At 65.6% G+C, this 56,948-nt stretch carries 52 protein-coding genes and 2 pseudogenes (1 of these 54 running past the window's edge); 26 read left to right on the top strand and 28 right to left on the bottom strand.

Annotated features, from left to right (window positions below; genetic code table 11):
* The 5 genes from KI388_RS04435 to KI388_RS04415 form a co-directional block, all read right to left on the bottom strand.
* Positions 1–1,181, bottom strand: the 5' portion of a protein-coding gene (locus KI388_RS04435; protein WP_215088165.1) for a right-handed parallel beta-helix repeat-containing protein. 553 nt of this gene lie to the left of the window's left edge; 1,181 of the gene's 1,734 nt are visible here — the first part of the coding sequence; it begins with the start codon at positions 1,179–1,181; the stop codon falls past the left edge of the window.
* The gene (locus KI388_RS04430) at positions 1,178–2,767 is read right to left on the bottom strand and encodes an alkaline phosphatase family protein (protein ID WP_251133209.1); all 1,590 of its coding nucleotides are present in this window, start codon (positions 2,765–2,767) and stop codon (positions 1,178–1,180) included. The genes KI388_RS04435 and KI388_RS04430 overlap by 4 nt, the downstream gene beginning before the upstream one ends.
* Positions 2,768–2,934: 167 nt before the next feature.
* Positions 2,935–4,185, bottom strand: a complete 1,251-nt coding sequence (locus KI388_RS04425) for an alginate lyase family protein (RefSeq protein WP_215088163.1) — start codon at positions 4,183–4,185, stop codon at positions 2,935–2,937.
* Positions 4,186–4,285: 100 nt separating this feature from the next.
* Positions 4,286–5,458 (bottom strand): VCBS repeat-containing protein, encoded by a 1,173-nt coding sequence (locus tag KI388_RS04420; RefSeq protein ID WP_215088162.1) that lies wholly within the window; start codon positions 5,456–5,458, stop codon positions 4,286–4,288.
* Between the two features lie 59 nt (positions 5,459–5,517).
* Complete coding sequence (locus KI388_RS04415; protein WP_215088161.1) at positions 5,518–7,023, bottom strand: lipopolysaccharide biosynthesis protein; 1,506 nt, start codon at positions 7,021–7,023, stop codon at positions 5,518–5,520.
* Between the two features lie 254 nt (positions 7,024–7,277).
* Between KI388_RS04415 and KI388_RS04410 the strand changes: the two genes are divergently transcribed.
* Complete coding sequence (locus KI388_RS04410) at positions 7,278–8,276, top strand: glycosyltransferase family A protein (RefSeq protein ID WP_215088160.1); 999 nt, start codon at positions 7,278–7,280, stop codon at positions 8,274–8,276.
* 41 nt (positions 8,277–8,317) lie between these two features.
* Here KI388_RS04410 and glmS read toward each other — a convergent pair whose 3' ends face one another.
* Positions 8,318–10,132, bottom strand: a complete 1,815-nt coding sequence (gene glmS, locus KI388_RS04405) for a glutamine--fructose-6-phosphate transaminase (isomerizing) (RefSeq protein WP_215088159.1) — start codon at positions 10,130–10,132, stop codon at positions 8,318–8,320.
* On the bottom strand, positions 10,132–10,254 hold the full coding sequence (locus KI388_RS15490) for a hypothetical protein (protein ID WP_256441515.1): 123 nt from the start codon (positions 10,252–10,254) through the stop codon (positions 10,132–10,134). Before KI388_RS15490 ends, glmS begins: the two co-directional genes overlap by 1 nt.
* A gap of 358 nt (positions 10,255–10,612) precedes the next feature.
* On the opposite strand from KI388_RS15490, the gene KI388_RS04400 reads away from it, so the two are divergent.
* From KI388_RS04400 to KI388_RS04375, 6 genes are all read left to right on the top strand, one after another.
* Entirely contained in the window at positions 10,613–11,239 is a 627-nt protein-coding gene (locus tag KI388_RS04400; RefSeq protein WP_251133208.1) for a hypothetical protein, read from the top strand.
* 190 nt (positions 11,240–11,429) lie between these two features.
* Positions 11,430–11,984 (top strand): hypothetical protein, encoded by a 555-nt coding sequence (locus KI388_RS04395; RefSeq protein ID WP_215088158.1) that lies wholly within the window; start codon positions 11,430–11,432, stop codon positions 11,982–11,984.
* Positions 11,985–12,190: 206 nt separating this feature from the next.
* On the top strand, positions 12,191–12,454 hold the full coding sequence (locus KI388_RS04390; RefSeq protein ID WP_215088157.1) for a HalOD1 output domain-containing protein: 264 nt from the start codon (positions 12,191–12,193) through the stop codon (positions 12,452–12,454).
* Positions 12,455–12,606: 152 nt separating this feature from the next.
* On the top strand, positions 12,607–12,900 hold the full coding sequence (locus KI388_RS04385; protein WP_215088156.1) for a HalOD1 output domain-containing protein: 294 nt from the start codon (positions 12,607–12,609) through the stop codon (positions 12,898–12,900).
* Positions 12,901–13,071: 171 nt separating this feature from the next.
* Positions 13,072–13,374: a HalOD1 output domain-containing protein gene (locus KI388_RS04380; protein WP_215088155.1), complete on the top strand. Its 303-nt coding sequence runs from the start codon at positions 13,072–13,074 to the stop codon at positions 13,372–13,374.
* A 165-nt stretch (positions 13,375–13,539) separates the two neighbouring features.
* Positions 13,540–13,716, top strand: a complete 177-nt coding sequence (locus KI388_RS04375) for a hypothetical protein (protein WP_215088154.1) — start codon at positions 13,540–13,542, stop codon at positions 13,714–13,716.
* A 239-nt stretch (positions 13,717–13,955) separates the two neighbouring features.
* Here KI388_RS04375 and KI388_RS04370 read toward each other — a convergent pair whose 3' ends face one another.
* Positions 13,956–14,192, bottom strand: a complete 237-nt coding sequence (locus KI388_RS04370) for a HalOD1 output domain-containing protein (RefSeq protein WP_215088153.1) — start codon at positions 14,190–14,192, stop codon at positions 13,956–13,958.
* Between the two features lie 228 nt (positions 14,193–14,420).
* On the opposite strand from KI388_RS04370, the gene KI388_RS04365 reads away from it, so the two are divergent.
* On the top strand, positions 14,421–14,798 hold the full coding sequence (locus KI388_RS04365) for a hypothetical protein (protein WP_215088152.1): 378 nt from the start codon (positions 14,421–14,423) through the stop codon (positions 14,796–14,798).
* Between the two features lie 42 nt (positions 14,799–14,840).
* Here the strand turns inward: KI388_RS04365 and KI388_RS04360 are convergent, their stop codons facing one another.
* Positions 14,841–15,638, bottom strand: a complete 798-nt coding sequence (locus KI388_RS04360) for a helix-turn-helix domain-containing protein (protein WP_215088151.1) — start codon at positions 15,636–15,638, stop codon at positions 14,841–14,843.
* Between the two features lie 393 nt (positions 15,639–16,031).
* Here KI388_RS04360 and KI388_RS04355 point away from each other — a divergent pair, with 393 nt between their 5' ends.
* The 3 genes from KI388_RS04355 to glmU all read left to right on the top strand — a co-directional run bounded on the left by KI388_RS04355 (position 16,032) and on the right by glmU (position 19,537).
* Positions 16,032–16,835 carry a helix-turn-helix domain-containing protein gene (locus KI388_RS04355; RefSeq protein ID WP_215088150.1) on the top strand — a complete coding sequence of 268 codons (804 nt, stop codon included), beginning with the start codon at positions 16,032–16,034 and terminating at the stop codon, positions 16,833–16,835.
* A gap of 37 nt (positions 16,836–16,872) precedes the next feature.
* Positions 16,873–18,213: a phosphoglucosamine mutase gene (gene glmM / locus KI388_RS04350; RefSeq protein WP_215088149.1), complete on the top strand. Its 1,341-nt coding sequence runs from the start codon at positions 16,873–16,875 to the stop codon at positions 18,211–18,213.
* Positions 18,214–18,334: 121 nt separating this feature from the next.
* A complete protein-coding gene (gene glmU / locus KI388_RS04345; RefSeq protein ID WP_215088148.1) occupies positions 18,335–19,537 on the top strand; it encodes a bifunctional sugar-1-phosphate nucleotidylyltransferase/acetyltransferase in 1,203 nt (400 codons plus the stop codon).
* 39 nt (positions 19,538–19,576) lie between these two features.
* Here glmU and aglM read toward each other — a convergent pair whose 3' ends face one another.
* From aglM to KI388_RS04330, 3 genes are all read right to left on the bottom strand, one after another.
* Positions 19,577–20,899, bottom strand: coding sequence for a UDP-glucose 6-dehydrogenase AglM (aglM, locus tag KI388_RS04340; RefSeq protein WP_215088147.1), 1,323 nt, complete (start codon positions 20,897–20,899; stop codon positions 19,577–19,579).
* Between the two features lie 163 nt (positions 20,900–21,062).
* Positions 21,063–21,833: a UTP--glucose-1-phosphate uridylyltransferase AglF gene (aglF, locus tag KI388_RS04335; protein WP_215088146.1), complete on the bottom strand. Its 771-nt coding sequence runs from the start codon at positions 21,831–21,833 to the stop codon at positions 21,063–21,065.
* A gap of 181 nt (positions 21,834–22,014) precedes the next feature.
* Positions 22,015–23,466, bottom strand: coding sequence for a flippase (locus KI388_RS04330; RefSeq protein WP_215088145.1), 1,452 nt, complete (start codon positions 23,464–23,466; stop codon positions 22,015–22,017).
* 111 nt (positions 23,467–23,577) lie between these two features.
* Between KI388_RS04330 and KI388_RS04325 the strand changes: the two genes are divergently transcribed.
* Positions 23,578–24,498, top strand: a complete 921-nt coding sequence (locus KI388_RS04325) for a hypothetical protein (RefSeq protein ID WP_251133207.1) — start codon at positions 23,578–23,580, stop codon at positions 24,496–24,498.
* 22 nt (positions 24,499–24,520) lie between these two features.
* On the opposite strand, the gene KI388_RS04320 is transcribed toward KI388_RS04325, so the two are convergent.
* The 6 genes from KI388_RS04320 to KI388_RS15230 all read right to left on the bottom strand — a co-directional run bounded on the left by KI388_RS04320 (position 24,521) and on the right by KI388_RS15230 (position 30,505).
* Complete coding sequence (locus KI388_RS04320; RefSeq protein WP_215088144.1) at positions 24,521–24,913, bottom strand: acyltransferase; 393 nt, start codon at positions 24,911–24,913, stop codon at positions 24,521–24,523.
* Positions 24,914–25,085: 172 nt separating this feature from the next.
* Positions 25,086–25,970, bottom strand: a complete 885-nt coding sequence (locus KI388_RS04315) for an IS1595 family transposase (protein ID WP_215088143.1) — start codon at positions 25,968–25,970, stop codon at positions 25,086–25,088.
* 333 nt (positions 25,971–26,303) lie between these two features.
* Positions 26,304–27,245: a hypothetical protein gene (locus tag KI388_RS04310; RefSeq protein WP_251133206.1), complete on the bottom strand. Its 942-nt coding sequence runs from the start codon at positions 27,243–27,245 to the stop codon at positions 26,304–26,306.
* Positions 27,246–27,299: 54 nt separating this feature from the next.
* Positions 27,300–28,331 carry a glycosyltransferase family 61 protein gene (locus tag KI388_RS04305; protein ID WP_215088142.1) on the bottom strand — a complete coding sequence of 344 codons (1,032 nt, stop codon included), beginning with the start codon at positions 28,329–28,331 and terminating at the stop codon, positions 27,300–27,302.
* 136 nt (positions 28,332–28,467) lie between these two features.
* On the bottom strand, positions 28,468–29,412 hold the full coding sequence (locus KI388_RS04300; protein WP_251133205.1) for a hypothetical protein: 945 nt from the start codon (positions 29,410–29,412) through the stop codon (positions 28,468–28,470).
* 79 nt (positions 29,413–29,491) lie between these two features.
* Positions 29,492–30,505, bottom strand: coding sequence for a hypothetical protein (locus tag KI388_RS15230; RefSeq protein ID WP_251133204.1), 1,014 nt, complete (start codon positions 30,503–30,505; stop codon positions 29,492–29,494).
* Between the two features lie 141 nt (positions 30,506–30,646).
* Here KI388_RS15230 and KI388_RS04290 point away from each other — a divergent pair, with 141 nt between their 5' ends.
* From KI388_RS04290 to KI388_RS04275, 4 genes are all read left to right on the top strand, one after another.
* A complete protein-coding gene (locus KI388_RS04290) occupies positions 30,647–31,582 on the top strand; it encodes a hypothetical protein (protein ID WP_215088141.1) in 936 nt (311 codons plus the stop codon).
* 105 nt (positions 31,583–31,687) lie between these two features.
* Positions 31,688–32,494 carry an FkbM family methyltransferase gene (locus tag KI388_RS04285; RefSeq protein WP_215088140.1) on the top strand — a complete coding sequence of 269 codons (807 nt, stop codon included), beginning with the start codon at positions 31,688–31,690 and terminating at the stop codon, positions 32,492–32,494.
* A complete protein-coding gene (locus tag KI388_RS04280; protein ID WP_215088139.1) occupies positions 32,494–33,618 on the top strand; it encodes a glycosyltransferase family 4 protein in 1,125 nt (374 codons plus the stop codon). The genes KI388_RS04285 and KI388_RS04280 overlap by 1 nt, the downstream gene beginning before the upstream one ends.
* Before the next feature lie 74 nt (positions 33,619–33,692).
* The gene (locus KI388_RS04275; RefSeq protein WP_215088138.1) at positions 33,693–34,862 is read left to right on the top strand and encodes a glycosyltransferase; all 1,170 of its coding nucleotides are present in this window, start codon (positions 33,693–33,695) and stop codon (positions 34,860–34,862) included.
* On the opposite strand, the gene aglG is transcribed toward KI388_RS04275, so the two are convergent.
* The gene (aglG, locus tag KI388_RS04270) at positions 34,863–35,801 is read right to left on the bottom strand and encodes a glucosyl-dolichyl phosphate glucuronosyltransferase (RefSeq protein ID WP_215088137.1); all 939 of its coding nucleotides are present in this window, start codon (positions 35,799–35,801) and stop codon (positions 34,863–34,865) included. It lies immediately after the preceding gene.
* 97 nt (positions 35,802–35,898) lie between these two features.
* Between aglG and KI388_RS04265 the strand changes: the two genes are divergently transcribed.
* On the top strand, positions 35,899–39,036 hold the full coding sequence (locus tag KI388_RS04265; RefSeq protein ID WP_215088136.1) for an oligosaccharyl transferase, archaeosortase A system-associated: 3,138 nt from the start codon (positions 35,899–35,901) through the stop codon (positions 39,034–39,036).
* A gap of 95 nt (positions 39,037–39,131) precedes the next feature.
* Positions 39,132–40,076 carry a DUF368 domain-containing protein gene (locus KI388_RS04260; RefSeq protein ID WP_215088135.1) on the top strand — a complete coding sequence of 315 codons (945 nt, stop codon included), beginning with the start codon at positions 39,132–39,134 and terminating at the stop codon, positions 40,074–40,076.
* A 43-nt stretch (positions 40,077–40,119) separates the two neighbouring features.
* On the opposite strand, the gene KI388_RS04255 is transcribed toward KI388_RS04260, so the two are convergent.
* Complete coding sequence (locus KI388_RS04255; protein WP_215088134.1) at positions 40,120–40,425, bottom strand: DUF433 domain-containing protein; 306 nt, start codon at positions 40,423–40,425, stop codon at positions 40,120–40,122.
* A 261-nt stretch (positions 40,426–40,686) separates the two neighbouring features.
* On the opposite strand from KI388_RS04255, the gene KI388_RS04250 reads away from it, so the two are divergent.
* The 6 genes from KI388_RS04250 (at position 40,687) to KI388_RS04225 (ending at position 43,724) form a co-directional block, all read left to right on the top strand.
* Positions 40,687–40,935: a DUF6516 family protein gene (locus KI388_RS04250; protein WP_251133203.1), complete on the top strand. Its 249-nt coding sequence runs from the start codon at positions 40,687–40,689 to the stop codon at positions 40,933–40,935.
* Positions 40,928–41,389: a hypothetical protein gene (locus tag KI388_RS04245; RefSeq protein ID WP_215088133.1), complete on the top strand. Its 462-nt coding sequence runs from the start codon at positions 40,928–40,930 to the stop codon at positions 41,387–41,389. Before KI388_RS04250 ends, KI388_RS04245 begins: the two co-directional genes overlap by 8 nt.
* Before the next feature lie 61 nt (positions 41,390–41,450).
* Positions 41,451–42,011: a thioredoxin family protein gene (locus KI388_RS04240; protein WP_215088132.1), complete on the top strand. Its 561-nt coding sequence runs from the start codon at positions 41,451–41,453 to the stop codon at positions 42,009–42,011.
* A 96-nt stretch (positions 42,012–42,107) separates the two neighbouring features.
* On the top strand, positions 42,108–42,803 hold the full coding sequence (locus tag KI388_RS04235) for a hypothetical protein (RefSeq protein WP_215088731.1): 696 nt from the start codon (positions 42,108–42,110) through the stop codon (positions 42,801–42,803).
* Positions 42,804–42,893: 90 nt separating this feature from the next.
* A complete protein-coding gene (locus KI388_RS04230) occupies positions 42,894–43,310 on the top strand; it encodes a hypothetical protein (RefSeq protein WP_215088131.1) in 417 nt (138 codons plus the stop codon).
* 87 nt (positions 43,311–43,397) lie between these two features.
* The gene (locus KI388_RS04225; protein ID WP_215088130.1) at positions 43,398–43,724 is read left to right on the top strand and encodes a hypothetical protein; all 327 of its coding nucleotides are present in this window, start codon (positions 43,398–43,400) and stop codon (positions 43,722–43,724) included.
* A gap of 53 nt (positions 43,725–43,777) precedes the next feature.
* On the opposite strand, the gene KI388_RS04220 is transcribed toward KI388_RS04225, so the two are convergent.
* The 3 genes from KI388_RS04220 to KI388_RS04210 all read right to left on the bottom strand — a co-directional run bounded on the left by KI388_RS04220 (position 43,778) and on the right by KI388_RS04210 (position 47,064).
* Entirely contained in the window at positions 43,778–44,092 is a 315-nt protein-coding gene (locus tag KI388_RS04220) for a PRC-barrel domain-containing protein (RefSeq protein ID WP_215088129.1), read from the bottom strand.
* A 126-nt stretch (positions 44,093–44,218) separates the two neighbouring features.
* A complete protein-coding gene (locus KI388_RS04215; RefSeq protein WP_215088128.1) occupies positions 44,219–46,510 on the bottom strand; it encodes an LUD domain-containing protein in 2,292 nt (763 codons plus the stop codon).
* A complete protein-coding gene (locus KI388_RS04210; protein WP_215088127.1) occupies positions 46,507–47,064 on the bottom strand; it encodes an LUD domain-containing protein in 558 nt (185 codons plus the stop codon). The genes KI388_RS04215 and KI388_RS04210 overlap by 4 nt, the downstream gene beginning before the upstream one ends.
* A 158-nt stretch (positions 47,065–47,222) precedes the next feature.
* Between KI388_RS04210 and KI388_RS04205 the strand changes: the two genes are divergently transcribed.
* Complete coding sequence (locus tag KI388_RS04205) at positions 47,223–50,315, top strand: FAD-binding and (Fe-S)-binding domain-containing protein (protein WP_215088126.1); 3,093 nt, start codon at positions 47,223–47,225, stop codon at positions 50,313–50,315.
* Positions 50,316–50,483: 168 nt separating this feature from the next.
* Here the strand turns inward: KI388_RS04205 and KI388_RS04200 are convergent, their stop codons facing one another.
* The 3 genes from KI388_RS04200 to KI388_RS04190 all read right to left on the bottom strand — a co-directional run bounded on the left by KI388_RS04200 (position 50,484) and on the right by KI388_RS04190 (position 53,930).
* Positions 50,484–51,734, bottom strand: a complete 1,251-nt coding sequence (locus KI388_RS04200; RefSeq protein ID WP_215088125.1) for an RNA-guided endonuclease TnpB family protein — start codon at positions 51,732–51,734, stop codon at positions 50,484–50,486.
* 690 nt (positions 51,735–52,424) lie between these two features.
* Positions 52,425–53,432: a DUF5787 family protein gene (locus tag KI388_RS04195; RefSeq protein WP_215088124.1), complete on the bottom strand. Its 1,008-nt coding sequence runs from the start codon at positions 53,430–53,432 to the stop codon at positions 52,425–52,427.
* A 51-nt stretch (positions 53,433–53,483) separates the two neighbouring features.
* Positions 53,484–53,930 (bottom strand): bis(5'-nucleosyl)-tetraphosphatase, encoded by a 447-nt coding sequence (locus tag KI388_RS04190; protein WP_215088123.1) that lies wholly within the window; start codon positions 53,928–53,930, stop codon positions 53,484–53,486.
* 173 nt (positions 53,931–54,103) lie between these two features.
* Here KI388_RS04190 and KI388_RS04185 point away from each other — a divergent pair, with 173 nt between their 5' ends.
* Positions 54,104–54,436, top strand: a complete 333-nt coding sequence (locus KI388_RS04185; RefSeq protein ID WP_215088122.1) for an uS10/mL48 family ribosomal protein — start codon at positions 54,104–54,106, stop codon at positions 54,434–54,436.
* Between the two features lie 91 nt (positions 54,437–54,527).
* Here KI388_RS04185 and tgtA read toward each other — a convergent pair.
* Both tgtA and KI388_RS04175 read right to left on the bottom strand, forming a co-directional pair.
* A pseudogene (gene tgtA / locus KI388_RS04180) lies at positions 54,528–56,005 on the bottom strand (tRNA guanosine(15) transglycosylase TgtA).
* Positions 56,006–56,087: 82 nt separating this feature from the next.
* Positions 56,088–56,863, bottom strand: a pseudogene (locus tag KI388_RS04175) (Nif3-like dinuclear metal center hexameric protein).
* Positions 56,864–56,948: the final 85 nt, after the last annotated feature.

Here is a 56,948-nt window from a genome sequence, read left to right as displayed (position 1 = left end):
GGCGTCCCGTCGACGTCGCACCGGATCGCCGTGTCGCGGACGACGAGGCTGCGCGCCACCGGCGACTGCTCTATCACCGACTGCGCGCGCGGCGACCGGAGCGCGCGGAGCGTGCAGCCGCGGATCTCCGCCCCCGCGGGGAGCGCGGGGGCGCCCCGCCGCTGAACGCCCTGCTCGACGACTATCGCGCGGGTGTTGAACTCCGTGGTCGTATCGATCGCCCCGCCGGTGTACCTGTCGACGTCTATCTCGACCGTGCAGTTCTCGACGTAGCTTCCCGCGCCGCCGATACGCGGGCCGCAGACGTTGTTGTTGAGGAAGTAGCAGTCGACGATCTCGACGTTTCCGGGGGTCCGAGAGCCGTAGACGCCGTTGTTGCCGAACTCGCGGAAGTCGCACCCCTCGATTCGGACCGTCCCCTTGTTCGACCAGCCGACCCACACGCCGATCCGGCCGTTCCCGCCCTCGTAGCCGTCGATCCGCGACCCCTTCTTCGCCACCGCGTCACGCAGGACGCCGCGGCCGTCCTCGTCGCGGATCGCGAGGAGGAACGCGCTCGTCGTCCCGCCGGGAGAGCCGTTCGTCCCGCGGCCGAGGAACTCGACGCCCTCGACGTGGAACCGGCTCCGGCAGTTGATCCGGATCCCGGCCGTCGTGGCCGGCGCGCGGATATCGACGTCGACGTTCTCGACGAGCACCTCGTCGAGGGTCTCGCCCTGCCCGTCGAACAGCAGGCCGTCGAACCCGAAGTCGGGCTCGAACGCGACGCCGCCAAGTCCGAGCACCCCGACCCGCTCGGCGTCGAGGGAGACGGTGCCGCCGAACCGATAGCTTCCCTCCGGAAACGCCAGCAGCGTCCCGGCCTCCGACAGCGCCGACTCGACGTCCTCCTCCGCGGCGACCTCCCCCGACGGGTCCAGCCCGAGGTCGTCGACCGCGTGGCGGACCCGGTCGAACTCGATGCCGTGGCGGCTCTCGAGCCGGTCCTCGTCGAACTCGATCGCCGACCCGTCGCCGTCCGTCCCGTTTCCGTTCTCGTCGGCGCCCGGGTCGGCGGAGTCGCCCGTCGGTTCCGTGGAGCCGCCGCCGAGACAGCCGGTCAGCGACGCGGCGGCCCCGAGGGCCGCGAGATAGGAGCGCCTGCCGCGGGCGCTCTCGGAGCCGTCCGACTCGCGGTTCATAGGTACCCGAGTCCCCGGAGCCGCTCCTCGACCGCCTCGTCGCGTCCCGGTCCGTCGGTCGCCGCGTCCGACGCGCCGCGGTCCCGCCTGGACACGTCCCGGGTCGCGGGCGGCGACCCCGGCTCGAACGCCTCGGTCAACACCCGGCCATGCGCGGCCGCGGGGACCGACTCGCCCAGCGCGTGGAGCAGCGTCGGCGCCACGTCCACGACCGAGGCGTCCTCGACCGCGGTCCCGGGCGCTATCGGGGGGCCGCGGGCGAAGAACACCCCCTCCGGCCGGTGGTAGCCGGCGATGCCGTCGGCGTCGACGACCGCGTCGTCCGCCAGCCCGGGCTTGACGTGGTACCCCGGGGCGCCCTCGACGACCACGTCGGGGGCGAACTCGTCCTCCGGATTCAGCTCGTCGCCGTCGTGTACCGACAGCACCGGCTCACCGGTTTCGGGGTCCGTCAGCGCCGAGAGCGCGTCGATCACCTCGGCTTTGACCCGGTCCGCGTCCGCGGGGTCGACGGCGCCGTCGTCGAACCGAGCGGTGTCGTTGACGTACACGCTGCCCAGCCCGTGGAGGAACGCCCGCGTCTCCGCGGGGTCCACGTCGTAGAGGGCGTGGTCGCCGGGGACCGCGCGGGCGACGCTGTCGACGACCGACGCCGGGAGCCGCTCGACGAGCGTCTCGTCGTCGACGCCGATCCGCGCTAAGCCGCGCAGGACGCGCGACTTCGTCACCCCGGCCCGGGAGAGCGCGGCCCGGACGCCGGTCGACGTCTTCGGCGTCAGCAGTCCGGCGTCCGCCAGCGCCCGGTTGACGTTGACGATCCGGGAGACGGGACCGAAGCCGTGGTCGGAGACGACGTACAGCGTCGCGTCCAGCCGGTCGCAGTACGCCATCACCTCCGCGAGGACGGCGTCCAGCTCGCGGTAGTGGTCGAGGATGACGTCATCGTCCCAGATCAGGTGTTGGAGCCGGTCCGGCGCCGTGAACGTGAAGAAGAACAGCCGCCACGCCTCCCGCTCCATGAGCGACGCTAACAGCTCGCGACGCGCCGCGAACAGCGCCGCGAAGTCCTCTCGGAACTCCTCGCGGCGGTCCTCGCTGTACTCGTGCCACTTGAGCCCGACCCGGTAGTCGGGGATCCGGTCGCGGATCTCCGCGCCCAGTTCGGGCGGGTCGGTGAACCCGTCCGCGTCGGTCGACGGCGTCATCATCCCGGCGACCATCGCCCCGTCGTCACCGACGCCGCCGGCCGGGTACGTCATCGGCACGTTCGCGACGACCGCGGGGGAGAGCAGCTCCCACAGCGGGGGTTGCCGGAGGTCCTCGCGGTTGTACGGACGCTGGCTGTGGTCGGCGTCGAGCCGCATGAACTCGTACAGGCCGTGCCGGTCGGGCCAAGTGCCGGTCGCGATGGAGGGCCACGCGACCGGCGTGTTCGCCGGCGTCGTGCTGCGGAGCGGTCCGGAGGCCCCCTCCGCGACCAGCCGGGCGAACGCGGGGAGCTCTCCCCCCTCGATCCAGGGCTCGACGAGCGGCCACGGGACGCCGTCGAGTCCGAGGACGAACGCGCGGCCGTCGCCGTCGGTCACCGGAACCGCCTCCGCCGACGCGGTTCGATCCGAATCATTGTGTCCCGGTTGGCGGGGGATCCGGTTTGTTATGCCCGGCATACTCCGATAAACGGTCGATAGCGGTCGGCCGGACCGGCCGGGACGCCGGGCGTCGGTCGGAGAGGAACCGGCCGCGACGCCGGGCGTCAGCCGAGGTCGAGCTCGGTGCGATTCGCGTGCGTCAGCGTCGTCCAGCCGAGGACCCGGCGCTCGTACAGCGGTCGCCCGATCGACTCGACGACGCGCCGGAACGCGGGGCGGTCCCACCGCGAGTGCGCGAGTTCGTACACCGACCCCGCCGCCGTCCGGTCCGCCTCGGTGTAGCCGTTCTCGCCGGTCCCCCACTCCCAGTCGCCCGCGTCGACGACGTACTCGCGGTGCCCCTCGAAGGCCCGCAGGAGCGCGCTCGCGTCGTCGCCCGGGAGCCGGTGGCCGTAGAGGTCGACGCCGTAGTGGCGCGCGATCTCCGCGGTGAGCGTCAGCGCCTTCAGGCCGTACACCGAGTACTCCAGCCCGTCTACCCGCTGTCGCTCGTGTTTCAGGAGGCCGTTCGGCTCGATCTGGTCGAGGGCGCGCTCGCGCCAGTCGTCGAACGCGCGCGACAGCGCGTCGCGGTCGTCGAGGTACGCCGCCGCGGTCGCCCGAGCGAGGATCCACCAGGCGTAGATGTTGTTCCGCACGGTCCCGGTGTACCGCTTTTTCCCCCGACCCGCTTCGAGGTCCGTCAGGTACGCCTCGACCCACTCGCGGAGCGCCTCCCGGTCCGCCTCGACCGCCGACCAGCGGGGGGAGTCGCGGACGAGCGCCGCGCCGTACAACAGCGTCGGGAGGGTGACGTGAAGCTCGATGGAGAAGTACGTCTCGCCGAAGTTCCGGCCGGAGGGGTACATCCGCGTGTCGGGGGCGAGAAACCAGTGGTCGAGCAGTTCGATCGCCTCGCGGGCGTAGCGGGTCTCGGACGTGAAGACGTACGCCATCCCGAGGTCGCGGACCCGCGTGCCCGTCTCTATCGCCGCCTCGTAGTCGGGGCGCTCCTCGCCCGTGGCGAACCGGTGTTCGTCGACGCCCTCGGGCGCGCCATCGTCGACGACGCTCGACGGCGTCGCGCCGAGCGCGCGCTCGGCGTCGCGCAGCTGGGCGTCGTACCCGGAGCGCCACGGCTCCTCCTCGTCGTCGACGCGGTCGCGGATCGCGACCACCTCGTTGCCGTCGAGGAACCCGGCGTACACGGCCGGGTCGTCTCGCGTCTCCGTCGGCGCCCCGGAGTCGGTCGGCTCCGAGCCGTCGCCGCAGCCGGCGAGGACCCCGGCGACACCGAGCGCCGCGCCCCCGCGCAGGAGGTCGCGGCGCCGCGGCGCCCGCCGAGGGGGCGGCGCGTCGGCGCCGCGGTCGGTCACCCGCCGTTCCCCGCGCGCCCAGTCCGCCGTCTCGGTCGACTCGTCGGTCGTCCCGTCGACCGGTCTCTCAGTCCCGCGCGCCCGCTCGACCGGCGGGGCGTCACGGGCCGGCGTCTCCCTCGTTGTGCCAGACGTCGACGTGGTGGTCGGGGGTGTACGACTTCCCGACCACGTCGGGGACGCCGGTGCCGGTGAGGTCGACCGCCTTCGCCTCGTGGGTCTCGACCCCCTCCGCGACGACGGTCCGCTCGAACCGACCGTCCCCCTGATTCCTGAACAGGTAGTGTCGCGGGGTCTCGTTCTCCCCGAGGCTCATCTCCGCCGCGTAGACGTCGAGCCGCCCGTTCCCGTCGAAGTCGGCCAGCTGGAGGCTGTGCGGACAGAACAGGTCGTCCGCGATGACGGTCTCCGCCCAGCCGTCCTCCCGGCGGTCGAACACCCCGACCCGTCCGGGGTGGGTGCCGTAGGTGGGGGAGTCACCCTCCGCGAACACGACCTCGTACTCGCCGTCGCCGTCGACGTCCCCGACCGCCACGCGCACGTCGTCCCAGTCGGTCGCGATCGGTTCGCGGTCCCACTCGTGGGTCCCCTCGCGGCGGCGGTAGAGGGCCGCGCCGACGACCAGTTCCGTCCGGCCGTCGCCGTCGACGTCGCCTATCCACACGCCCTCGGCGCGGCTGTCGCCGTCGACGACGTGACAGTTCTCCGCCGGCCACGGGCCGTCCGTCGGGTCCGCGGGCACGTCGTAGTAGAACACCGTCTCCGAGCGCTGCGAGAGGCCCACCACCTCCGGCTCCCCGTCGCCGTCCACGTCGCCAAAGGCGAGGTCGTGGTACTTCTCGAACCGGTCCGTCACCAGGTGACGGTCCCACGTCGACCGCGGGTCGGCCGGCTGCTCGAACCAGAAGACGCCGCTGTTGTGGATCCCCTGCCCGGCGAGCACGTCGACCCGGCCGTCGCCGTCGACGTCGCCGAGCGCGCAGCCGACGCCGAGCTGCGGGACGCTGGAGATGGCGTGTCGCTCCCAGCCGGGGTTCTCGTACCAGAACAGCGTCGGTCCCGCCAGCCCGGTCGCCTGTCTGATCCCCTCGACGCTCGGGAGCCGCGTCCGGCCGCCGCCGACGAACAGCTTCGTCTCCGGGCCCGCGCCGCCGACGACGACGTCCGGGCGGCCGTTGCCCGTGAGGTCCGTCGTCAGGCAGATCCCGAGCTTGGTCGTGGGCGGGGAGGTGTCGACGACCTCATGGCGAAAGCGGAGTCGCTGTGTCTGCATGGGTCCCACCTGGCGGCTGGGCGGCATTGTTATCGATCGCTTACGCGCCCTCCGGGGGGTCAGATCGCCCCGGCGAAGTTCCGGAGCGTCTCGCGCAGGTCCCAGTTCAGCCCGAGTTCGAGCGCCGCGACCGCGGCCCCGTACACCGCGGCGCCGACGGCGACGAGGACGGCCAGTTCGAGGAGCGCCCACGGGAGCGTCAGCGTCGACTGCAGCCAGTAGACGACCCCGCCCATGAGGAGGCTCGCGACGGCCGGGTAGGATATCTCGCGGAGCAGCCGGCCGAGGCTCGTCTCGACCGACCTGATCACGAGGTACACGTCGATCGGCATCACCGGGAAAATATAGACGCCGAGCACGGCCGCCGCGGTCCCGACGATCCCGAACTCGCGGGTGACCGGAATGATGATCAGCGCGGTCAACACGAGCCGGAAGACGCCCAGCTTCGCCATGTAGTCGGGGCGGCCGAGCGCCTTCCACACCGGCGAGTACGCCGACCCCAGCGCGATGAGCAGCCCGTACACCGCGACGATCTGCATCACCGGCACCACCGGCCCCCAGCCCGGGCCGAGGACGGCCTCGACGAAAGTCGGGGCGACGACCGCGATGCCGACGGAGGCGGGAAAGGAGATCACCATCGTCACCTGTAGCGTCCGGAAAAAGGCCGTCCTGAGCGCCGGGATGTCGTCTTGGAGCTGGGAGTACGCCGGGAAGGCGACGCTCGAAATGATCTGTGATATCTCCGTCGCCGGCGCCTTGGCGAACTGATAGGCGACCTGATACAGGCCGAGCGACGTCGCGGACAGCACCCAGCCGATGACGGCGTCGTCCCCCTGATTGATGAGGAAGTAGACGCTCTCGGAGCCGGTGATCCACTTCCCGAAGCCGAACAGGTCCTTGGCGACCTCGAGGTCGAACCCGGGTCGGGGGCGGTAGTCGTGAATGGCGTACGACGCCAGCAGCCGGGCGGCGTCCGAGGAGACGTACCCCAACACGAGCGCCCAGACGGACTGGGTCGCGAGCGCGACGGCGAGCGCGACGACGAAGTTCGTCACCGAGCCGCTCATCGTGTAGACGAACTGCTTGTCGAACTCGAGGTCCTTCCTGAAGTAGACGATACCGGGGTTGCGGAGCCCGAGGAGCAGCGGCGTGAGCGCGATGACCCGGAGGATCGGGGTGGCGCGCGGCTCGTCGAAGAAGCCGGCGACGAGGGGCGCGACGAGCAGGAGCAGTCCGGCGAGCAGGAGCCCCCGGAGTATCTCGATGCTCCAGTAGGTGTTGAGGTAGCTGTCGACGTTTCCGGACCCCTTCTGGATGAGCGCCTGATCGAAGCCGATGTTCGAGAACCGCTTGAACGCCGACAGCGTCAGCAGGGCGATCCCGAGCAGCCCGAAGTCGGCCGGGGTGAGCATCCGGGCGAGGATGGCGACCATCAGCAGCTGCAGCCCGCGGTCGAGGATGTTCGTTATCGTGGCCCAGATACCGCTTTTCACCGATCGCTCGGTGAGGTCGCCGCCGGGCGTGAGGCGAGTGAGAAGCCGTCGGAGTGAGGAGAGCGGTGACATGGTGCGCTGGTGTGGCTCTGTCCCCGGGAACCAGCGTTGCGGGCATTGTTATGAACGCGTTACCGCCCGCGGCGGACGCGGTATCGGACTCCGGCGGACGCGTTACCCGACCGCCGCGGACGCGTTGTCGACCGGAGGCGGCGGCACCGTGGACCGTGGTATGATCGCGCATACTGACCGGTGCGGAGTTCAGGGCGGTCCGGCCGCCGTAACGACCGTCCTAACAATACGCTCGCCGAGGCCACGTCGAACCGATGGAGACACCGGACCGGCCGCTCGTCAGCGCGGTCGTGATAACCCGCGACCGGCCGGCCAAGCTGGAGGGCGCGCTCGCCAGCCTCAGAGAACAGACGTACCCGCACCTCGAACTCGTCGTCGTCGACGGCTCCGAGTCGTCGGTCGAGCCGCTGGTGCGCCGCTGCGCCGGGGACCGCCCGGTCACGTATCGCCGCGACGAGGGCGAGGGACCGGGCGCCGCCCGAAACGTCGGTATCCGCGCCGCGAGCGGGGAGTTCGTGGCGTTCCTCGACGACGACGACAGGTGGCTTCCCGAGAAGGCCGAGCGGCAGGTGGCCGCGTTCGAGCCGGGCGTCGCCGCCGTCTACACCGGGCAGTTCGCGGTGCGGGACGGCGAGCGCGTCGGGGGGCGGACCCCGTCGCTGTCCGGCGACGTGACCGAGGAGCTCCTCCGCGGGGCGGCCTGCGGTCCCACCTCGACGGTCATGGCGCGGCGGACGGCGGTCGACGCCGCCGGGGGGTTCGACGAGGCGCTCCCGATCTGGGAGGACCGCGAGTGGTACGTCCGGCTCTCGAAGCGCGGGGAGTTCCGGCCGGTCCGCGAGGAGCTCGTCCGGCGCGGGTTCGGGGAGTACGACCAGCTTACCGACGACTTCGAGGCCGCCCGCGACGTCGCCTATCCGCGGTTCCTCGAGACGCACCGGGGGTTGGCCGCCGAGTACGGTCCCGGCTGCGAGCGCGCGCTCGTCGCGTCGCTCTCGCGGAAGCTCGGCGCGACCGCGATGGAGAACGGGCGGTACGGCGAGGCGCGCCGGTGGCTGGCGCGCTCGCTCCGGCACGAGCCGGAGCGGGGGCGGACGTGGCTCTACCTGGCGCTGTCGCTCGGCGGGAGTCCGGTCTGGAAGGGCGTTCGACGGGTCCGACGGGCGTACGAGTCGCTCGCGGACCGGCGGACCGCGAGCCCGACGTCGAGGGAGCGGGCCGCGGGGCGAGCGGGCGACGACCGGAACGACTGACGGTCTCGGAGCGCCGCCCGGGACGCTCCGCCGCACCGCCCTCAGACGGTGACGCTTTTGGCGAGGTTGCGCGGCTTGTCGATGGACCGGCCGCGGCGCTTCGCGGCGTGGTACGCGACGAGCTGGAGCTGGACGTTCGCGAGGACGCCCACGAGGTCCGGGTGGGTGGCGGGGACCGGCAGCACGCGGTCGACCGCGTCCCCGAGGTCTGGGGCGTCCCCGCTCGCGACGGCGATCACCGGTCCCCCGCGCGCTCGGATCTCCTTGACGTTTCCGAGCGTCTCGGTGTCCCCCTCGCTGCCGTTGAACACCGCGAACACCGGCGTGTCCTCCGTGACGAGCGCGAGCGGTCCGTGTTTCAGTTCGGCGGCGGTGAACCCCTCGGCGTGCTCGTAGGTGATCTCCTTGAACTTCAACGCCCCCTCCAAGGCGACCGCGTGACCCGGCCCCCGCCCGATGAAGAAGTACGCCTCGGAGTCGGTGAACGCGTCGGCGACCTCCTCGGCCGCGGTGCCCTCGACGACCCGTCGGACGTGGTCGGGGAGGTCCGAGAGCGCCGAGAGGAACGCCCGCGAGTCCGGCGACGGCGAGCCGACCACGTCCCGGCGGATCCGCTCGGCCAGCAGCGACAGCGTCGCCACCTGCGAGGAGAAGGACTTCGTCGCGGCCACGCCGATCTCCGGGCCGGCGCGGACTAACAGCGTGTCGTCGCACTCCCGCGTCAGCGACGACCCGACGACGTTCGTCACCACCATCGTCCGCTCGGCGCGGGCCGCCCTGACGGCCCCTATCGTGTCCGCGGTCTCGCCGCTCTGCGAGATGGCTATCACGAGCGTCCCGTCCTCCTCGGGGGGCGGGGACATCGCGTACTCGGAGGCCATGAACGCGCGCGCCGGGACGTCCCGGCGCGCCAGCAGCGACTCGGCGTACATCGCCGCGTGGTACGACGTCCCCATCGCGACCAAGTGGACCCGTTCGATCCCCTCGAACGTCCCGGGCGGGAACCCGTCTAAGTCGATGGCGCCGGCGTCCGGGTCGGTCCGGCCGCTGACGGACCGCCCGAGGGCGGTCGGCTGCTCGTTGATCTCCTTGAGCATGTAATGGTCGTACCCCCCTTTCCCGGTGTCTTGGGGGTCCCAGTCGACGGTCTCGGTCGTCCGCTGGACGCGCTCCCCGTCCGCGTCGGTGACCGTGAACCCGCCCGGAGTGACCCGGACGACGTCGCCGTCCTCGAGGTAGGCCACGCGCTCGGTGAACTCCAAGAACGCCGGGACGTCGCTGCCGAGGTACTGGGCCGACTCGCCTTCACCGACCACCAGCGGCGAGTCGTTGCGGGCCGCGTACACCGCCTCCCGGCCGCCGATGACGGCCGCGACGGCGTAGCTCCCCTCGATCCGGTCGACGGCCGCGCGGAACGCCGCGGCCGGGGACGCCCCGTCCGCCAGCGCCGACTCGATCAGGTGGGGGATGACCTCGGTATCCGTGTCGCTCTCGAAGGCGTGACCCGCCTTCGAGAGGGTCCGGCGGAGTTCGTCGTAGTTCTCGATGATCCCGTTGTGGACGACCGCGACGTCGCCGTCGCAGTCCGTGTGCGGGTGCGCGTTGGCGTCCGTCGGCGGCCCGTGGGTGCTCCAGCGCGTGTGACCGATCCCGACCGACCCGCTCGGACCGTCCGTCGCGAGCGCGTTCCGCAGGTCGTCGATCCCGCCCGCGCGCTTGCGGACACCGACGCCGCAGCCGTTCTGGACGGCGATGCCGGCCGAGTCGTAGCCGCGGTACTCGAGGTTGGTCAGGCCGGCGAGGAGTTCGTCCACCGCGTCGTCGCCCTCGCCTATCCGCGCCACGATGCCGCACATTACGCGACCACCCCGGCGGCCGCGTCGGTCGCGTCGGTCGCGGGGACTGCCTCGCGTTCCGCGGGAACCGGCGCCCGTTCGACGCGCGCGCCGCCTGCGGTCGTCCAGAGATCGGTTTTCATACCCGCTCATACCCGGATACCTACTTTGTTATGGACCGGATTGGAGACCCGCCGGCGAGTAAGTAACTGATACCCGCGCCGACCGTTTCCCGCCGGGTTCCGCCCCCGTCCGGGTACCGTCGCCGGGTTCCGCGTCCGAACGCCTGCCGACAGCGAACGCGTTCACTCGGTTCCTCAGAACACACTTTCAGTTAATAGGGATCATGTATAAGTAGAACTAGTTGAGTTGTGCTGACAAAATTATCCGATCTGAAACGAACCGCACTACTTGCTTTCAGAATAAAGGTAATCAGAGAATAATGAACAAGAATCCAAGTGAACCGACCGCGCCGAACGGGGCGGGGAACGGCAACGTACCATGAGCCTCGGACCGAACAACGACTCCCGAGAGCCGAGTCAGGCGGGTCCGGAGACCGCGGAGACCGCGGAGACCGCGGAGACCGAGGCGCCCGCGGCGGACGCGCAGGGCGCTACCGCACGACAGGTGGCGATCGAAGACGCGCCGATCGGGTTCGACCAACTGTTCGAGATACTGAAAAACCAGCGGCGCCGGCGCGTGCTGCGGTACCTGATCGAGGACAGCGAGGAGGTGACGCTGGACGAGTTGGCCGAGGAGATAGCCGCGCGCGAGGCGGGGAAAGACGTCGCACAGATCACCTCACAGGAGCGCAAGCGCGTGTACGTCAGACTGTACCAGTGCCACCTGCCGAAGATGGACGACTACGGGGCGATCTCGTACAACAAGCCGCGCGGGCGGATCGAGACGGGCAAGCACACCCTCCTGTTCGAGCGGTACCTCGCCGTCGACGACGACGCGGACCCCGCGTGGACGCGCTACCACTCGCGGCTGTCGCTCGGCGCCGCCCTCCTGCTCGTCGTGCCCGTCGTCTTGGGCGCGGTCGGGTCGAACGCGACGCTTCTGGTCGTCACCGCCCTCCTCGTCGGGGCCCTAGTGGGCGTGTCGGCCATCCGCCTCGCGTCGTGAGCCGCCGCCGGCCCGCCCCGTTTCTCGTCGGAATCGCGGTCTGAGGCCCGCGTTTCGAGTCCGAGCCGAGCCGCCGGAAGCGACGGGTAAGAGCCCCCTACGCGCGGATAATCCGGTCAATAACTATTCACCGTTTGCGGGACTACACGAGCATGCACGGAGACGGAACCGACGAGCCGGACTCGGGGCGATGAACGGCGCCGAGGCGGAGGCGCTGACGCCCGACAGGGTCTTCGAGCTGCTGAGCAACCACCGGCGGCGCATGGTGTTGTACTACCTCCGGACGAACGGCGGGTCCGTCGGGATACAGGAGCTCGCCACGCAGGTCGCGGCGATGGAGAACGACGTCCCGGCCGACGAGCTGACCAGCCAGCAGCGTAAGCGCGTCTACGTCTCCCTGTATCAGACCCACCTCCCGAAGATGGCGGAGATGGACACCATCGACTACGACAAAGACGAGGGGGTCGTCAGGCTCGCCCGACGGGCCGCCGACGTCGACGAGTACCTCACGACGGACGACGGCCCGACGTACCCGTGGCGGTTCCACTACCTGCTCCTCGGGGTCGCCGGGGTGGCCGCGCTGTCGCTGTTCGCGCTCGGCGCCCCCGGCTTCGGCGCCGTCCCGATGCCGGTGTTGGGCGCCGGAATCGCCGCCGCGTTCGCCGGGTCGGCCGTCGGACAGTACTGGCAGACCCAGACCGGCACCGAGGAGGTCCCGGTCGAGCTGAGCCACTACGACCGGTGACCGACCGCCTCCGCGCCTTTTCGCCGCTCGGCGGGCGTCGACCGGTCGCTCGGACCGGCCCGAACTCCCCGCCGCCGACGGCGACCGCGAGTATCCGCATCTTTCCCGACGCGTAGGCACGGCTCGCGTGCGGCGCGTTCGAGTAAGCTCGAAGGAGGAATCGATATGTTATCCAGTATTAATTACGTGGGAAGAGGATCGGGAATATGGGTAGTGTTCACAAGGACGTCTGCGTGACCGTGAGCGAGACAGTCTCGAACGTGCTCGACGAGCCGGTGGACGCGCTCCCGCCGCTCTCCGACGCGATAGACACCGACGGGTTGGACGCGGTGGTGACCGACGACCGGTCGCACGACGTGACGATCACGTTCTCGTACGCCGGCCTGTCCGTCTTCGTCCGCTCCGACGCAACCGTGTACGTGCGTCCGAAGCGCGCTCCGACGGAGTACTCTCCCGACGCGCGCGTCTGAACGCCGGGGCGGCGGCGGTGCGCGTCGCGGTCGGGACCGCCGAGTGACTACCCTGACCGCGAGCGGACGTCGCCCGCGTTTCGGGCCGCACAGGAATTAATTCACCTATATAATCACAACAGATTGATACCGGCGTCCCGACACGGGGGAGTATGGACCACTCAGCCGACTCGGGAAGCGAACGTACCGAAGTCCGCGCGCAGTACGACTGGGGAACCACGAGTCCGTCCGAGGCGGTCGTCGACGCCGTCGCGGACGCGGTGACCGGCGGTCCCACCTCGTTCGGGCCGCTGTACGACCGGATCGACCCGGACGCGTTGGACTCGATCTTCCGGGCCGACCGGGAGGGGGAACCCGCGGACGACACCCGCGTCTCGTTCTCGCTCGCCGGGCACCTCGTCGTCGTCCACGGCGCCGGCGACGTCGTCGTCAAGACGACGGCCTGAGGGGCCGCCCGCCGAGCGCGGGCCGACGAGCGGCGCCGGTGCGCGCGAGGCGACCGCCGCGCCGCGGCACCGACGAGCCGTCCCGGAGAAACGGGACCGGAACGCTTCGCGGCCGGTACGGGCGGAATCCGCAAGAGTTAGTACCGAATCTCCCTGAAGATCCGTACTCCGATGAACGACGCAGACGAAGTTGCTGCCGGCGCCGGTAGCGGGGGCAGCGACGCGCACCGTGCCACGTACGACTGGTCGTCGACGGCGCCCTCGACCGGCGTCGTCGAGACCGTGGCGGCCGCGACCGGCCGCGAACCGCTGGCGCTCCCCCGACTGTACGACGCCGTCGACTCGGACGCGCTGGACTCGCTGTTCCGCTCGGGCGACGAGGACGTCTCCGTCTCGTTCGGGTTCGCCGGCTGCGAGGTGACCGTCCGCGGCGACGGCGTCGTCGCCGTCCGACCAGCCGACTCGGACCGGTAGCTCGGCCGACCGAAGTTCCCCGGGCCGTCGTCCGCCCCCGCCTCGTCTCCGGAGCGGTGCGCTTCCGCCGGATCCGGTCACCGGTCCCGGCCGCGGCCGTCGCCGCCCTCGACCGGCGTAGGCCGTTTATAACGATACCGCTCGCCGCGGTAGTGCGCGTATCGGATGAACACGGACTCACGGACGCCGACGTACGAAGTGTTCGAGGCCGCGATCGTCAGCGACGACGAAGACTCGACCGAGTGTACGATATTCCCGAGAGACGTCGACGAGGACCGGCGGACGACGGCGTGGATCACCGCCCGGGAGGGCGCGTACTGCTCGGTCGACTCCATGCGGTGACCCCGCTCGGTCGGGGCCGGCGCTCGGCGCGACGAGACCCCGGTATCCACCGACTACCGTCGAGAACGAGCTAATTACTCAAGTTACCCCAGCTTAACGGGTGAGTATGGAAAGCCACATCACGGAAGCGGACGAGCGGCAGATCGCGGCGTTCGTGTCGACGCCGAAGTACAAGCGCGACCCGGAGATGCTCGTCCCCGACGAGGAGTGACGCGGCCGGCCGGACGCCGAGGCCGCGCTCAAGAGAGCGTTCGGACCGGTTCGCCGTCGACGATGACCTGATTGTCTGCGGTGACCGCTACGACGTGGTTCGGCGTCTCGAACCGAAGCCGCCACGAGTCGCTGTCGTGACGCACGAGGTCGCGGATCGCGTCCGTGGAGACGTAGTCTTCCAGGGAGATGCCGAGTTGGTCGGGTTCGACCGACTCGGACTCAGCCATAGCTCTGGCGATCTGTTCGGGGAGGGCTCGGTCCACGAAACGTAATTATGCCATCATAAATAAAAGCCTGTCCGTTCGGTGCGTATCGCACACGGCCTCCGCGGCGGCTCCCGTTCCCGACGCGAGCACGCGGTCGGTGTCGGCTCGCGAGACGCGCCGTCGACTACTCCTCGCGAGTCGAACCAGCGGTCACCCGTTTAATTAAAAACACGGCAGCCGTGGTAATCTCTTCCCTTGATGCGTTCCGGGGCCGTTCGGTCGGGTATGAGCGACACTCGCCTCGACGCCTCGCTGCGACTCGTTTCGAACGGACGACGGCGAGAGATTCTGCGAGGGCTCCGGCGCGGCCCCACCGACACGGCGACGGTCGAGAGCCTCATCGACCGGCTACGCGACGGCGGAGGGGCCGGCACGGCCGAAGCGGACGCGACGACCGAAGCGACCGCGACGGCCGGCGCGGTCCCGAGTCGGGAGCGGCTCTCGATCCAGTTGGTCCACACGCACCTGCCAAAGCTGAGCGACCACGGCGTCATCGACTACGACCGGGACGCCGACGAGGTCCGGTACCGGCCCGACCCGCACGTCGAGGCGGTGTTGGACGGCCTCCCCGCGGAGGAGTCCCGATCGGTCCCCGAGTCGTAAGGAGCCAGTCACCCCGCGGTCCCCGAGTCGTGAGAGGCCCCGTCAGTCCGCGGTCTCCGAGTCGAGCCGCCAGGTAAAAATCGCCTTCAGCACGACGACCAGGCTGTTCGCGTCGCCCTCGCCCCAGATGGCGGTCTCGGACCGGGGGTCCGCCGGCGACGCGTCCGCGCCGTTGACGAGCGCGCTCACCAGCGTCTTCCGCCCGTCGACCATCATCAGGCGCCCCGCCGACGTGTCCGACCAGGCCCACAGCGACTCGAACATCGTCGCCCCGGGGATGTCGTCCTGAACGCGCTCCTGAACGTCCGCCGAGACGCCGCCGAGCTTAATCGAGACGTCGCGCTCCGCCGCCTCGCTCAGCGCGTCGAGCACGTCGTCGGTGAGGAGCCCCTCGACGCTCATGTACACTATCTCCTCGTCCGCGCTCGCGAGGAACTCGACGACCCGTTCCGTCACCGCCTGCCGCCCGTTGACCGTCCAGACGCCTCGCTGCTCGGCCCGGCGGTCGGTGGGTTCGAGCCGGTCTAACGCCGTCCGCAAGACGTCGGTCCGGTACCGCAGTTCGTGTTCGAACGTCCGGCTCGCGGTCTCGGCGGAGGTCGCTCGGAACTGCTTTGGCGACGACTGGAGGACGTCGACCAGCCCCCGGTCGTGTAGCTCGTCCATCGCGTCGTAGACGCGGGTCCGCGGGACCTCCGACACTCGGCTCACGTCCCTCGCCGTCCCCGTTCCCAGCCCGGAGAGGGCGACGAACGACCGCGCGGCGTACGCGCTCAGCCCGAACTCCTCGAGCTGTTCGACGGCGACGGACTGCGGATCGGCTGTTGGATCGTCGTTCATCGATGTGAGTGTGTTTCGAAAGGACCGGTCCGGTCACCCCGAAACGGGGCGACCGAACGAGCACGCAGCAGCACGGTGGTTGGGACACTGAACTGGACTGCGTGCGAGTAGCCGGTCGTGCCGCACCCTGTTATCTCTTTTGTGATTAAGCGGGTGACTGAAGGCATATATATAATTCTTCCCTGTAGGATGACCGGAGACTCGAGTGCCCTCTCGGTCACTACAAAAATCACAAACGTCGCGGACCGACATCGGCTACCGGGGCGATCGGCCGCTGAGACGGAGGAATGGGCGTTCGAAGACCGCGACAGCGTCATAGCGAGAGTGACAATACCTATCCGTTCCGGGGGTAATCGTCGGGCGAATCCCGGGAAACCCCGGGGGTTGGGACACATGGACACACCAGAAAACGTGGAGGACGCGATAGAGATTCTCCAGCAACTCGGTTTGAAAGAGTACGAGGCGCGGTGCTTCGTCGGATTAGCGCGGCTCAACACCGGAACCGCAAAGCGGCTCAGCGAGATAACCGAGGTACCCCGGACGCGGGTGTACGACGCGATCCGCGTCCTCGAGGCGCAGGGGTTAGTCGAGATACAGCACTCGAGTCCCCAGCAGTTCCGCGCGGTCCCGCTGGCGGAGGCCACCGAGACGCTCCGGGACCAGTACGAGGAGCGAGTCGAGCGGCTACACGACGCCCTCGACACGGTCGAGATCGTCGACGAGGACGACACCTCGCCGGTCCAGCAGATCTGGGCGATGGCCGGGAGCGACGCGATAGAGAACCGAGCGAGCGAGCTCATCGAGCGGGCCAGCGACGAGATCGTGCTCGTCATCACCGACGAGTCGCTCCTGACCGACGAGCTCGTCGAGACGCTCAACGCGGTCGACGACGACATCACCCTCGTCATCGGGACGCTGACGGAGCCGCTCCAAGAGAAGATCCAAGCGGCCGTCCCGGACGCCACGACGTTCATCTCCGGGTTGGAGTGGTTACAGGGCGAGGACACGGCCGACGACGAGACGGCGGTGGGGCGGCTCCTCCTGGTCGACCGCTCGACGATCCTCGTGAGCTCGATCATCCCCCAGACGAACCAGGAGCAGGCCATCTACGGGGAGGGGTTCGGGAACGGGCTCATCGTCATCGCCCGCCGGCTCATGGCGCAGGGGCTGGTCCCCGGCCGCGACCCGCAGCTGTGACCCGAAACGTCTTTTCACCGGGCTGAGAAGCCGCGGTATGTTCGGAACCAGCGGCGTTCGCGGTCCCGTCGGCGAGGCGGTCACGGCCGGCCTCGCGCTCGACGTCGGCCGCGCGCTCGCGACGGACGGCGCGGAGACGGTCGTCGTCGGCCGCGACGCGCGCGACAGCGGCCCGATGCTCTCCCGAGCGCTGACCGCGGGGCTCACCGAGTGCGGGGCGGACGCCGTCGACGTCGGCGTCGAGGCGACGCCCACGGTGGCGCGAGCGGTCGCCCGGACGGACGCGGACGCCGGCGTCGTCGTCACGGCCTCGCACAACCCGGCGCCCGACAACGGGCTGAAGCTCTGGACCGCGTCGGGACGGGCGTTCGAGGAGGAGCGCAACGAGCGGATCGCCGCAATCGTCGCGTCGGAGTCGTTCGAGTTCGCCGGTCACGACGCGATCGGGAAGCGCCGAGACGCCGAGGCGGCGACCGACGGCGACGCGCGCCGGAGCCACGAGCGCGCGCTCCGCGAGTCGGTCGCGATCACCGAGGAGATCTCCGTCGTCGTCGACCTCGGTAACGGCGTCGGGCGCGTCACCGCCGACGCGCTCCACGCGGCCGGCTGCGACGTGGAGACGCTCAACGCGCAGCGCGACGGGCGGTTCCCCGGGCGTCCGAGCGAGCCGACCGCGGCGAACTGCGAGACCGCCTGCGAGGTCGTCGCGGCCACCGACGCCGACCTCGGCGTCGTCCACGACGGCGACGCGGACCGGATGATGGCGATAGACGAGCGCGGCCGGTTCGTCGCCGGCGACGCGCTGCTCGCCTTGTTCGCCCGGCACGAGGCCGAGCCGGGCGACCGCGTGGCGGTCCCGGTCGACACGAGCCTCCTCGTCGCGGACGCGCTCGCCGCCGTCGACGCCGCGGTGACGTACACGCCAGTCGGGGACGCGTACGTCGCCGCGGAGGCGGCGAAGCCGGGCGTCGCCTTCGGCGGCGAGCCAAGCGGCGCGTGGATCTGGCCGGACCGGACGCCCTGTCCCGACGGCCCGCTCGCGGCCTGCGTCCTGACCGCGCTGGTCGGCGCCGAGGGGTCGCTCGCCGCGCTCGTCGACGACCTCCCCGAGTACCCGATCCGCCGCGACTCGGTGCGGACCGACTCGAAGCGAGCGATCGTCAACCGCGTCGCGGCGCTCGCGGACGAGGCGTTCGACGACGTCTCGACGCTCGACGGGATCCGCGCCGAGACGGACGCGGGCTGGTTCCTCGTGCGCGCCAGCGGCACCGAGCCGCTGGTGCGGATCACGGCGGAGGCGCGCGACGAGGACGACGCCACCGACCTGTTCGAGAGGGCGCGAGACCTCATTGATCGGGCCGCCGCAGATCATGACTGACGACCGCCGCAGATCGCGACTGACGACCGCCGCAGATCGCGACTGACGACCGCCGCAGATCGCGACTGACGACCGCCACCGACCACAGCGGCTAAACCCTGTCCCTGCGTCGACTTCTCACATGTACGGAGTCGTGCTCGCGGCCGGCCGCGGGACTCGGATGCGACCGCTGACGGACCGCCGCCCGAAACCGCTCCTCCCGGTCGGGGACCGCTCGCTGCTCGAACGCGTGTTCGACGCCGCCCGCGACGTCGTCGACGAGTTCGTCGTCGTGACGGGCTACCGCGGAGACGCGATCCGGGAGGCGATCGGCGCGTCGTACCGCGACCGCCCGGTCCACTACGTCGAGCAGGCGGAGGCGCTGGGGACCGCCCACGCCGTCGCGCAGGCCGCGCCGGTCGTCGACGACGACTTCCTCGTTCTCAACGGCGACGTGGTCGTCGACCCGTCGCTCCCGCGCGCGCTGGCCGACGCTGGCGCACCGGCGATAGCTGCCACCGAAGTTCCGGACCCGCGGGCGTACGGCGTGCTCTCGACCGCCGAAGACGGCTCGCTGGCGGCCGTCGTCGAGAAGCCGGCGGACCCGCCGACGAACCTCGCGAACGTCGGCTGCTACGCGTTCGAGCCGGAGGTGTTCGAGTACATCGACCGCACGCCCGAAAGCGAGCGCGGCGAGTACGAGATCACGACGACGATCGACCTCCTGCTGGGCGACGGCCGGCGGATCGACGTGGCCACCTACGACGGCACGTGGCTCGACGTGGGGCGCCCGTGGGAGCTGCTGGAGGCGAACGAGCTGGCGCTCGCGGAACTCGACGACGGGACCGAGATCGCCGGCACCGTCGAAGAGGACGTCCACCTCGGCGGGTCGGTCGTCGTCGAAGAAGGCGCCCGGGTCCGGTCGGGCGCCTATATCGAGGGACCGGCACTAATCCGCGAGGGCGCCGACGTGGGACCGAACGCCTACGTCCGCGGCTCGACCGTCGTGGGCCCCGGCGTCCGCGTCGGCCACTCGGTCGAGGTGAAGAACTCGGTGCTGATGGCCGACGCGTCGGTCGGTCACCTCTCGTACGTGGGCGACTCAGTACTGGGCCGCGACGTCAACTTCGGCGCGGGGACGAACGTCGCGAACCTCCGACACGACGACGAGAACGTCCGGCTGACCGTCAAGGACGACCGCGTCGACACCGGGCGCCGGAAGCTGGGCGCTATCGTCGGCGACGAGGGGAAGACCGGGATCAACACCTCGCTGAACGCCGGCGTCGTGCTGGGCGCCGGCGAGACGACGGGGCCCGGAGAGGTGCTGACGCGCGACCGGCGCTGAGCGGACCGCTCCCCCGGCCGGCCCGACCACAGGAGATCCCTACCAGGTCAACCCTTCGTAGGTGATCCCGTCGCGGCGCTCGATAATGCGTCGGCCGTCGACGACGACCGGGGTCGCCATCGCGTCGAACTCCGCGTCGAGCGCGGCGAACTCGTCCCAGTCGGTGACGACGACCGCGCCGTCGGCGCCGTCGAGCGCCGCCGCGGCCGAGTCGGCGTACGTCACGTCGTCGACGTAGTTCGGCGCGTTGTCGGCCGCAACTGGGTCGTACGCAGTAACCGTCGCGCCGCGTGCTTGGAGGTCGTCGATTACCGGGATCGCGCGTGAGTTCCGCATGTCGTCGGTGCCGGGCTTGAACGCGAGGCCGAGGATGGCGATGGTCGCGCCGTCGAACCCGCGGTCGCGGCGCTCGTCGAGGTGGTCCGCGAGGAGGGCGACGAGCCGCTCCGGCTGGCGGTCGTTGACCTCGGTCGCCGCGTTGAGCACCGCCGGGTCGTAGCCGGTCTCCTCCGCGGCCGCGATGATCGCGGCGACGTCCTTCGGGAAACATGAGCCTCCCCACCCCACGCCGCTCTGGAGGAACTGCTCGCTGATTCGGTCGTCGAGGCCGATCGCGTCGGCCACCTCGTAGGCGTCGACGCCGAGCTCCTTGCAGATGTTCCCGATGTCGTTGATGAGGCTGACCTTCGCCGCGAGGAAGCCGTTGTTGGCGTACTTGATCATCTCGGCGGTGCGCGTGTCCGTCTCGACGACCGGCGCGTCGGCCGCCTCGACGAGCGGGTCGAACACCGCGCGCATGTCCTCGAGCGCGCGGTCGTCGTCCGCGCCGAGGACGACCTTGTCCGGGTTCAGGAAGTCGTGGACCGCCGTTCCCTCGCGGAGGAACTCGGGATTCATCCCGACGCCGAACGCCTCGCCGGCGGTCTTGCCGCTCTCGCGTTCTAAGATTGGCGTGATGGTGTCCGCCGTCGAGCCGGGGACGACCGTGCTCTTGACGACGACCGTGTGCCAGTCGTCTTTGTCGGCCAGCGTCTGGCCCAGTTGGCTCGCGCCCGCCTCCATGATCGACAGGTCGATGCTGCCGTCGTCGTTCTGGGGCGTCGGTAGACAGAGGAACGTGACTTCGGTGTCGAGGACGGCCGCGTAGTCGGTGGTCGCCCGGAGGCGGCCGGTGCCGTCCGGCCCGGCGTGGGCGGCGATGAGCTCCGAGAGGCCCTCCTCGTGGATCGGCGCCTCGCCGGCGTTGATCGTCTCGACGACCGACTCGTCGACGTCGACGTTGACGACGTCGTGGCCGAGGTCCGCGAAGCAGGCGGCGACGGTCGTGCCGACGTAGCCGCTGCCGATGATGGAGACGTTCATCTTGACTACCCCTTCGAGAGTCGATGATAAAAGGGTTCGATCGGAGTACGTGTGATTTTGTGATGAGGAGTCAATCGAAGGGGAGCGCGCGCAACGCTGCGGAACTTCGAAAATGAGGCCGGGTCTAGGAACGAAACAGATCCGCTATGTGGGTTGGTTACGCTTAGCTATCGACCGTCGCCTCTTCGGCGTCCGTGTCATCGTCCGTTTCGGCTTCGGCCTTCAGTTCGTCGAGTCGCTCCTCAGCCCGGTCACGGTCTTCGGGATACCCGACGTCGATACGCCAGCCGTCGAGTCGGATCGCGTCGATGGTGCGGCCCGACTGGATGAGGAGATCGATCGCGTCGGGGAGCTCGTACTCGCCGCGGTCCGAGGGCTGAACGAGGTGGCACGCGTGGAAGATGGCGGGGGTGAACGTGTAGAAGCCCGTCATGACGAGGTTGCTCGGCGGGTCGTCGGGCTTCTCGACGACCTCGACGACCTCGCCGTACTCGTTGGTGTCCAAGACGCCGTAGCGAGAGGCCTCCTCGTAGGGGACTTCCTCAACGAGGAACGCGGCGTCGGCGCGGTCCTCTCGTTGGCGGTTGGTTACGTCGGGGAGATTGCCGCGGAAGACGTTGTCGCCGAGCATCAGCATGAAGTCGCCGTCGACGTGGGGTTCCGCCTGAAGGATGGCGTGAGCGAGGCCGAGTTGCTCGCGCTGGTGCGTGTACGTGATCGGTACGTCGCGGTACTCGTCACCGTAGCGGTCGATGATCTGTTCGGCCTTGTAGCCGACGACGACGATGAGTTCGGTCGCCCCGGCGTCGATCAGATTGTCGAAGACATCTTCGATGAGCGGCGTGCCGTTGACCTCAACGAGCACCTTCGGCTTGTCGTCTGTGAGCGGTCGGAGGCGTGTGCCTTTGCCCGCGGCGAGTACGACTGCTTGCATAAGTAGGCGATACCGGTGGGGTGGGAAATACTTTGTTACCGGACAGACCGGTTCCCGTCACGGTAGCGGGGCCGGTAGCGAGCGACCGTGTTCCGCGTTCTGATCTTCGGCTTGTGTGTCTCTTGAGGCGGAATTGACCGACGATATGACGGTCACGATTTCGTGAAATCCCGTGTATTCGTCACCGCGGGTTAAATGTGATATCCGCAGGTAAGTTCCGACTGACGGTGCGCCGAAACTCTCGGGAGAGCCCGAGTAAGACGACAAAGTAGACAGCCGCTCCCAAGAGGACCAGTAGTAGGACGAGCGCGAAGTTATGTCCGATAACTCGGTAGGTTCGTTCCGTCCAGAGGCCGCCGTACACGACGGCAGCCATCACACCGCCTGCCAGCCACTGCTTGGCAATCTCACCGACTGGCGTTTTGAAGTCAATAAGCGCGTCGACGTGGTGGTACGCGAGTGCGAGACTGACTGCGACGGAGATCGCGGTCGCAACGGCCGCACCTACCCAATTGTACGTATAAATCAGCACGACGTTGAGTACGAGGTTAGCCGCAACGAACACGACGTTCACTCGAAACGCCAAGTCCGGTCGATCGACAGCGTTGAGCGTGTTTAGCAACTGATTCTGATACCCCATAAAGAGGTTGGCGACGATGAGGATACTCAGGACTACAGTACCCTGTGGGAACTCAGGGCCGTAAATACGGAGAATCCGCTCTCCCAGTAAGACGCCTCCGAACAGCCCGGGAATCAGAAAGAGACCGCCAAAGGTGAGTGACTGCTCGACGATGCGGGAAACGGCCTGCGGATCCTCTTGAGCGGAGATTTCGCTCATTTCCGGGAAGAGCGTCGACCGGAGCGTTCCGCTGAAGAGGATGAGGAACTGCGAGATGTTCCAGGCGACCGCGTACACCCCTATCAAACCGGAGGAAACGAAGAAACCCAAGACGACGATATCGGTGTAACTGAACATCCTCGACTGGAGGTTTCCGAGCCAAGAGAACTTCGCGAAATCGACTAACGCTTCGAAGTGTTCTTGGTTCGGACGCTCGAGTGACGGCGCTTCTCTCAAAACGAAATAGGACCCGATCGCGATTACGGCGACGAAGCCGAGGATATGGCCGACGAATAGTGCCGCGGTACTCGCGCCGGCAACAATTAGCGTGACTTGTGCGAGCGCGCGTCCTCCCGTCCTGATCGGTGATAGTACTCCGCTTACGTGTACCAGATGGAACCCGATCAGCAGCGAGTTTACGAGCCCGTTGAGGAGAACGGCAAGCAGAATCAGTATTACGTAGCCCGCCGCTGGATATCCGATGTACGCGTCGACACGCCCGCGGAACAGAGCTATCCCGACGGCGACGACTATGAATAGCCCGAGAATGACAGTTGCCCCAGCGACGGCGTATTCGCCCTGTTCGTCGCCTTCTGAGACCCGCTTCGAGATTGCCCTCGAGAATCCGACTTTACCGACGATAGCCAGCCACGACACTAATCCGATTGCGAGATTATATACGCCGAGCGGCTCCGCTCCGAGAATTCTCGCGATATAGACCGTCGACGCGAATCCCAGCACGGACGCGAGGAAGCTGGATGTAAAGTGTACGACGGAAGTTTGTCCGAGTCTCATGTCGCTAACGACAGCTCCACGTATCTCCAATGGGCCAATGGAATCCTTTACTCCACCGATTCAGTCCGCAAATCCACGATATACTTATCCGAGGCGTGGTTCTGCCCGAGCATGAAACATCATCTTGCGCGGGCCAAACACGTTTACAGCGATCGAGGGCTCGCCGATCTCGTTCGGACTGCGGCTACCTACGCTCCGATAGAGGTGAACAACGCGATATTCCGCCTCCGTCACGGCGAAGGGACGCGGGTCATGGACGAAGACTGGGATACGCTCATTCTCCTCGACGCCTGTCGGTACGACATGTTCGCCGAGCGGGTACCGTTCGACGGTGACCTCAAGTCCCGAATTTCGCTCGGCTCCACGAGCGAGGAATTTCTCCGGCAGAACTTCGAGGATAGACAGTATCACGACACCGTCTACGTGAACGCGAATGTGTACTTTTCAAAATTAGGTCTCAACGAGGACGGGACTTTCCATGCCGTTGTTGATCTACTAGATGAATGGGATGAGGATCTCGAAATTGCACATCCCGAGACGGTCACTGAAGCCGCACGCGGGGTCCATGAGGAATACCCTAACAAGCGCGTCATCGTCCACTATATGCAGCCCCATCTCCCATTCATCGGAGAACGGGGATTGGAACTACGCAAGCAGATTGGCCAACGGAACGCGTGGATTCCGTTCCGGAACGGTCTACGGCCAATTAGTATTGATGAACTCTGGGAAGGCTACAACGAGAATCTCGATATAGCATTCGAATACGTATCACATCTTCTCAACAACATCGACGGTAAGGTTGTTATTTCCGCGGATCACGGAAATATGGTTAATGAACAGCAAGGTCCCGTCCCAACGAAGCGTATGTTCGGACATCCTTGGGGAGTGTATTCTCCAGAACTCGTCAAGGTACCTTGGTTTGTATTAGAAATGGGTAGCCGACGCACAATTACCGAGGAGACCCCGACAAAATTCAAAGACTACTCAGATGAATTAGTCACAGAGCGGCTTGAGTCACTCGGATACCGCTGATTTTCGAACAGACTGGGTCAATTTACTCAGATCCGCCCCACGAAACATTTTCACGAATAACCTCAGCCGGCGTCCCGGCAGCTAAGGTATTTGATGGCACATCAGACGTCACCACACTATCGCTAGCCACAACACTTCCTTCGTGGATTGTCACTCCCTTGTGAATAGACACATCATGGCCGATCCAAACATCGTCTTCAATAGTAATTGGAGCAGTCTGCTCGCTTGTTGTCCCACCTATAGATATCTCATGTCGATCATCGTCCAGAATTTCTACATTCCACGCGATGGCTACATCATCACCAATAGTGATCTCATCACCACATAGGATTCGCGCGTGTGAGTTAACGTATGAATCCCCGATTGAAAAATTGCCTTCAACATGGAGAATCGACGCAGGCCCTATGATACCCATGTCATCTCCAGTATGCGAAATTAATGCTGTATCGGTCGTAGAAAATTTGGAGCGAGCGATCCGAGGATGAGTTGCATCCCGTCGTCCGGTACCTATGGTGAACCGACCATTCAAGTCAAACGTGGTTTCTGGTGAAATAATAGTTACGCTCTTGTGTAGCACATTGTTGATTTCAGAGAGTGGCTTTGACGGCATGTTTGAGCGCTTCTCGTCCAGGTTTGCGGTAGAGTTCTCGTCTGAGTTGGAACGCGCGGAAATACTGTGTGAGACGATCTTTTGAGATGCCTCGATGCGGCGAGAGCCACCGTCGCGCCAGCGACGCGTGGCTCTCGCACGTGTTCACGTGAACCGTCTCATCGGCGTACTCACCGTCTCCGTGAACGACGTATTCGCGGTCGAATGTTTCGTCTTCTGTAAGCGGATCGTACGCGCAAAATCCGTCGGTATAGACGGTGAGAGGCTCCTGCTGGCGGTCAGCCAGCAGGAGCCGAATCGTCGATTCGTCTGCGGATTTCGCTGGCACAACGTACCGCTGATCGGTGCCGCGATCCACGAGTACGAACACGGGCGGTTTGTCTTGCTCATACGTCCCGCGCCCGCGTCGACAGAGACCGCGAGAGCGCGACCAGCGGTCGCGCTCGCGGCCTTTCAAGCCGGCTGAGACGTAGAACTCGTCAATTTCGACTGGTCCGACGAGCTCGAGTGACGGCGCGTCGAGCGCTTCGGCGAAGCGCTCGACACGCCTGTGGATCGTTTTGTAGGTGACCTCGATTTCGCACTGTAACTGCCTGAGAGTCGTGTTAAACCGCAAAAACGCGTAGATCGAAAACAGCCACTTGCGGAGCGCGATCTTCGAATGAGCGAAGATCGTGCCGGTTTTATCGTTGAACGTGCGGCCGCAATCCTTACACAGATACCGCTGAAAGTGCCCGTAGCTGCCGTTTCTGACCGTTCGGTCAGAACGGCAGCGAGGACAAGAAACGCCGTCACGCCAGCGAACCTGTTGGAGCAGGTCCGCTGCGACCGATTCCGATCCAAACACATCTAGCGGAATCATTCGTGTCGGACACCGCTGACGCGGTGTCCTTGTCCTCTTCGACTCGATAGCGACAGCTCAGCAGTATCAACAATCTCCTACAGAAGAGCGTAATAGTTATCACTGGAGATGTAACCACGAGTGACGAAACAGTACCGGTGTATCGAAGGGAATTGTAGACGGACTTGACCGCTCCACAGAATCCAATATCTCGTATCTGTCTGAACCTATTGCGCATTGTATCTCACTCAATCACTACTACCCAGTGTTTTGATCCACGAATCGCTCCATTAAGTAAGCTACATCCGTAGGCAAACAGCGACCGCCGACAAACTGATACTGATAACATTACAACTATTCTGTATAGCCGAGTGCCTCAAGACGATCTTCAACCGTTTCATCATCAAGTGTATCGTCGACATCTTCCGGGTAAGACTCAGTTATATCGCGTCGATTCTCAGTATGAACTTCCAGCCATGGTACTTTTCGAAGCGTCGGTGTACTGAATCCCTCTGAGTGTCCCCAAACCCGCGACGTGAATGGGAATACCCGCTCACCCAGCATCTCTCCGTGATCCGCGGTGAGGATCGTCTTTCCATCAAATTGTTTAATGGCATCTTTCACAACATCCAGAACAATATCTAGTGATTCCGAGTACGCCTGACGTACTTCTTCGACGGTAACCAACTTTTCCTTCGCTGCTCCCCAGATCTGGAGGCCTTCGCCTTCGCTGCGGTACCCCTTCAGATTCACGCGCTCACGGAGTCGATCCGCTGTCGGCCCGAGATAGGGTCGGTGAGGCTGCATGAAATGAAGAATGAGACGTTTATTTGGGTACTCCTGATGTGCAGCTATCCCCGCAGCGATAACGTCTTCAGGATGAATCGTGCCTATTTCGTCGTCCCACTCGTCAATAAGGTACTCTGTTTTGAAGAACGTGTCTTCGGGAAGTCGAGTCGCAAACGGATTGCTTGTGATGTAGATGGTATCATGGAACTGTTTCCCGAGGAACGTTTCCTGCATGAACTCCCAGCTCATTTTTCCAGGAGCAGTCACGCGTTCCGCGGACCCCTCGAAGTCGTGTTGAGCTTCGAAGTAGTCTGCCCGACAGGCGTCTAGAATAAATAGATTGTCCCAGTCTTCCGACATGACATCGATGGCTGTCGTTTGTCGGTCCACGTAGTATCCGTACGACATATTAAACGGGAGGCTTAGGATCCGATGGATTTCTCGCCGGAACAGGCGTGGGTTTCGAAGAGCCCTGCGGAGGTTCTCAATAGTAAAGTGGTTTCTCATGGCCGAGTGTATCTTACCGGTCGATATGAACGTTCTGAACTCATAGCTAAAATATTACTTCACCAGTGTGGAGATCCTGTTCTCTAGTTTTTCCGTATCGACGATGATGTCTGCTCCGTCGGCTCGACAATACATCGGTTCATATTCAATTTCAAGCGTCTCAGCAAGCAACTCATACGGCTGCTTGACTTTATCCCCAAACAGTTCAATTAGCGTACAGTCCTCAGCGAAGATTATGTCGGTGAGTCCGGCACCGTGTGGGCCGACGACGATATCTGCTTGGTTGAACAACCGAACATTTTCGGCAAGTGATCGGTTCTCTAGGTGGTATCGTTTAAATCCGTAGTCAGACAGAACACCCATTACTTCCTCTTCATTAAGCACTCTGCGTTCGATAGCGTCCGAACGCGATACATACACGTTACTCTCTTCAAGCGGCTCTGATTCCGATAATACAGATTCAACGATGTCTCGTCGAATCCACTCAAAGTCTGAGGGGTGTCGCTCAGGGTAAGACGGGATCACGAGGTCTCGAATGAGATATGTTGACTCAGTTGCGTAGGCGACTTTTGACTGTGGCCAGGAGAGTAAGCGAAGCGTCTCCTCGATGAAGGGGGGCACATTGCTCGGAACGAGGAGTGTCACCTTTTGCTGGGTCGGGCTCTCGAACGCTCGTAGGTACCGGATCTTCGGAACCGTCTCGACCATCCAATGGTAGTAGTTCCGATAACGCGGCACGAGCGGCGCAACGGTATCAAGTGTCACCGACGTATCGCGAGGCGATCGACTCCTCCCGAATAGTTCCCTGAACGGAATATGTCCGTAGAACAGTTCACGTGAAAGCATCGCCATCATCGCCTGCTGTGCCTGCTCCGGTTCAGCGGCACTCTCCTCAATGATTCCGAAGCGATCAGTTAGCGCTAACCCGGTCTCGGAAAGGATTCGGCCGGTTCCGACGAGCGCGACGAACGGTTCCGCGGGGTCGTTCTGCGGCGTCGGAACTGGAACCACTTGGTTGGCATTCGCTCGTAACTCATCCCTAGAGGTCGTCTCAATGAGTTCTCTCTGTACGAGCGGATCGAACACGGCACGGCCGAGTCGTTTCCTTGTTAATAGGTCGCTGGCTGCGACGAGTGTCCGTCTAAAACCATCTTCACGTAGTTTCCGCTTTAGCTTATTGTACGAAAATTCACTCGATATCATCGCCGTCTTATTCCTTTTCTCATCGGTAGCCAAGTGCTTCCAATCTATCCTCTAATTCAGTCTCGGAGAGAGTGTTGCCCTCATTTTCAATGGGTGGATCTGCTTGGATATCTCTTCGTGTTTCTCTATCGGTAATAAACCACGGTACCTTTACGAGTTCCTCTGTGTGGACGCCGTATGGGTGGCCGTATTTTCGACGGGTCGGAATCGGTCCAAGTCGCTCGCCAACGAGGTTGCCGTGGTCGGAGGTTATTACAGACTTGCCGTTGACATCGTCAAGTAGCGACTCAACTTCTGATAATACCAGGTCAAGATTCTCGTTATATGCTTCCCACACCAATTCGAGGGGCACATTTTGCCCGTCTCGGAGTTGGTTCCAGATTCCAGGCTCGCCCGTATCATTATCGTCCATTGTCCACCCTCCACCGATCATCGTCCGGCCTTTTTCACCGATGAATGGGGCGTGAGGCTGCATGTAGTGGACGATAAGGCGCTTGTTGGGGTATTTATCATGTGCGTCACGGGCCGCCTGCGAGACGACATCTGGACGAATAGTCTGTAGCTTCTCGTCCCACTCTTCTAGACAGTTGACGACGGCGTGAAATGTATTCTCATCAAGATTTAAGCGAGGAATGAAAGGATTCGCACTAATATAGACTGTGTCATAAAATTGACTATTGAGGAAGTTTTGTTCCATGAACTCTTCGCTACTAGAACCGAGAGAAATTCGGGATTCAAGCGATCCATCCAACTCAATTCGGTCAGCAAACATCTCGTACCGGCACGCATCAAGGATTAACAGATTATCCCAGTCCTCATTCATAACTCGCGTACCATTTCCGTGACGCAGACCAAATAGAAGGTTATTCGCTTCGATAGGGAGATACCGAACCGCACTCTTTGCGGTCTCCAGCGCGCCCCCGCTGTCATATATCTGTCGCGCTTTGCGGAGATGGTGGCGCATGACACATGGTAGTCGGGTCAGAGTAATAATGCTACGGTTTTATCAGAGCGGATGATTGCTTCGTGCTATTTTGTAGTAATTATACCTTGTATCCAAGTGCTTTCAGTTGGCTATTTAGTTCATCTCTCGACATTTTTTCGTTATCAGGTTCCGCAACTGTTGGTTCGTAGGTCTCTTTATCCTCAGCAGTTGTCACGACCCAAGGGACCTTGCGGATCTGTGGATGAAGACTTCCGAGTTTGTGACCGAGAATACCGTACTCTCCAAAGCTTTCTCCATGATCTGCGGTAATAACAACTTTTTCAGCATTCAGATTATCAAGTAATGTCTCAATATCATCTAGCACGTAGCGGAGGTCACTTATATATGCCTCCCAGATACTGTCAGTATCGCCCGTCTCGTAGTAGTAGTTCCACCAGTCGTACTCATGATATTCAAGTTCGCGGCCCTCGCTTAGCGCTTGCGAGAACCAAGGTGTATGCGGCTGATGATACTGAAGAATTAGGCGGTCAAAGTCTTGTTCTCTCCCGACAGCGATTCCTCGGTCCGTTACGTATTCTGGAGGGGTGTTTCCCTCTATGTGACCGAAGGGACCTTCCTCACCAATCGTCTCAAAATTAAACAGATATTCGGCCTTTCCAAGATCATCAATGTCAACTGTCGGCATTAATCTTAGTGTCTTGAGTGGAAGTGGCCTGTTTTCTCCAGAATATTGTATTTTACTGTCAAGAATTTCCTGAACGTGGCTCTGTGCCGACAAGAAGGCCGTGTTCTGAATCTCTTTCTCGTGTGACTCGTCAAACGTCCGTGCGAGCCACTCCGCAGATGCACCTCCAACAGACCATATACTTCCTACCTCTTGAATAAAATCGTACTCGTCTGAAACCAGTTGGAGTGCGTCAACACGCGCAGTGTCTAACACAACTAGAACATCCCACTCTTGATCAAAAACATTCGTTCCAAATGTTCGAATGCTGTTTAAACCAACCATAGGAGTTCGGTATAAATAGTCAAGAATGATTTCGTCCAGAACGCGTGTCGGGTTCTTGATCCCCTTTTTTATATTCTCAAGTGTGAGTTCATGACTGGTCATATTTTGTTTAGATACCATATTTATAAAAGCGCGCCGGTCGCTCTATCTGTTCATGATGTCCTCAAAACATACAAACCCTACATTAAATGAGGATAACAACATAAGATTTTCCCGCTTTAATTCTCCAGTTATCATCAACAGATGCTAGAGCGCTACACAATTGGGAATTTAAAAAAGCTGTTTAATAATCCAGGATATATCGGCTGGGAAATCCAAAGATTACTGTTCGACCTAAAGTACTCGGGCAATGCTATTGACGTAATGAAAAAGGACTGGGACAACTTGATCGTCGTTGACGCGTGTCGATTCGACTATTTTGAGAAACATAACGAGATCCGCGGTGACCTCTCATCAGTTATCTCTCATGGAGGGTCAAGCTGGGAGTTTATGCAGGGTAATTTTGTCGGCCAGGAATTCCACGATACTGTGTATGTAACTGGAAATCCTCATACTGGAAAGCTCTCTGACGACCTTTTCCACGCTATCGATCCCTTATATCTTAACGCTTGGGATGAGGAGCACGAAACGGTACTTCCGGAACAAGTGGTTGACGCTGCCTTAGATGCGTATGAGGAGTTTCCTGATAAGCGGCTAATCGTTCACTTCATGCAACCACACCGTCCTTACCTTGGAGAGACCGCAAAGGAACTACAGCAAGACCACAATATTAGCGGTTTTAATCGAAATCTCGCGTACGGTAATGAAACATCGGATACTGCTTCTTTTTCAACGCTGATCGAAAACGGCGAGATCTCGATAAGAAAGGCTCGAAAAGCCTATGAAGAGACGCTTGATATCGTTTTAGAACAGGTAGAGACATTGATCAATAGCCTATCTGGAAAGACGGTGGTTTCTGCTGATCATGGAGAAATGTTGGGTGAGAAGATCATCCCAGCCACCAAACCCAAATTCGGCCACTCCGATGAGTACATTCGGAATGAGATCTTGTATCGAGTTCCATGGCTAGAGATACCAGCAGATGAGCGCCGTGAAGTGAAGAGTGATCCTCCCATTACATTTGATCGTGGGGGATCCGAGGTCGTTGAGGAAAGGTTACGTTCGCTTGGTTATAAATAATAAGGTTAAATAGTTCAAAAAGTCAATACGAACCGATCAACAATTTGTAATTTTTCGCTCAAAGCAGTAACTACTTATGATACAGCGAATAGCTTTATTTAACTTATGAGCCTACCTCATCGCGCATATCAGTTATTTCAGGAGGAAGGTATCGAGGCACTCATTACTGGTGGTAAAAGGAAGGCACTTGGATACATTGATCCAGTATATCAACAAGTAAAGCCACAGTATAAACGATACTCGGTTAGACCCGCAAGCGCGGAGTTTAACATGTCTCGTCGACGGCTAGGAAAGCACGATTTCGTTGATGATATCAGATCTGAGGAAAAGCTCATACGACGAATATTATCATCTGTCAGACAAGATGACGTGTTTTATGATATCGGAGCAAATGTCGGGATATATACTTGCTTGGTCGCCAGTCAGTTAGATTCAGGGAACGTTAGCGCTTTTGAACCAATACCCGAAACGTTCGAGATACTGAAGCGAAACGTCGATCGAAACGATGTCAACGCTAAACTATTCAAAATTGCGTTGTCAGATAGAAATGGATCTACCAGTATGTCGGTACGCGGACAGACAGGCCATCAATTCTCAGAGAGTGATGGGACACTCGAGATCGAGACACGGCGTGCTGATGACCTCATAGAAGACCAAGAGATCAAACCTCCAGACATCTGTAAAATCGATATTGAAGGCGCGGAGTATCTCGCGCTAAAGGGGTTCAAAAAAACATTGGCTGAATCAGATTGTCGTCGGATCTTTTGCGAAATACACACTGATAAAATCCAAGAGATTGCTGGATCAGCGGATGCCGTTGAAGATCTTCTTGATGACCTTGGTTTCAAACTTGAATATCTCGGTGACCGACGGGCAAATTACTTCGTAGATGCAACACGGGAGGTTAGTTAGTGCGACTCGCACTCGTAACACCGCGTTATCCGCCGACGCACGCCGGCGGTGGCGAGGTCAGCGCTCGACTCCTCGCGGAACAGCTCCAGCAGCGGGGTCTCGCAGACGTGACAGTCTACTCGTTCGACGGCGAGACGGAGGAAACGGTAGGCGGGGTAGAGGTGCGACGGCTCTTCGATGTCCCTCAGTACCCCTACACGCTCCCGAACGAAATCGCATACAGAAAGTTACGCGAAGCGGAGCCGGACTGTGACGTGTTCCACGCCTACAACATGCACCTCCATCCCGCGGTGGGGCGTCTCTCACGACGACTCGACACGCCGGCCGTTGCGACTCTCAACGCGTATCCGCTAATCAACTGGGCAGATATCGGGGTTACACCATCGATCCAGCGGAAGGCGTACGAACGGACTCTGCTCCGTCTTGAGCGTCCCCGCCTGAAACATCAGATGCGAAATATCGACGTCTTTCTTCCGCTAAGTAGGGCTGTCGAGCGAGTGTACCGCGATCACGGGTTCGCCGAGATGGATTACGAGGTGATACCGAACATGCTGGACGATTCCTTCGAGATCCCCGAGCGCAACGAGAGGGATACGAAGAGAACTCGGGTCCTCTACGTCGGCTATCTTCGTGACTCGAAAGGGGTCAGATTCCTCGTTGACGCGATGGAACACCTCCCTGTAACGTTTGAACTAACGATCGTCGGCGACGGACCCGAGAAAGACGCCCTCGGAAAGCGCGCGGCCGAGAGTTCGGGTCGGGATCGAATCGATCTAACAGGTAGTGTTCCGTATGAACAGGTCACCCAGGCGTACGTGAACGCAGACGTGTTCGTACATCCCGGTGTCTGGCCGGAGCCGTTCGGCCGGACGATATTGGAAGCGATGCAAGCTGGGCTCCCGGTCGTTGCGACCGAAATCGGCGGTCCTGCCGAAACCGTTCCGCAGGAAAGCCTATTATGCGAACCCGGAAACGCAGTCGAACTGGCCGAGTGTATTGAGCGAGCCGATAAGGATAGGGATCGCATCGGAGCAGAGAATAAGCGATTCGTGAGAGACCGATACCACCCCGATACGGTTGTCCCGCAGTTTGGTAGAGTGTACGATCGAGTCCAAAACAATTGATGTTTCTGTGCTACAGCTCGACGCTACTTGATAGGATATGAACGATATTAACCCAGACAGTCATAAGGTGAGCAATGAGTGACGAAGGAGAGCGTTCATCCAAATTGTCTGATCCGAACCTTGTCCTCGCCCACTGGGGCGAACACGCGAACGGCGGCGGTGACCGCCTCGCCTGGGAACTCTCGCGCGTGTTCGAAGACGCTCCCTTCTTCGTCGGCTGGCGCGATCCGACGGTCGAACCCGACGACGTCGACGCGGAACAACTCATCGACGGCCGATTTCTCAAGCGCGCGCTGGAACGCGGCGGCCTCGCGCGACAGTTCGCGCACCTGCTCGGCTGGCAGGTGGCGGAACCGCTCCGAGAGTACGACGTCCTCGTCACCAGCGGGAACGAACCGCTGTTCTACGTCCCGCCGGACGACCAGACGTGGGTGGCGTATATCCACCACACGAACCGGCGACAGTCGGACCAGATCGACGAGGTCGCGTCGGCGCGGTTCGCGTCGCTGAAGCTGCTCCTCTACTACGCGATCCGCGTCGCGTACGACCACAACACGCACAAACCGGACCTGTTCGTCGTCAACTCCGAGGTCGTGAAGCGGCGCGTCGTTCGGTACTGGGGCGTCGACGAGGAGCGCATCCGGGTCGTGTACCCGCCCGTCGAGACGGCCGCGTATTCTCCGGATGACGCCGAGACCGGGGACTACTACCTCACGCTCTCGCGTCTCGACTGGCACAAGGACATCGACGGCATCATCGAAGCGTTCGACGGCCTGGATCAGCGATTGATAGTAGCCGGCGACGGTCCCGAGCGTGAATCGCTAGAGAGGATGGCGGGAGAGAACGTCGAGTTCGCCGGGTTCGTCTCGGAGGAGCGGAAGCGTGAACTGCTCGCGGGCGCGAAGGCGTTCGTGTTCAACGGGCGCGACGAGGATTTCGGTATCGCCCCCGTCGAGGCGCTCGCCGCCGGAACGCCGCTTTTGGGGATCGACGAGGGCATGACGCGATATCAGGTCGTTCCGGGGAAGAACGGGCATCGGCACTCGCGCGAGTCCGACGGCCGGTCGATAGCCGAGTCGATCACGCGGTTCGAAAGCGAGGGAGTCGAGTGGTCGCCCGGCGAAATAGCGTCGTTCGCGGACCGATTTTCCGTTTCGACGTTTCACGAGAGAATGAAGGATACGGTCACCGAGGCGGTCGAGCGGTCCCAAACGGTTCCGGACTGGTACGACCAGTACCGATAGCTACTGGTTCGCCTTCTCCACCAGATCCGGCGTTACCATCGCGTACAGATACCCCAACCCGACGGCCGCGGTGAACGCTCCGATCGCGCCGAGCTGAGTCACCGCCGCGGTCGACGGCGACCGAACGAGCCCCTCCAGCCGGCGCGGCACGCGGTCCGTCAGCAACCACTTCAGGTAATCACCTTTAGCATCGGGCGCCTCAGGATACAGGAGATCCATCACGCGTTTGGAGTACCCCTGCCAGAACGATCGCGACACCAGCCACCGGAACTCCCCGCGGTACTCGAACAGGGTGTGATGGACGACGGCGTCCTCCGTGTACACCATTCCCCGTCCGAACTCCTCCAGCAGCCGAATCCCGACCGGCGCCTCGTGGGCCTGTAGGTGTTTATCGCCCTTCCGACCCGTGTTCGGGTCGTACCCACCGACCTCCAGAAACGCCGCTCGCCGGTAGGAGATGTTCGATCCGTACGTGTTCCGGACCTCCTCGCCGTCCTCGGCGAAGTCCGGCTCGACGCATCCCACGAGCCAGTAGAACTCCTCGGGGAAGAAATCGGGCCGCTCCCCCTGCCAGTTCGGGCGTACGTCGCCGCCGGCCGCGATCGCGTCCGTCTCCTCGTACACGTCGACGAGGCTCGCGATCCAGTCCGCCTCGGCTACGCCGTCGTCGTCGATGAACGCGACGACCTCTCCGGACGCCAGCTCCGCGCCCCGCGTCCGACTGTAGGAGATCCCCTGATTCTCGTCGTTATCGGAGATCACGACGTTCTCACGGTCGCCGAAGTCCGCGACCGCCCGCTCGTACACCTCGGGGTTACCGTCGATCACGAGCACGACCTCGACCGGGTCGTAGGTCTGTGCGAGGGCGCTCTCGACGGCCTCCGTGAAGACGTCGTAGCGGTCCATCGTGTACGTACAGACGACGACGGAGACCTTCATCGACTCCGCGTTTCCCGTCCGGATCAATAAGGATTCTGAACCGACCGCCGGCCGGGTATAACAAGCCTTATGGACGTTTTGCGAGTGACACCGTGTAATGAGCGAGCAAACCGACGCCGTCGGGGGAGACGAGGGATCTCCCCTCGACGTCCTCCAACGGTGGTACCACGTCCCGATCCTCCTCGGGGCCGTCGTGTTCATGTTGTGGACTCGCCTCCGATCGTACGGGAACTTCGTCCGCAACGGCGAGGTGTACTTCCGCGGCAACGACGCGTGGTATCACTTCCGCGAGACGAGTTACCTCCTCGAAAACTGGCCGAACACCCTCCCCTTCGACGTCTGGACCGGCTTCCCGTTCGGCCGGTCGGCCGGCCAGTTCGGGACGCTGTGGGACCACATCATGGCCGTCGGCGTCTGGATCGCCCGCCCGGTCATGGGGAGCACCGAGGAAGTCATGCTCATCATGGCCCCGATTGCCGGTGCGCTCGTCGCGATTCCGACGTACTTCATCGCGCGTCAGTTCACCGATCGCGTCCCCGCGCTCGCGGGCGCGGCGACGCTGGCGCTGTTCTCGGGCACCTTCCTCCGGTACTCGCTCGTCGGCTTCCCCGACCACAGCGCGGCCGAGGTCCTCTTCCAGAGCACCGCCGTCCTCGCGTTCCTCGTCGCGTTCGGCGTCGCGGAGCGCGAGAAGCCGGTGTGGGAACTCGTCGTCGATCGGGACTGGAACGCGCTCAAGCGCCCGACCGCGTACGCGGCCGCCGCGGGCGTCGCGCTCGGCCTCTACATGTGGACGTGGCAGCCCGGCGTGCTCATGGTCGGGTTCACCGGCATCTTCCTCGCGATAAAGATCACGAGCGACGTGCGCCACGGGACGAGTCCCGAGCCGATCGCCTTCGCTGGCGCGGTGTCGATGGGCGTCGCCGGTCTCATGCAGGTGATCCCGCTCAACAAGTTTGATTTCGGGGTCACCAGCTACTCGCTCACGCAGGTGGTCCTCCCGCTCGGCGTCGCCGTCGGCGCCGTCTTCCTCGCGTGGCTCGCCCGCGAGTGGGAGTCGCGCGACCTCGACGCGACGACCTATCCGCCCGCGGTTGGTGGACTCATCCTCGCGTCCGCGGGCGTCGTCTGGCTCACGATTCCGTCGCTGTGGTCGACGCTCGTCGGGAATCTCCTCAACACCGTCGGCTTCTCGGCAAGCGCTAGCACCCGCACCATCGGCGAGGCCCAGCCCCCGCTCCAAGAGGCCGCGTTCACCGACTTCGTCCTCGGACAGTACGGGTTCGCCTTCTTCCTCGCACTCGCCGCGATTCTTTACATCCTTGCGCGCCCGCTCTACCGCTCCGACGACACCAACCACACGCTGTACATCCCGGCCGCGCTCGCGGTCGTCGGCTCCGTCTACGCGGTCCCGCAGGCGTACGGCGCGGTCGGCGGCGTGGTCGGCGTCGACTGGCAGGTGATCGGCCTGCTCATCGCCGCTGCGTTCCTCGTCGGCGCGACGTTCCTCGTCGAGTACGACACCCAGGAGCTGTACTTCGTCGTCTGGGCGGCGTTCATCGGGAGCGCCGCGTTCACCCAGACACGCTTCAACTACTACCTCGCGGTCATCGTCGCGGTCGGGACGGCGTACTTCCTTCAGGTCGCGCTCGACGCCTTGGATCTTGCCTCGCTCGACGCCGTCCGCGATATCGAGGGCTGGCAGGTGATCACGGTGGTCGCGGTGCTCGCCGTGCTCCTCGTTCCCCTCGTCGGCGTCGCCACGCCCGTCTGGCAGGCGGGCAACGACAGCAACCCCGGCAGCGTCGTCCAGTGGGACGAGAGCCTCCAGTGGATGAACGACGAGACGCCCCAGCCGGGCGAACTCGAGGGCGCGGACAACCCCATGGAGTTATACGGCACCTACGAGCGCCCCGCCAACGGCGACTTCGAGTACCCGGAGGGCGCGTACGGCGTCCAGTCGTGGTGGGACTACGGCCACTGGATCACCACGCGCGCCGAGCGCATCCCGAACGCCAACCCGTTCCAGCAGAACGCCGGCACGGCCGCGGACTACCTGCTCGCGCCGAGCGAGGAGGAGGCCGCGGAGGTGCTCGCGAGCCAGAGCACCGAGGGCAACGACACCCGCTACGTGATGGTCGACTGGCAGATGGCGTCGCCGAACTCCAAGTTCAACGCCCCGGTCACCTTCTACAGCGGCAACGAGACGGCTCGCGACTTCAACGAGCTGCTGTACGAGCGCGTCGAGGGGCAGAACGGGCAGCAGGGCGGCCTCCGACCCGCCCTCCAGACGCGCACGCAGCGCTACCACGAGAGCCAGATGATCCGGCTCTACCAGCACTACGGCAGCGCGGTCGAGCCGGACCCCGTCGTGCTCGACTGGGAGCCGCAGACGGCACAGACCCAATCTGGCGACCAGGTCGACATCAAGGTCCTGCCGAGCGAGGGCGAGCAGGTCCGTCGGTTCGAAAACCTCTCGGCCGCGCGGTCGTACGTCGAGGAGGACGGCTCGGCGCAGGTCGGCGGCGTCATGGGGGTTCCCTCGGAGCGCGTCGACGCGCTCGAACACTACCGACTGGTCCACGCCACGCAGTCGGCCGGTCGGTCGCCGTACGCCCAGCAGGCGCAGATCCTCGCCCAGCGGTTCGACGTCGACCTCCAGGCGACGTTCGGCGAGTCGCTGTTCGGGGCGTTCAGCGACGACTTCGTCAAGACGTTCGAGCGGGTGCCGGGCGCGACCGTCGAGGGGTCGGGCGCCGAACCCGGTCAGGAGGTCGAGGCGACCGTCGAGATGGAGAAGCCGAACGGACAGACGTTCGAGTACACGCAGTACGCGACCGCGGACGACGACGGGAGCTTCGAGCTCACGCTCCCGTACTCGACGGCGGGCTACGACGAGTTTGGGCCGGAGAACGGGTACACGAACACGAGCGTCCGCGCGACCGGGCCGTACAACGTCACCACCGAGCGGACGACCGGCGACGACCTGTACACGACCGAGCGGTTCGGTCAGGTCGAGGTGACAGAGGGTCAGGTCGTCGGCACCGACGGCTCGGCGGCGACCGTCGAACTCGAAGAGCGGGTCGTCGACTGTCCGAGCGGCGACCCCGCGTGTCCCGTCGACGACGGCGGGAGCGAGGGCGGTAATAGCACGAACACGACCGACACGGCGGGGTCGCTAATCGGAGTCGAACCGTCCGAGGCGACGGCGACGACCGCGACCGCACCGAACTGACGCGGGCGCACCGAACTGACGCGGGCGCCGACCCGCGGTCGACGCAGTCGCGCGATCCCACCCTTCTTTACCGCGGCTGCGCTTCGTGCGAGCAGATGGCCGAACTCCGCGAGTGGGCGACACTGTACCTGAAGGGCGTGGCGATGGGGAGCGCCGACGCCGTGCCGGGCGTCTCCGGCGGCACCATCGCGCTCATCGTCGGTGTCTACGAGCGGCTCGTGGCCGCGATCACGGCCGCGACCCCCTCGCGGCTCCGGCGGATACTCGCGGGAGTTCGCTCGGCGGACCGCGCGGACGCGCTGACCGCGGTCCGCGAGCTCGACGCCGGCTTCCTGCTCGCGCTGGGCGCGGGGATCGCCACCGCGGTCGTCGCGGTGTTGAGCGGCGTCGACTACCTGCTCGCGACCCGCCCGGTCGCGACCTACGGCTTCTTCTTCGGACTGATCGCCGCGAGCGCGGCCGTGCTCCTCGCGGACGTCGACCTCTCGACGCCGCGCCGGAAGGCGGCCGCGTTCGGCGGGTTCGCGGCCGCGTTCCTCGCGTCCGGCTACGCCTCCGCCGCGGTCGCGAGCTCGCTGCCCGTCGTCGCCGTCGCGGGCGCGGTGGCGGTCAGCGCGATGATCCTCCCCGGCATCTCCGGTTCGCTGCTGCTCATCGTCCTCGGCCAGTACGACTACATGGCGGGGACAGTGGGGCGGTTCGTCGACGGCGTCGTCGCGCTCGCGCTGGGCCGGGGCGCGGGCGGGGTCGTCGAGACCGCGCCGGTCGTCGCCGCGTTCTGCGCCGGCGGCGTCGTCGGACTGGTCACCATCGCGCACGCCGTCCGGTACGCGCTCTCCCGCGCCCGCGCCGCGACGATGGCGTTCCTCGTGAGCCTCGTCGTCGGCGCGCTCCGCGCGCCCCTCGTCGAGACGACGGGCACGCTGGTCGAGACCGGCGAGTCGTGGCGGGCGGCCGCGCCACGGTTCGCGCTCGCGGCGCTCGTCGGCGCCGGCGTCGTGCTGGCGTTGAATCGCTACTCCGCCGCTATCGAGTACTAACAGGCAGACTCAATCGCAACCACGCGAGGAAAGTGACGATGCGCTACCGGCCCGGCAGATCTGCGGGACCGGTGACGATATGCGGGTCGTCTCCTGCGGCTTCGCGCAGCTCCCGGCGGCGTTCTTCGACCCCTCGCATCTCCTCCGGGTGGTCGTGGTAGTACGCGAGCGCGTGGTAGACCTTCGAGACGGTGAGGTCGAAGCGGTCCGCGACCGTCTGCGCGTCAAGGCCGCGATCCTCCACCAGCGCGTGGATGTGGCGCACGGTGATTCGCCGGTCTCGAATGTGCGGCTCGTCGTGTATTCCGGACTCAGAACCCGAGACGACGGCGTTCATCTGCCTCGACATACCGACAGCTACCGGCGTAGTGGCCTTTATTCTTTGCTGGCGCGATCGGTCGCCGAGCGTATGTCGCGACTGAAATCGGGCGGTTCGGTGCTGTTGAGTTCCTATTGTTCGAGTGAACTGCCTCGGGGTCAAGCCCCGGGGCACTCGGCCCGCTCCGCCTGTAGATTTTCCCGTGGAGTTATGTTCTATGTGGCCATGACTCATAGTACAGGGGAATGCCGGCTCCGCAGCCGATCGAGTTGAACCGCGCTGTCCCGTGTGGTGATATTCGCGGTCCGTGACGAAGAGTGTCCCGACGGGTGGTTCTACGGGTCCCAGTACTACCACCCGGAGACGGGCGAGCTGCTCCGGTACGACGACGCGCACGATGACGACGATCTCGGCTGGCATCACCGACACGTTCGATTCGGTGAAGACACACAGATCGGGTTCCACGGACTCGCAGCACACGTGACTCGGTTTCTGAACGAAATCGCGACGATGGCGGACATGAAGACCACCCATGAGTGACCCCGACCACGACGGCTGGCCTGACAAGTACAGCGACCCTCGCGAGCGGCCGCATCCCGACGTGCTCCGCGTCACGGTCGAGTCGTTCGACGAGGCGTTCGAGGACACGCGGGACGCGGTCGACGCGGTCGCCGACGGAGAGCCCCGGCCTGCGGTAGTATCGTTCGCGACGGTCGGCGAGCTGCGGAAGATTCTCACCGACCGGCGGATCGGTCTCCTTCAGGCGCTGATGGATACCGACGGCGCCGCAGAGAGCATCAGCGCGCTCGCAGAGTCGCTCGACCGCGACTATAAGACTGTTCACGACGACGTCACCCTCTTAGCGAAGTACGGTATCGTGTTCCTCGTCGAGGATGACGGCCGTGCGAAGCAGCCGTACCTCCCATACGAGCGCATCCGCCTCGACGTCGAACTCACCGGGAGCGACACCGGCGAAGAACCCGCAACGGCCTGACCGACCGGGTCGGCCCATATGGCTCGCAACGCCTTTTCGGCTCCCGGGCGTACGGTCGCGTATGGTCCAGATGGAATCCGACTCGGCGCTCGACCGCGGCGACGCCGCGCCCGACTTCGAACTGCCCGGCGCGGACGGGGAGACGCACGCGCTCGACGACTTCACGACGGACGCGCTGCTCGTCGTCTTCACGTGTAACCACTGCCCGTACGCGAAAGCGAAGATCGGCCTCCTGAACGACCTCGCTGCCGAGTACGACGACCTCGCGGTCGTCGGGATCAACCCCAACGACGCGGACGAGTACCCCGCGGACTCCTTCGAGGCGATGCGCGAGGCGGTCGCGGACGGCACCGTCGCGTACGACGCGTACCTCCGCGACGAGGCCGGCGAGGTCGCGGCCGCTTACGACGCGGTCTGTACCCCCGACCCGTTCCTCTTCGGCCGCGAAGACGGCGAGTGGCGCCTGCGCTACCACGGGCGCCTCGACGACGCGCTCAACCCCGACGACGAGCCGACAGAGTTCTATATTCGCGACGCAGCCGACGCTGTGCTCGCGGGCGACGAGGTCGAGATTCCTGACCGACCCTCTCGGGGCTGCTCAATCAAGTGGCCGGACGCCTGATTCGCCGCTCGGTCGCCCGCCCGGGGCGCCGACACCGAATCGGCGTTCCCACAGAGACGGCTTAACAAGGGTCCGGACCGAACGGATGGTATGAGCATGAAAGGCGACGAGCCGGACCTCCACGAGATCGACCGCTACGACGGTGGCGTCGGCTGGATCGCGTATCCCGACGAGACGATGGAGCGCGCGAGCCACGCGTTCGCGGTCGGGAACGACGAGACGGGCGAAGACGAGGTGTGGGTGGTCGACCCGGTCGACGCGCCCGGCGTCGACGACCTGCTGGACGAACTCGGAACGGTCGCGGGCGTCGTGGTCGGGCTGGACCGCCACGTGCGCGACAGCGGGGAACTCGCCGCCCGCCACGACGCCCCGGTGTACGTCCCCGAGTGGATGACGGGAGTCGCGGAGGAGTTGGGACCCGACGTCGAGGTCGAGCGGTTCGGCTCGCGGCTCGCGGACACCGGCTTCGAGGCGGTCCGGATCCGGGACTCCTCGCTCCCGCCGTGGCAGGAGGTCGGGCTCTTCGACGGGGAGACGCTGATCGTCCCCGAATCGCTCGGTAACGCCTCCTACTTCCGCGGCGACCGCGAGCGCCTCGGCGTCCACCCGATGCTCCGGCTCACGCCGCCGACGGCGGCGCTCTCTGGACTCGACCCCGAGCGCGTCCTGGTCGGCCACGGCGTGGGCGTCCACGAGCGCGCGGCCGTCGCGCTTGAGGACGCCCTCTCCGACTCGCGCCGGAAGGCCCCCGGACTGTACGCGAAGACGCTCACGTCGGCGCTACCGTTCTGAGCGCGGGCAGGGGCCGGAGACGGCCGCCGAACCCGGCGGTCGAACCGTGCGTGACCTTTTGACCCCCCGGGCCCTATCGACGGTCGAATAGTGATACACGTCACCCGCGACCTGTTGACCGTGCTCCGTGAGCGCGCCGCCAGCGAGGACCCCGACGAGGTGAACGTCCGCCTCTCCGCGACGGCCGCCGGCGAGTTCGAGGCCGACCTCGGACTCGACCCGGAGACGCCGGTGGTGACCCACTTCACGCTCCCGTCCGTGGGTGGCTCGGTCAACTCCGTGTTCGGCGTCGACCTGGGGACGCCGGCCGGCGAGGGGGGCGCGCGGTTCCTCTCGCACCCGGACGGGTTCCTCGGCGTGTCGCGGACCGACGACCTCGCGGCCGTGGTGATCGTCGCCGTCCCGCCGTACGACGACGACTCCGTCGCCGCCTTCGATCGGTCCGGAGACGGTCTCGAACTCGCCGTCGTCGACGCGGCCCCGCCGACCGAGTCCGTCCCGGAGTGAGCCGATCCGGCCGCGAGCGAGTCCCCGGAGCGTCCCGAGGCGCGGAGAACAGGGGTTTCAAGCCGCCGGAGGGAATACACCGCGGCGATGGCAGCACGGCCACCGGGCGGCGGCGATACGAAGGAGCCGGAGGCGATCGAGTTCGGCATCGCGGCGCTCGACGCGCGGCTCGACGAGGCGGAGGTGTCGTTTCCCGCGACGGCCGCGGAGCTACGCGACGCGCTCGGAGACGAGGAGGTCCCGTACGACGCACAGGGGCGCTCTCTCGCGCTCTCGGACGCGCTCGACCGCGTCTCCAAGCGGGAGTTCGAAAACGAGACCGCGCTGCTGGACGCGCTCTACCCGGTGTTCGACGAGGCGCGCCGCGAGGAGCGGGGCGTGATCGCCAGCCTCCGCGACGCGTTACCGTTCTGATCGGGACCGTCGGTGACGGCGAGAACGCGCGGCAGCGAGTCCGGTCCGCCCCCTCAGCGACTCTCCGTGCGGGCCTCTATTTCGCCCGACTCTTCTTCCGACTCCCCGGCGTCGTAGCGCTCGATGACGTCGTTGACTAAGACGACGTCTCCGACGGCGCGAACCCAGCGGTACGGGACGATGACGCCGGTGGAGCCGCCGACCTGTCCGGCGAACAGCTCGTGGTTGAGTTCGGCCAGCGCGAGGCCGGTGACTGTGCGGGCGTCCAGATCCAGCTGGATGTCCTCGACTTCGCCGACGAAGACGCCGTTGCTGGAGTACACCTCGCGGCCGACGAGCGACGTGATCTCTTCGGGGGCTGCGTTCATACTCGATACGGTCACGAGCGCGCGTAATAAGCGTTCGTTGTCGAACGACGCGCGTCGGACAACCTCCGCTCCCGCGGGTCGGCCGCCATCTCGCTCCCGCGGGTCGATCGCTCCAGCTCCGCCGCCTCACTCCCGCGGCGCCACGACTTCGATCGGGTGTCGCGGGGACGAGTCCAGCAGCGCGTCGAGCTGTTCGGTACAGGACGTGCCCGGCGCGACGACGGTGCGGTCGGTGTCCCCGAACTGCTCGCGGAGCGGCTCCCCGACGTCCATGCTCAGCTCGTAGTAGTCGCTCTTGTAGCCGAACGAGCCGGCCATCCCGCAACACTCCGTGTCGGAGACGCGCACGTCGTAGCCGAGCCGCTCGAAGGTCGCGGTCGCGTACTCGCTCACTTCGACCGTGCGGGCCTGACAGTGCGGGTGGTACGCGATCCGCTTCCCGGCGGCCACCGGGCCGGTGCCCTCGCTCGGCGCGCGCAGCGCCGCCGGGTCGCCGCCGTTCTCCAGCAGGCCGAAGACGTACTCCATCACGTCGTAGCTCGCGTCCGCGAGCCGCTCGTACGACTCGCGCGGGAGGAACCGCTCGTACTCGCGGCGGAACGTCGCGAGGTCGCTCGGCTCGATCACCACCACGTCGCGCCCGGCGTCGACGTGGCTCGCCAGCCCGGCGTACACGTCCTCGGCGGCCGACTCGGCGGTCGCGATCATCCCCTGCGAGAGCGGCGGGCGACCGCTCCCGGGGAGGTCCGGAACCGCGACGCGGACGCCGAGCGCCTCCAGCGCCCGGACGGTCGCCTTCCCGCGCTCGACGTCGACGTAGTTCGTCGCGGTGTCGGGGTAGACGACCGCCTCGCGGGTCGTCTCGTCGGCCGGGACCGCCGGGCCGCCGCGGGCCTCGAACCACTCGACGAGCGACTCGCGCGCGAACTCGGGGAGGTCGCGGCGGCGGTCGATCCCGGCGACCCGCTCCGCGAGCGCGCGCAGCGGGCCGGCGTTCGCGAGCCGGTTCGCGACCGGTGCGGTCCTGTGCCCCCACTCCGCGAGCGTCGCGTAGTTGCCGACCAGTCGGGTGGCCAGATCGAGGCCGCCCGGCTCCTCGTCGGGGACCAGCTCCTCGAACGCCCAGTCGAGCTGGCTCGGGTCGGCCTCGCCGCGGTTGATCCGGTCGCGGACCGCGGTGTTGATCCACGGGATATCGATGCCGACCGGACACGCCGGGACGCACCGCGAGCAGCCGGTACAGAGGTCGTTGAACTCGGCGGCGGTGTCGAGCCCCTCGATTCCCGCCTCCCAGCCCGTGGCGATGCCGCCGGAGTACGTCTCGCCGCCGAACGCGTGGCCGCCGACGCTCTGGAAGTTCCCGCAGGCGTTCGAGCAGGCCGAACACCGGATACAGTACAGCGTCTCCTTCAGCTCCTCGTCGTCGCGCATCGCCATGCGCCCGTTGTCGATTAAGACGAGGTGGAACTCGCGGTCGGACTCCGAGCCGTCGGCCAGCGGCGCCCCGTCGTCCGCGAAGTCGGGCACGGGCGAGTTCACGGGCGGCGTGAGCGTCGAGATGTAGGAGGTCACGTCCTGCCCCGTCCCCGACCGCCCGATCAGCTCGACGAAGGGGGAAAAGTCCTCGACGGTCGGGACGAGCTTCTCGACGCCCGCGACCGCGACGTGGGTGTCGGTCGCGGTCACCGTCTTCCGGGCGTTGCCCTCGCTGGTGACCAGAAGCATCGTTCCGGAGTCGGCCGCGACGAAGTTCGCACCGGTCATCCCGAGGTCGGCGTCCTCCACGAGGTCGCCCAGCCGCTCGCGGGCGAACATCGTGAGCTCCTCGGCGGTCTCGGGCGGGTCGTCGAGGTCGAACCGCTCCGCGAACAGCTCCGAAATCCCCTCACGGGACTTGTGGATCGCCGGGGCGACGATGTGCGACGGCTCCTCGTCGGCCAGCTGGAGCACCCACTCCCCGAGGTCGGTCTCGACGACCTCCACGCCGTCGCCCGCGAGCGCGTCGTTCACCTCGATCTCCTCGGAGGTCATCGACTTCGATTTCACCGCGCGCTCCGCGCCGCGCTCGGCCGCGACCTCGCGGATGTACCGGTTCGCGTCGGCCGCGTCGTCCGCGAGGTAGACGGTCCCGCCGTTCGCCTCGACCGTCTCTCTCACCTCGTCAATGAGCTCCGGGAGCCGCTCGATCGCGTCCTCCTTGATGGAGCGCGCCTCGTCTTTCAGCGCCTCGTAGCCGTCGAGGCGACCGGTCGACTCGTAGCGCCCCTCGTTGAACCCGCGGGTGTTGGCCGCGACCGCGTCGCCCTCGGTCGCCAGCAGCCCGCGGATGCGCTCGGCCTTCGTCTCGCGGTCGAGGGCGTCCGCCTCCGCGGCGCCGGCGCGGTCGGCGGGACCGCCGGGGTCGGCGTCGCTGCTCATCGGTCTACCTCCGCCTCGTCGTCGAAATCGTCCCGCAACAGCACCACGTGGACCTCCTTCGGCCCGTGCGCGCCGTGGACGAGGCCGCCCATGTCCGCGGTGGCGCTCGGCCCGGTCGCGAACACCACGTCGACCGACTCGTCGCGCGCCCGCGGGCCGAGCCACTCGAAGGCGTCGGGCATGTCCGGGACGAGGTCGCGCTCGCGGAGGACGACGACGTGGCGGTCGACGAAGAGGCTCACCGGCTCCGTCCCGGCCGGGTCGGCCTCCAGCGCGACGCTGCCGTACTCGGCCACGCCGAGCGACGCCGCCGTGACGCCGGTGTGGGCCGCCCGGAGGGCGGCGGTCGTCGGGTCCGTCTCCACTCGGTCCGGCAGCGCCGCGGGCGAGTCGACGAACCCGTCCGGTCCCGAGCGCGCGAGGGGAACCCCGACCGCCGGCTCGCCGGCGGCCGCGTCGATCATGGCCGCGCACTCCGCCGGCGGCCCCGCGGAGACCGCGACGCCGAGGTCGTCGAGCCGACCGGTGAACGCCGACGTGTCTGCGAGTGTCATGAACGATTGTTCGCCGGACGGCATATGGGTGTTGCGGCCGTTCTCGGGGCGCAGAACCGTCGCCCGAGGGGGCCGTCGGCGGCGCGTCTCGAACCACCGAGTTCCCGCGAGGCGCGGACGGCAGGAGCTTTTTCATCGCTCGACCGTGAGTAGTTCTCATGGCGACTAACACCCCGGACCCGGAGCCGACGGACGGCGGGGACTTCGACTACACTGGCGGCGCGGTGGAACGGCCGGACCTCGTCGACGCGCTCGACCGCCGCGTCGACGGCGACGTGCGGTTCGACGACTACTCGAGGCGGCTGTACGCGACCGACGCCTCGGCGTACGAGGTCACCCCGATCGGGGTCGTGATCCCGGAGTCGACCGCGGACGTCGCGGCCGTCCACGAGTACTGCTTCGAGGAGGAGATTCCGGTCCTCCCCCGCGGCGGCGGCACCTCGCTCGCGGGACAGACCGTCAACGAGGCGGTCGTCCTCGACCTGACCGGCGAGATGGACGGGGTCCGTTCGACCGATCCCGACGCCCGGACCGCCCGCGTTCAGGCCGGCGCGTACGTCGGCGACCTCAACGCCGCGGTCGAGGACGCCGGCCTGAAGTTCGCCCCCGACCCGGCGTGGCGCGACAAGTCCGCCGTCGGCGGCGCGATCGGGAACAACTCCACCGGCTCGCACTCGCTGAAGTACGGCAAGACCGACCACTACGTCGAGGAGCTGGAGGTCGTCCTCGCGGACGGGACCGTGACGACGTTCGGCGAGGTCGCGGTCGCGGACCTGCGGGAGTCGGCGGACCCCGAAGCCGACGACCTGCTGCCCCGAATCTACGCCGAGGTCGTCCGGGTCCTCGACGAGGAGGCAGACGAGATCGACGATCGCTTCCCGGAGCTGAAGCGGAACGTCTCGGGCTACAACCTCGACCGCCTGCTCGCGGAGCACCGCGGCGAGTACGGCGAGGAGGGCGTCGTCAACCTCGGCCGCCTGATGGCCGGCAGCGAGGGGACCCTCGCGACCGTCACGGAAGCGACCGTCTCGCTCGTCGAGATCCCCGAGACGAAGGCGGTCGCGCTGCTCACCTACGACGACCTCCTCGACGCGATGGAGGACGTGGCGGCGTGTCTGGAACACGACCCCGCCGCCGTCGAGGTGATGGACGACGTCCTGCTCGGGCTGGCGGCCGACACGCCGGAGTTCGAGGACGTGGTCGGCATGTTACCCGACGGCACCGACTCCGTGCTGCTCGTCGAGTTCTACGCCGAGAGCGACGCCGAAGGGAAACGGAAGGTCGCGGACCTGATCGCGGACCGGGTGGGCGCCGCCGCCAACGGCGGGGCCGCCGACGGGGACGGCGCGGCCGTCGACACCGCGGCCGACCCGAGCGACGGCGCCGCGGAGACGACGAGCCATCCCCGGCGGGCGGCTCACGCGATGGAGGCGCACGACCCCGCGAAGCGCGACCGGTTCTGGAAGATGCGCAAGGCGGGCCTCCCGATCCTGCTCTCGCGCACCACCGACGAGAAGCACATCTCCTTCATCGAGGACTGCGCCATCCCGCCGGAACACCTCCCCGAGTACACCCGCGAGTTCCAGCAGATCCTCGAGGACAACGACACGTTCGCCACCTTCTACGCGCACGCCGGGCCGGGCGTGTTACACATCCGCCCGCTGATCAACACGAAGCAGGTCGACGACGTCGACGCGATGGTCGACATCGCGGACCGCGTCACCGACGCGGTGGTCCGGCTCGGCGGGTCGGTGTCCGGGGAACACGGCGACGGCCGCGCGCGCACCCAGTGGAACCGGAAGCTGTACGGCGACGACCTCTGGGAGGCGTTCCGCGACCTCAAGACCGCGTTCGACCCCGACTGGCTGCTCAACCCCGGGAACGTCTGCGGCGACTCCGACATGAGCGAGAACCTGCGGTTCGACGCCGACTACGAGTACGACGCCGGCTTCGACCCCGCGATGGAGTGGGCGGTCGACAACGGGATGCAGGGGATGGTCGAACTCTGCCACGGCTGCGGCGGGTGTCGCGGCCCGCAGGAGACGACCGGCGGCGTGATGTGTCCGACCTACCGCGCCTCCGACGAGGAGATCCAGTCGACCCGCGGCCGGGCGAACGCCCTCCGCGGGGCCATCTCCGGCGAGCTCCCCGACGACCCGACCGACGACGAGTTCGTCACCGAGGTGATGGACCTCTGTGTCGGCTGTAAGGGCTGTAAGGTGGACTGCCCGAGCGGCGTCGACATGGCGAAGCTGAAGGCCGAAGTGGAGCACGCCCACCACGAGGAACACGGGGTCGACCTGCGCACGCGGCTGCTCGGTCACTTCGAGTCGCTGGCGCCGCTCGCCTCGAAGTTCGCGCCGCTGTCGAACCTCCCGAACAAGATTCCGGGGAGCGGCCTCCTCGCGGAGAAGGCGCTCGGGATCGCGAGGGAGCGGGACCTCCCCACCTTCCGCTCGGAGACGCTCGTCGACTGGTTCGAGGCGCGCGGCGGCGCGGGCGTCCCGCGCGAGGAGGCCGCCCGCGACGTGCTCTTATTCCCCGACGTGTACACCACCTACACGAACCCCGGCGCGGGCAAGGCCGCGGTGCGCGTGCTGGAGGCGGCGAACTGCCACGTCGAGATTCCGGACGTCGACGGCAGCGGGCGCCCGCCCCACTCGAAGGGGATGCTCGACGTCTCCCGCGCCACGGCGAGAGACGCCGTCGAGACGCTCGCGCCCGACGTGCGCGACGGGTGGGACGTGGTCGTCGTCGAACCCTCCGACGCCGTCATGCTCCAGTCCGACTACCACGACCTGCTCGACGGCGGCGCGAGCGACGTGCCCGACGCCGACGTGGCGGCCGTCTCCGAGAGCGCCTACGGCGTCATGGAGTACGTCGACGTCCGCCGCCTCGACGAGGACCTCTCGCTCGACGCGCCGACCGAGTCGCTCACCTACCACGGCCACTGTCACCAGAAGGCGACGAAGAAGGACCACCACGCCGTCGGCGTGCTGCGGCGCGCCGGGTACGGCGTCGACCCGCTCGACTCCTCCTGTTGCGGGATGGCCGGCTCGTTCGGCTACGAGGCCGAGCACTACTCGATGAGCAAGGCGATCGGCGAGACCCTGTTCGAGCAGGTGGACGCCAGCGCCGGCGACGCCCTCGTCGCGCCCGGCACCTCCTGCCGGACGCAGTTGGAGGAGGGCCCGGGCGAGGTGCCGGAGCCGGCGCACCCGATCGAGAAGCTGGCGGCGGCGCTGGCGTAGGCGGTCAATTCGAGCGCGGGACTCTCTCACGTGAACCGGACGAGGAGCAGTTCTCAAAAACAGAGAGGCACAAGCCTTCGGTCAACACAGGTCCGGTAAACAGTTGGTGACATCCTCCCCGTTGTAAACGACGGGGCTTCCCGTCCCGCAGGTGGGATATTTGCTGGTCTACGACACGACCTGTTCTCTCGTGTGAAACGTCCCGCTCTCGCGGTCGAACAAGTGTGTCGATGGCTGTGCCACACAGCCGTTACTCCTATCCTCGCCGTGAGGACTCGGAGTTATCTTCTGACGCATATTCTCTGCCCCGTTACAGTCTGCGTTGGCTACCAACTCACACGACGAGCAGACGTACAAGCCACGTTCGACACGGTTCGATTTCGTGTCGTCTCCGCATCGGGAACACGTTTTCGAGGTGTTCCATTCGTTCTCTTTCAGCACCTCCACACCCCGCATCTCGCCTTTGTATTCGAGGTACTGGTAGATGCGGTCGAACGCCCACGAGTGGAGCTTCTTATTCCCCGTTTTACCCCAGTCTGACTCTCGGACGTCTTCAGGCCAACTCACCGCGAGCGTGCCAACACCGCGTTCCACACACTCCGTGACGATGGCGTCCGTTAGCGTGTGGTAGAAGTGTGTCTCACGTTCGGAGAGCTTCCGACGTGCCCACTTCGACTGCTCTGACAGGCCGTTCTCTCCCTCGGTGTCGTACTCAGCTCTGGTGAAGTAGTGTTTGTCTTCTTTGAGCAAGTTGCCGGGGTACAGGACGTATTCGTCCGGGAACGCGACCGTGGCGATGTTTGTGATGCCGAGGTCGATCCCTGCCACGCCGTCGCCAGCCGAATCCGCTGTTTCGAGCTCGACCTTACAGACGAAGTGAACTTCCCATTCGTCACCGTTCCAGACGGTACGAACGTTCTGTACGCGGTTGACTTCCGAGAGATCAACGTCCGGGCGAGTCTGGTACTCGCAAAGCAGGAAGTCTGAGAAGTGTTCTTTCAGATTCGAGCCTTTTGAGAGTCGGACGCGGTTGTTCTCAGGGTCGTGTTTGAACCCGTCTTCTTTGAATGTGACCGTGGAACGTGGTCGAGTATCTCCGCGCTTGCGGTAGCCGGGCGGGTTCGCCTTCTCATCTTTGTGTCGCAGATCGAACCACGACTGGAAAGCGTCAGAAAGTTCTTCGATGACTTTCTGACTGGATTGTGCGTTCAAATCTTTCCAGCAGGACTGGGTCTTCATATACGATTTCAGCACACTACCGTTCGGGATCTCGCCGGTTGCGTCCCAGATACGGTCGGCTGTCCATCGTGCGACGTTCCAAATCTTCGAGGCAGAATCACCGAGCGAATCAAGGCCATCGCAAACCTGTCGGTGGTTCCGAATGGAACCAACGTAGGTACGAGTGGCCTGAATCGCCATACATAGTCTATGTAGAGAATCCTACTTAATGGTGTGGATGAGCGTGGAATATCCGGTCTGCCATCGGCGGTGGATTGGGTAGGAGTTGTCGGATTCACTCCCGGCGTAAACGCCGGGATTCTCTCCTCGACGAAAGATAGCGGGAGTGGGTGTCGCAGATCGGCGGCCGCGATGTGGTAGTTAAATAACCGTGAGCGACGGCGACGAGTGCTTATAAATGGCAGGCGGTGGCGCGCCCCGGTGAGCGGCCCGAAGGGCCGCGAACCGCCGGTGCGAGGGAGTCGCTGGCGGCGACCGCCGCCAGCGACGAGGTTGGGGAGGCGTGAGGTGCTGTGCGGAGCGGTGCGGGGCGGGAATCAAAGGGGCAGTCACCGGCGGCGAGGCCGCCGGCTGTCACCGGGCGAAGCCCGGTTGCCAGAGGGACGGAGTCCCTCGCTGCCCGTGGCGCGTAGCGCCACGCTGTCGCGAGGGCGAAGCTCGCCGCAGTAAGCACCGCAGCGAGGGAGCGACTGCGACCGAGCGAGGCGCGCAACAAGGTGCGCGAGCCGTCGCAACTGGGGCTTTGAAGCCGTTCACCGCTACAGCGTCGATCAGTTATACATACCCGCCAGCAACACCGCGACCCGGTTTATAAGCAACCACGCCATCACGCTGAGCGACGTACGACACATACTCCCGCTGTCGATCAAGTTAGTCGCCACCCTCAACCCGGTCTTGCTCGCGCTCCCGCCGCCGCGCCAACACCCGTTTGAACCCCTTCCCGGGACCGCCCTCGATCGGCCACCCCTTCGTGCGCCACTGCGGCGGCTCCGGCGAGAACTCCGCGCAGGAGCCGGAACACTCCCGCGCGGTCGGGACCTTCCCCTTCGCCGCGCAGTACGGGACGAGCCCGCGGCCCTCGCGCCGGAGTTCGAAGTGCCGGCAGTCGGGCCGCATCGTGTCGTGGTACGAGCGCCACCCCTTCCCGTAGGCGCGCTCGGCGATTTCGAGCCGGAGCGTCTCGGTCTCGGGGTCGCGACGCGCGTCCGCATCGCCCGCGGCGCCCGGCGACAGATCGCTCGGGTGCCACGCCACGTCGGCCGCGTTGGCGTCGACCCCGCCCTCGAAGTCGGTCGCGAGGATGCCGGCCTCGACGGGCATCTCGCGGAGCAGGGCCGGCTCGACGCGCTCGCCGGTCGTCTCGGTCGCCAGCCACGCCTCGTCGGCGAGCGCGGTCCCGATGTCGTGTTCGAGTTGGGAAGCGAGCCGGTCGGCCGCGGAGCGGTCCAGGTCCGGCTTGTTCTCGACCGCGACGATCCGCTCGACCCAGTCCGGATAGGGTCGCACCCGGCGGATCTCGATCCGGTTGCCGTCGCGGCGCTTCTCGATCAGGTCTCGGCCCGCGGCGCGGTGGACCGCCTGCCGGACGTAGCGCCACGGGTAGCCGGGGTCGGGCAGCGCGTCGCGGTACCACGCCCACTCGGCGGGCGCGCCCCGGACGACGTGGAGGAGGTCGGAGCCGATGGTCCGGTCACCGAACGCGCGCCGGCGTCCGAACGCCTCGGGGTCGACCTCGATCACGACCGTGTCCCAGCGGCGCTCCTTCGTGCCCAGTTGCCGGGAGACGATCGCCGGTCGGGGGCCCTCGCTCGGGTGCCAGACCAGCTCGGCGTACCGGCAGACGAGAAGCTCGTAGCCGAACTCGGCGTCGGGCGTCACTACTCGCTCCGTCGAGCGGGGCAGACAAAAGGGGCCCGCTCGGGAGCCGAGCTAGACGTACTTCCCGCTCTCCTCGTCTTTCCGCTCGTTGAGGTACTCGTGGGCCTCCTCTAAGATGTCGCGGGGGCCGTCCTGCGTGATCGTGTTGAGGGCCTGGTCGTAGTCGCGCCACTGGAGGTCGCGGTGTTCCTTCGAGAGTTCGGCGCTCGCCTCGAACGAGCGGGCGATGAACAGGTGGACCGTCTTGTGGATGGTCTTGCCGTTCGCCTCGAACACGTAGTCGTACTCCTCGCGGAACCCGTCGATCAGCCGGAAATCCTCGATTCCGGCCTCCTCGCCGACTTCCCGTATCGCCGTCTGCTGGAGCTCCTCGTCCCCCTCGACCCCGCCCTTGGGGAACTCCCAGTCCCCCGGTCGGCTCTTCAGGAGCAGGTACTCCCGTTCGCCGCGGGTATCGCGGAAGAGGATGGCTCCGGCGCTGGTCGCTTCGACCGTCATTGGCCGCAGGTAAGCGATCACCCCTAAAGAGCGTGTCGGACTCCCGAACAGACCCGGGCGACTCGACGGCGTCGACCGGTCTGCGGACGAGATTCGCGGGCCGATCGACGCCGTCGACCGCGGGTAGATGCGTTTTTACCGCTCGGGCGGTCATTGGCGGACGACCCCCAGCCATGACCTTCGTCACGAAACTCGACTTCGCGTCCGGCGACCGCGACGTGCTCGTCGAGACCGTCCAGGAACTCAAGGAGACGCTCGAACGCAAGGGCGCCGAGTGTAAGGGGCCGCACGCGACCCCCTCCGAGCGCGCCACCGTCCCGCTGTACAAGAACCTCTCGCCCGGCGACGAGTTCTCGCCGTGGCGCTACGACGTGTACCGGCGTTCGATGGAGATCCACGGCGCCGACGACATCGCGCGCGACGTCGTCGGCCGCGACTTCCCCGACTCGATCCACGTCGAAGTCGAGGTCGACCAGAAGAAGCCGCTCGGTCACCGACGGGACTGAGCGACCGTCGCCGCCCCGAACCGGCGTTCAGCGCGGTCACGGCTGCGGTTTTCGCTCCTACGGACGCTGGGCCCTGTGAGCCCCCCGCTCGTCACCCGAGCGTTCGCAGATTTTCCGTCTCGACGCGGTCGGGAATTCGGTCGAGCGCCCGATCGCACCACGCGTCGTGGCCGAGCGTCAGCGTCGTTTCGGGGTTGGCCGTCGCCAGCGCGACGACCCCCTCCGCGGCCGCGACCTGCGCCGCGTCGTCGGTCCGCTCGGGAACCTCCGCGGTGAGCGGGTACGTCTCCGAGAGCGCGGGCGGGTACGGGCCGAACGGGGGTTTCACGCGCCACACCGCGTCGTACTCGTGGTCCGAGGGGGCCTTCGACTCGGTGAGCAGGAGCTTCTCGGGCGCCGCCAGCCGGGCGAGGCGACTCTGGTGGCGCTCCACCTCCGGGCGGCGGGCCGCCTCGTGAGAAGCGTAGAAGAACGCGTCCTTCGAGCCGGGGTCGGTGCGCTCTAACTCGTCGGCGTGGTCTAAGAGCGCGCGGTAGCCGTCGAGCATCGCCGGGTGGCCGCGGGCGCGGCGGTCGACGAGTTCGAGCAGGTTCCCGGAGCGGATTGCCTCCTTCACGCGGCGCAGTTCCTCGAAGGTGACGTGGAGGTTGTGCTCGGCCAGCAGCCGCTCCGCCTCGCCGTCGTCGAGGCCGCGGAGGTCGGCGGGCGAGTGGTCCGCACACACCGGACACGAGCAGGGGAAGTAGTCGAGGGCTTCGAGGTGTTCCGTGCCCGAGACGGTGAGATACCGCCCGTCGCGCGCCATCAGCGCGTAGGCGGCCGAGTCGAAGAGATCGCAGCCGGCCGCAACCGCGAGCGCCAGCATCATCGGGTGGCCGGCGCCAAACAGGTGGACCGGCGCGCCGGGGCCGAGGCCGCGCTTCGCCGCGCGCACCGCCTCGACCGTCTCGGCGTAGCGGTAGGAGTTGAGCAGCGGGACCATCGCGCCGACCGGGAACACGTCGAGGCCGGTCCCCGCCGCGTGCCGCCCCGCCTCCTCGCGCAGGTCGGCGTACGTCGACCCCTGTACCGGCGCGTTGACGAGCATCTCGCCGGTGTCGGCGGCCTCGGCGTCCGCGAGCGCCCGCTTCGTCGCCGCCAGTTCGCGCTCGGCGCGCTCGCGGTCGGCGTCGGGCGGCGTGGGCACGTCAACGGGGGTCGCCACGTCGCTGCCGATCTGCCGCTGGAACTCGATGATCTCTTCGGTCGTCACGTCGATGTCGCCGTACTCGGCCAGCTGGAAGGAGCCGGAGTCGGTCATGATCGCGCCGTCGAACCCAAAAAGTCGTGGAGCCCCTCCTCGACCGCGCGGTCGCGGATCCGGTCGGTGCTGCGGATGATGTAGGAGTTCGTGATCAGCATCTCCGCGCCGAACTCCGATTCGAGCCGCTCCGGCTCGATCGTGAGCACGTTGGGGTTGACCACGGGCAGGAGCGCCGGCGTCTCGACCGTGACGTCGGCGCGGGGGACCTCCAGCCGGCCGATCCGCCCGGCTGCGTCGTGGTCCCGGATCTCGAAGTGATCGCGCATACCCCGACTGCGCGGACGCGAGCGGTAAGGGTTGCGTTCGGCGGCGACGCGGGTCTCGGTCGCCCCGGGCGCGAGGGGCCGGCTACAGCCCGGTCGGGTGCGACACGTATGTGGTCTCGACGCCCCAGTCGTCGGTCAGCGACTCCAGCGCGCGGACGCCGAACGTCTCGGTGGCGTAGTGGCCGGCGAGGAACACGGTGAGTCCGGCCCTCGGGCCTCGTGGTAGACCTTCCCTTTCCCCTCGCCCGTGATCAGCGCGTCCGCGTCGGCCGCGACCGCCTCGTCGAGCCAGTCGACGCCGGACCCGGTGACGACCGCGATCCGCTCGATCTCGTCGGGACCGAAGTCGAGCACCCGCGTGGGCGCGGTCTCGTCCGCGGGCTGCCCCTCGAACCCGTCGAGCGTCTCGCGGATCTCCCGTGCCGACTGCGGCGACGCCGTCTCCCCCATCGTCCCGATCGTCACCGGCCCCATCTCCCCGAACGGCTTCCGGTCCGAGAGGCCGACCGCGTCCGCGACGCCGGCGGCGTTGCCTCGCTCCCGATGCCCGTCGAGCGGGAGGTGGGAGACGTATAAGGCGAGGTCGTTCTCGATCAGGGCCGCGATCCGGTCGTGCGCGCGCCCCGTGACGCGCTCGATGCCGCCCCACGAGATCCCGTGGTGGACGACGAGGACGTCGGCGCCCGCGTCCGCGGCGGCTTCGATGGTCGCCTGTGCGGCGTCGACCGCGAACGCGACGCGCTCCACGTCGGCGTCGTCCGGCCCCACCTGTAATCCGTTCGCGCTCGCGTCGACGTCGGCGTACGCGGCCGTGTCGAGTTCGTCGTCGAGTCGGTCGACGTACTCGGAGAGCTTCATACCGGACCGTGGACCGGCCGGGGAATAAAGCGCGGCGGTCCGTCGAGATCGGATCCGACCGTAGTCGCCGCCAATCCACGGCCCT

It is taken from the genome of Halorubrum sp. 2020YC2 (assembly GCF_018623055.1).
Lineage (GTDB): Archaea > Halobacteriota > Halobacteria > Halobacteriales > Haloferacaceae > Halorubrum.
The sequence above is the reverse complement of the archived record's forward strand: the minus strand, read 5'-3'. Positions and strand labels throughout refer to the sequence as shown.

What these genes read in the sequence shown, in the direction of transcription:
- KI388_RS04420 (WP_215088162.1), bottom strand. Translation starts at nt 5,458, where the DNA reads ATGCAGACACAGCGACTCCGCTTTCGCCATGAGGTCGTCGACACCTCC.
- KI388_RS04415 (WP_215088161.1), bottom strand. Translation starts at nt 7,023, where the DNA reads ATGTCACCGCTCTCCTCACTCCGACGGCTTCTCACTCGCCTCACGCCC.
- KI388_RS04410 (WP_215088160.1), top strand. Translation starts at nt 7,278, where the DNA reads ATGGAGACACCGGACCGGCCGCTCGTCAGCGCGGTCGTGATAACCCGC.
- glmS (WP_215088159.1), bottom strand. Translation starts at nt 10,132, where the DNA reads ATGTGCGGCATCGTGGCGCGGATAGGCGAGGGCGACGACGCGGTGGAC.
- KI388_RS15490 (WP_256441515.1), bottom strand. Translation starts at nt 10,254, where the DNA reads ATGAAAACCGATCTCTGGACGACCGCAGGCGGCGCGCGCGTCGAACGG.
- KI388_RS04400 (WP_251133208.1), top strand. Translation starts at nt 10,613, where the DNA reads ATGAGCCTCGGACCGAACAACGACTCCCGAGAGCCGAGTCAGGCGGGT.
- KI388_RS04395 (WP_215088158.1), top strand. Translation starts at nt 11,430, where the DNA reads ATGAACGGCGCCGAGGCGGAGGCGCTGACGCCCGACAGGGTCTTCGAG.
- KI388_RS04390 (WP_215088157.1), top strand. Translation starts at nt 12,191, where the DNA reads ATGGGTAGTGTTCACAAGGACGTCTGCGTGACCGTGAGCGAGACAGTC.
- KI388_RS04385 (WP_215088156.1), top strand. Translation starts at nt 12,607, where the DNA reads ATGGACCACTCAGCCGACTCGGGAAGCGAACGTACCGAAGTCCGCGCG.
- KI388_RS04380 (WP_215088155.1), top strand. Translation starts at nt 13,072, where the DNA reads ATGAACGACGCAGACGAAGTTGCTGCCGGCGCCGGTAGCGGGGGCAGC.
- KI388_RS04375 (WP_215088154.1), top strand. Translation starts at nt 13,540, where the DNA reads ATGAACACGGACTCACGGACGCCGACGTACGAAGTGTTCGAGGCCGCG.
- KI388_RS04365 (WP_215088152.1), top strand. Translation starts at nt 14,421, where the DNA reads ATGAGCGACACTCGCCTCGACGCCTCGCTGCGACTCGTTTCGAACGGA.
- KI388_RS04360 (WP_215088151.1), bottom strand. Translation starts at nt 15,638, where the DNA reads ATGAACGACGATCCAACAGCCGATCCGCAGTCCGTCGCCGTCGAACAG.
- KI388_RS04355 (WP_215088150.1), top strand. Translation starts at nt 16,032, where the DNA reads ATGGACACACCAGAAAACGTGGAGGACGCGATAGAGATTCTCCAGCAA.
- glmM (WP_215088149.1), top strand. Translation starts at nt 16,873, where the DNA reads ATGTTCGGAACCAGCGGCGTTCGCGGTCCCGTCGGCGAGGCGGTCACG.
- glmU (WP_215088148.1), top strand. Translation starts at nt 18,335, where the DNA reads ATGTACGGAGTCGTGCTCGCGGCCGGCCGCGGGACTCGGATGCGACCG.
- aglM (WP_215088147.1), bottom strand. Translation starts at nt 20,899, where the DNA reads ATGAACGTCTCCATCATCGGCAGCGGCTACGTCGGCACGACCGTCGCC.
- aglF (WP_215088146.1), bottom strand. Translation starts at nt 21,833, where the DNA reads ATGCAAGCAGTCGTACTCGCCGCGGGCAAAGGCACACGCCTCCGACCG.
- KI388_RS04330 (WP_215088145.1), bottom strand. Translation starts at nt 23,466, where the DNA reads ATGAGACTCGGACAAACTTCCGTCGTACACTTTACATCCAGCTTCCTC.
- KI388_RS04325 (WP_251133207.1), top strand. Translation starts at nt 23,578, where the DNA reads ATGAAACATCATCTTGCGCGGGCCAAACACGTTTACAGCGATCGAGGG.
- KI388_RS04320 (WP_215088144.1), bottom strand. Translation starts at nt 24,913, where the DNA reads ATGGGTATCATAGGGCCTGCGTCGATTCTCCATGTTGAAGGCAATTTT.
- KI388_RS04315 (WP_215088143.1), bottom strand. Translation starts at nt 25,970, where the DNA reads ATGATTCCGCTAGATGTGTTTGGATCGGAATCGGTCGCAGCGGACCTG.
- KI388_RS04310 (WP_251133206.1), bottom strand. Translation starts at nt 27,245, where the DNA reads ATGAGAAACCACTTTACTATTGAGAACCTCCGCAGGGCTCTTCGAAAC.
- KI388_RS04300 (WP_251133205.1), bottom strand. Translation starts at nt 29,412, where the DNA reads ATGCGCCACCATCTCCGCAAAGCGCGACAGATATATGACAGCGGGGGC.
- KI388_RS15230 (WP_251133204.1), bottom strand. Translation starts at nt 30,505, where the DNA reads ATGACCAGTCATGAACTCACACTTGAGAATATAAAAAAGGGGATCAAG.
- KI388_RS04290 (WP_215088141.1), top strand. Translation starts at nt 30,647, where the DNA reads ATGCTAGAGCGCTACACAATTGGGAATTTAAAAAAGCTGTTTAATAAT.
- KI388_RS04285 (WP_215088140.1), top strand. Translation starts at nt 31,688, where the DNA reads ATGAGCCTACCTCATCGCGCATATCAGTTATTTCAGGAGGAAGGTATC.
- KI388_RS04275 (WP_215088138.1), top strand. Translation starts at nt 33,693, where the DNA reads ATGAGTGACGAAGGAGAGCGTTCATCCAAATTGTCTGATCCGAACCTT.
- aglG (WP_215088137.1), bottom strand. Translation starts at nt 35,801, where the DNA reads ATGAAGGTCTCCGTCGTCGTCTGTACGTACACGATGGACCGCTACGAC.
- KI388_RS04265 (WP_215088136.1), top strand. Translation starts at nt 35,899, where the DNA reads ATGAGCGAGCAAACCGACGCCGTCGGGGGAGACGAGGGATCTCCCCTC.
- KI388_RS04260 (WP_215088135.1), top strand. Translation starts at nt 39,132, where the DNA reads ATGGCCGAACTCCGCGAGTGGGCGACACTGTACCTGAAGGGCGTGGCG.
- KI388_RS04255 (WP_215088134.1), bottom strand. Translation starts at nt 40,425, where the DNA reads ATGTCGAGGCAGATGAACGCCGTCGTCTCGGGTTCTGAGTCCGGAATA.
- KI388_RS04245 (WP_215088133.1), top strand. Translation starts at nt 40,928, where the DNA reads ATGAGTGACCCCGACCACGACGGCTGGCCTGACAAGTACAGCGACCCT.
- KI388_RS04240 (WP_215088132.1), top strand. Translation starts at nt 41,451, where the DNA reads ATGGTCCAGATGGAATCCGACTCGGCGCTCGACCGCGGCGACGCCGCG.
- KI388_RS04235 (WP_215088731.1), top strand. Translation starts at nt 42,108, where the DNA reads ATGAAAGGCGACGAGCCGGACCTCCACGAGATCGACCGCTACGACGGT.
- KI388_RS04225 (WP_215088130.1), top strand. Translation starts at nt 43,398, where the DNA reads ATGGCAGCACGGCCACCGGGCGGCGGCGATACGAAGGAGCCGGAGGCG.
- KI388_RS04220 (WP_215088129.1), bottom strand. Translation starts at nt 44,092, where the DNA reads ATGAACGCAGCCCCCGAAGAGATCACGTCGCTCGTCGGCCGCGAGGTG.
- KI388_RS04215 (WP_215088128.1), bottom strand. Translation starts at nt 46,510, where the DNA reads ATGAGCAGCGACGCCGACCCCGGCGGTCCCGCCGACCGCGCCGGCGCC.
- KI388_RS04210 (WP_215088127.1), bottom strand. Translation starts at nt 47,064, where the DNA reads ATGACACTCGCAGACACGTCGGCGTTCACCGGTCGGCTCGACGACCTC.
- KI388_RS04205 (WP_215088126.1), top strand. Translation starts at nt 47,223, where the DNA reads ATGGCGACTAACACCCCGGACCCGGAGCCGACGGACGGCGGGGACTTC.
- KI388_RS04200 (WP_215088125.1), bottom strand. Translation starts at nt 51,734, where the DNA reads ATGGCGATTCAGGCCACTCGTACCTACGTTGGTTCCATTCGGAACCAC.
- KI388_RS04190 (WP_215088123.1), bottom strand. Translation starts at nt 53,930, where the DNA reads ATGACGGTCGAAGCGACCAGCGCCGGAGCCATCCTCTTCCGCGATACC.
- KI388_RS04185 (WP_215088122.1), top strand. Translation starts at nt 54,104, where the DNA reads ATGACCTTCGTCACGAAACTCGACTTCGCGTCCGGCGACCGCGACGTG.